This window comes from Bacillus sp. AC266 (assembly GCF_979253805.1).
In genome coordinates this window covers 449407-507077 of the sequence record NZ_CEEDEC010000003.1, presented here as the reverse complement: position 1 = coordinate 507077, position 57671 = coordinate 449407, and the positions used below count along the sequence as shown (strand labels likewise).

At 36.2% G+C, this 57671-nt stretch carries 62 protein-coding genes, 3 riboswitches and 3 other annotated features (1 of these 68 running past the window's edge); of the genes, 48 read left to right on the top strand and 14 right to left on the bottom strand.

Going from position 1 to position 57671, the window contains the following annotated elements; genetic code table 11:
• The 20 genes from ilvE to AC0IXC_RS15715 all read left to right on the top strand — a co-directional run.
• Positions 1 to 884, top strand: the 3' portion of a protein-coding gene (gene ilvE / locus AC0IXC_RS15810) for a branched-chain-amino-acid transaminase (protein ID WP_002011723.1). Its footprint begins 13 nt before the window's first position; 884 of the gene's 897 nt are visible here — the last part of the coding sequence; its start codon lies off the left edge, out of view; it ends in the stop codon at positions 882 to 884.
• 15 nt (positions 885 to 899) lie between these two features.
• Positions 900 to 1128 (top strand) — a binding site (T-box leader).
• Positions 1129 to 1201: 73 nt separating this feature from the next.
• A complete protein-coding gene (ilvB, locus tag AC0IXC_RS15805; RefSeq protein WP_061675101.1) occupies positions 1202 to 2902 on the top strand; it encodes an acetolactate synthase large subunit in 1701 nt (566 codons plus the stop codon).
• Positions 2899 to 3408 carry an acetolactate synthase small subunit gene (gene ilvN, locus AC0IXC_RS15800; protein ID WP_000822948.1) on the top strand — a complete coding sequence of 170 codons (510 nt, stop codon included), beginning with the start codon at positions 2899 to 2901 and terminating at the stop codon, positions 3406 to 3408. The genes ilvB and ilvN overlap by 4 nt, the downstream gene beginning before the upstream one ends.
• A gap of 21 nt (positions 3409 to 3429) precedes the next feature.
• A complete protein-coding gene (gene ilvC, locus AC0IXC_RS15795) occupies positions 3430 to 4446 on the top strand; it encodes a ketol-acid reductoisomerase (protein WP_003188179.1) in 1017 nt (338 codons plus the stop codon).
• Position 4447: 1 nt separating this feature from the next.
• Entirely contained in the window at positions 4448 to 5968 is a 1521-nt protein-coding gene (leuA, locus tag AC0IXC_RS15790; RefSeq protein WP_002064438.1) for a 2-isopropylmalate synthase, read from the top strand.
• Positions 5969 to 6046: 78 nt separating this feature from the next.
• Positions 6047 to 7111, top strand: a complete 1065-nt coding sequence (gene leuB, locus AC0IXC_RS15785) for a 3-isopropylmalate dehydrogenase (RefSeq protein WP_002011718.1) — start codon at positions 6047 to 6049, stop codon at positions 7109 to 7111.
• Positions 7111 to 8505 (top strand): 3-isopropylmalate dehydratase large subunit, encoded by a 1395-nt coding sequence (gene leuC, locus AC0IXC_RS15780; protein WP_002011716.1) that lies wholly within the window; start codon positions 7111 to 7113, stop codon positions 8503 to 8505. The genes leuB and leuC overlap by 1 nt, the downstream gene beginning before the upstream one ends.
• Positions 8483 to 9064 carry a 3-isopropylmalate dehydratase small subunit gene (gene leuD / locus AC0IXC_RS15775; protein ID WP_002086742.1) on the top strand — a complete coding sequence of 194 codons (582 nt, stop codon included), beginning with the start codon at positions 8483 to 8485 and terminating at the stop codon, positions 9062 to 9064. The genes leuC and leuD overlap by 23 nt, the downstream gene beginning before the upstream one ends.
• Before the next feature lie 309 nt (positions 9065 to 9373).
• Positions 9374 to 10636 carry an ATP phosphoribosyltransferase regulatory subunit gene (locus AC0IXC_RS15770; protein WP_326997674.1) on the top strand — a complete coding sequence of 421 codons (1263 nt, stop codon included), beginning with the start codon at positions 9374 to 9376 and terminating at the stop codon, positions 10634 to 10636.
• Positions 10612 to 11247 (top strand): ATP phosphoribosyltransferase, encoded by a 636-nt coding sequence (hisG, locus tag AC0IXC_RS15765; protein WP_033708301.1) that lies wholly within the window; start codon positions 10612 to 10614, stop codon positions 11245 to 11247. The genes AC0IXC_RS15770 and hisG overlap by 25 nt, the downstream gene beginning before the upstream one ends.
• Before the next feature lie 11 nt (positions 11248 to 11258).
• A complete protein-coding gene (gene hisD, locus AC0IXC_RS15760; protein ID WP_002126285.1) occupies positions 11259 to 12548 on the top strand; it encodes a histidinol dehydrogenase in 1290 nt (429 codons plus the stop codon).
• Complete coding sequence (gene hisB, locus AC0IXC_RS15755; RefSeq protein WP_002030662.1) at positions 12548 to 13132, top strand: imidazoleglycerol-phosphate dehydratase HisB; 585 nt, start codon at positions 12548 to 12550, stop codon at positions 13130 to 13132. The genes hisD and hisB overlap by 1 nt, the downstream gene beginning before the upstream one ends.
• A complete protein-coding gene (gene hisH / locus AC0IXC_RS15750; RefSeq protein WP_002011707.1) occupies positions 13133 to 13762 on the top strand; it encodes an imidazole glycerol phosphate synthase subunit HisH in 630 nt (209 codons plus the stop codon).
• Positions 13735 to 14454: a 1-(5-phosphoribosyl)-5-[(5-phosphoribosylamino)methylideneamino]imidazole-4-carboxamide isomerase gene (hisA, locus tag AC0IXC_RS15745; protein WP_002086736.1), complete on the top strand. Its 720-nt coding sequence runs from the start codon at positions 13735 to 13737 to the stop codon at positions 14452 to 14454. The genes hisH and hisA overlap by 28 nt, the downstream gene beginning before the upstream one ends.
• Positions 14448 to 15206 (top strand): imidazole glycerol phosphate synthase subunit HisF, encoded by a 759-nt coding sequence (gene hisF / locus AC0IXC_RS15740; RefSeq protein WP_471653035.1) that lies wholly within the window; start codon positions 14448 to 14450, stop codon positions 15204 to 15206. Before hisA ends, hisF begins: the two co-directional genes overlap by 7 nt.
• On the top strand, positions 15203 to 15508 hold the full coding sequence (hisI, locus tag AC0IXC_RS15735) for a phosphoribosyl-AMP cyclohydrolase (protein WP_113708974.1): 306 nt from the start codon (positions 15203 to 15205) through the stop codon (positions 15506 to 15508). Before hisF ends, hisI begins: the two co-directional genes overlap by 4 nt.
• Before the next feature lie 10 nt (positions 15509 to 15518).
• Entirely contained in the window at positions 15519 to 15842 is a 324-nt protein-coding gene (gene hisE, locus AC0IXC_RS15730; protein WP_002011702.1) for a phosphoribosyl-ATP diphosphatase, read from the top strand.
• 12 nt (positions 15843 to 15854) lie between these two features.
• Positions 15855 to 16874 carry a histidinol phosphate phosphatase domain-containing protein gene (locus AC0IXC_RS15725; RefSeq protein WP_088034929.1) on the top strand — a complete coding sequence of 340 codons (1020 nt, stop codon included), beginning with the start codon at positions 15855 to 15857 and terminating at the stop codon, positions 16872 to 16874.
• 68 nt (positions 16875 to 16942) lie between these two features.
• Positions 16943 to 17107, top strand: coding sequence for a YozQ family protein (locus tag AC0IXC_RS15720; protein WP_471653034.1), 165 nt, complete (start codon positions 16943 to 16945; stop codon positions 17105 to 17107).
• Between the two features lie 137 nt (positions 17108 to 17244).
• Positions 17245 to 18225 (top strand): 2-hydroxyacid dehydrogenase family protein, encoded by a 981-nt coding sequence (locus AC0IXC_RS15715; RefSeq protein WP_002011699.1) that lies wholly within the window; start codon positions 17245 to 17247, stop codon positions 18223 to 18225.
• 32 nt (positions 18226 to 18257) lie between these two features.
• Here the strand turns inward: AC0IXC_RS15715 and pssA are convergent, their stop codons facing one another.
• Both pssA and AC0IXC_RS15705 read right to left on the bottom strand, forming a co-directional pair.
• The gene (gene pssA / locus AC0IXC_RS15710; RefSeq protein WP_002011698.1) at positions 18258 to 18959 is read right to left on the bottom strand and encodes a CDP-diacylglycerol--serine O-phosphatidyltransferase; all 702 of its coding nucleotides are present in this window, start codon (positions 18957 to 18959) and stop codon (positions 18258 to 18260) included.
• A 182-nt stretch (positions 18960 to 19141) separates the two neighbouring features.
• A complete protein-coding gene (locus AC0IXC_RS15705) occupies positions 19142 to 21028 on the bottom strand; it encodes an LTA synthase family protein (protein WP_002140980.1) in 1887 nt (628 codons plus the stop codon).
• Between the two features lie 253 nt (positions 21029 to 21281).
• Here AC0IXC_RS15705 and AC0IXC_RS15700 point away from each other — a divergent pair, with 253 nt between their 5' ends.
• The 12 genes from AC0IXC_RS15700 to AC0IXC_RS15645 all read left to right on the top strand — a co-directional run bounded on the left by AC0IXC_RS15700 (position 21282) and on the right by AC0IXC_RS15645 (position 32288).
• Positions 21282 to 21677 (top strand): DUF3888 domain-containing protein, encoded by a 396-nt coding sequence (locus tag AC0IXC_RS15700; protein WP_185949916.1) that lies wholly within the window; start codon positions 21282 to 21284, stop codon positions 21675 to 21677.
• A gap of 89 nt (positions 21678 to 21766) precedes the next feature.
• Positions 21767 to 21948, top strand: a riboswitch (Lysine riboswitch).
• A gap of 180 nt (positions 21949 to 22128) precedes the next feature.
• Positions 22129 to 23445 carry a diaminopimelate decarboxylase gene (gene lysA, locus AC0IXC_RS15695; RefSeq protein WP_002011695.1) on the top strand — a complete coding sequence of 439 codons (1317 nt, stop codon included), beginning with the start codon at positions 22129 to 22131 and terminating at the stop codon, positions 23443 to 23445.
• Positions 23446 to 23562: 117 nt separating this feature from the next.
• A riboswitch (SAM riboswitch) is annotated at positions 23563 to 23671 on the top strand.
• A 72-nt stretch (positions 23672 to 23743) separates the two neighbouring features.
• Complete coding sequence (locus AC0IXC_RS15690; RefSeq protein ID WP_000116159.1) at positions 23744 to 23887, top strand: YezD family protein; 144 nt, start codon at positions 23744 to 23746, stop codon at positions 23885 to 23887.
• 87 nt (positions 23888 to 23974) lie between these two features.
• Positions 23975 to 24679, top strand: coding sequence for a phosphoadenylyl-sulfate reductase (locus AC0IXC_RS15685; RefSeq protein ID WP_002011694.1), 705 nt, complete (start codon positions 23975 to 23977; stop codon positions 24677 to 24679).
• Between the two features lie 39 nt (positions 24680 to 24718).
• Positions 24719 to 25855: a sulfate adenylyltransferase gene (sat, locus tag AC0IXC_RS15680; protein ID WP_088039038.1), complete on the top strand. Its 1137-nt coding sequence runs from the start codon at positions 24719 to 24721 to the stop codon at positions 25853 to 25855.
• Between the two features lie 12 nt (positions 25856 to 25867).
• A complete protein-coding gene (gene cysC / locus AC0IXC_RS15675) occupies positions 25868 to 26461 on the top strand; it encodes an adenylyl-sulfate kinase (RefSeq protein WP_061675107.1) in 594 nt (197 codons plus the stop codon).
• Positions 26462 to 26472: 11 nt separating this feature from the next.
• Positions 26473 to 28095: a nitrite/sulfite reductase gene (locus AC0IXC_RS15670; protein WP_113770095.1), complete on the top strand. Its 1623-nt coding sequence runs from the start codon at positions 26473 to 26475 to the stop codon at positions 28093 to 28095.
• Positions 28096 to 28105: 10 nt separating this feature from the next.
• The gene (locus AC0IXC_RS15665; RefSeq protein WP_000366913.1) at positions 28106 to 28306 is read left to right on the top strand and encodes a DUF3906 family protein; all 201 of its coding nucleotides are present in this window, start codon (positions 28106 to 28108) and stop codon (positions 28304 to 28306) included.
• 84 nt (positions 28307 to 28390) lie between these two features.
• Positions 28391 to 29167 carry a uroporphyrinogen-III C-methyltransferase gene (cobA, locus tag AC0IXC_RS15660; RefSeq protein WP_002030683.1) on the top strand — a complete coding sequence of 259 codons (777 nt, stop codon included), beginning with the start codon at positions 28391 to 28393 and terminating at the stop codon, positions 29165 to 29167.
• A gap of 1 nt (position 29168) precedes the next feature.
• Complete coding sequence (locus AC0IXC_RS15655) at positions 29169 to 29921, top strand: sirohydrochlorin chelatase (protein WP_113770094.1); 753 nt, start codon at positions 29169 to 29171, stop codon at positions 29919 to 29921.
• Positions 29896 to 30513 carry an NAD(P)-binding protein gene (locus AC0IXC_RS15650; protein ID WP_471653033.1) on the top strand — a complete coding sequence of 206 codons (618 nt, stop codon included), beginning with the start codon at positions 29896 to 29898 and terminating at the stop codon, positions 30511 to 30513. Before AC0IXC_RS15655 ends, AC0IXC_RS15650 begins: the two co-directional genes overlap by 26 nt.
• Before the next feature lie 61 nt (positions 30514 to 30574).
• Positions 30575 to 30821, top strand: a binding site (T-box leader).
• Between the two features lie 111 nt (positions 30822 to 30932).
• A complete protein-coding gene (locus tag AC0IXC_RS15645; protein WP_002140989.1) occupies positions 30933 to 32288 on the top strand; it encodes a sodium-dependent transporter in 1356 nt (451 codons plus the stop codon).
• Positions 32289 to 32320: 32 nt separating this feature from the next.
• Here AC0IXC_RS15645 and AC0IXC_RS15640 read toward each other — a convergent pair whose 3' ends face one another.
• Together AC0IXC_RS15640 and AC0IXC_RS15635 are read right to left on the bottom strand one after the other, a co-directional pair.
• Positions 32321 to 32485, bottom strand: a complete 165-nt coding sequence (locus tag AC0IXC_RS15640; RefSeq protein WP_003188170.1) for a hypothetical protein — start codon at positions 32483 to 32485, stop codon at positions 32321 to 32323.
• 98 nt (positions 32486 to 32583) lie between these two features.
• Positions 32584 to 33858, bottom strand: coding sequence for a murein hydrolase activator EnvC family protein (locus AC0IXC_RS15635; RefSeq protein WP_044437969.1), 1275 nt, complete (start codon positions 33856 to 33858; stop codon positions 32584 to 32586).
• A gap of 493 nt (positions 33859 to 34351) precedes the next feature.
• On the opposite strand from AC0IXC_RS15635, the gene gltP reads away from it, so the two are divergent.
• The 3 genes from gltP (at position 34352) to AC0IXC_RS15620 (ending at position 37850) form a co-directional block, all read left to right on the top strand.
• Positions 34352 to 35626: a glutamate/aspartate:proton symporter GltP gene (gene gltP / locus AC0IXC_RS15630; RefSeq protein ID WP_002030692.1), complete on the top strand. Its 1275-nt coding sequence runs from the start codon at positions 34352 to 34354 to the stop codon at positions 35624 to 35626.
• A gap of 68 nt (positions 35627 to 35694) precedes the next feature.
• Positions 35695 to 36213, top strand: a complete 519-nt coding sequence (locus AC0IXC_RS15625) for a ribonuclease FAU-1 family protein (RefSeq protein ID WP_002135200.1) — start codon at positions 35695 to 35697, stop codon at positions 36211 to 36213.
• A 120-nt stretch (positions 36214 to 36333) separates the two neighbouring features.
• A riboswitch (SAM riboswitch) is annotated at positions 36334 to 36439 on the top strand.
• 94 nt (positions 36440 to 36533) lie between these two features.
• Positions 36534 to 37850: a Na+/H+ antiporter NhaC family protein gene (locus tag AC0IXC_RS15620; protein ID WP_088292783.1), complete on the top strand. Its 1317-nt coding sequence runs from the start codon at positions 36534 to 36536 to the stop codon at positions 37848 to 37850.
• A gap of 68 nt (positions 37851 to 37918) precedes the next feature.
• Here AC0IXC_RS15620 and AC0IXC_RS15615 read toward each other — a convergent pair whose 3' ends face one another.
• Positions 37919 to 38341 (bottom strand): GNAT family N-acetyltransferase, encoded by a 423-nt coding sequence (locus AC0IXC_RS15615; protein WP_002011677.1) that lies wholly within the window; start codon positions 38339 to 38341, stop codon positions 37919 to 37921.
• 310 nt (positions 38342 to 38651) lie between these two features.
• Between AC0IXC_RS15615 and AC0IXC_RS15610 the strand changes: the two genes are divergently transcribed.
• From AC0IXC_RS15610 to AC0IXC_RS15585, 6 genes are all read left to right on the top strand, one after another.
• Positions 38652 to 39008: a lmo0954 family membrane protein gene (locus tag AC0IXC_RS15610; RefSeq protein WP_002011676.1), complete on the top strand. Its 357-nt coding sequence runs from the start codon at positions 38652 to 38654 to the stop codon at positions 39006 to 39008.
• 44 nt (positions 39009 to 39052) lie between these two features.
• Entirely contained in the window at positions 39053 to 39715 is a 663-nt protein-coding gene (locus AC0IXC_RS15605) for a PspA/IM30 family protein (RefSeq protein ID WP_471653032.1), read from the top strand.
• Between the two features lie 106 nt (positions 39716 to 39821).
• The gene (liaF, locus tag AC0IXC_RS15600; protein WP_002126337.1) at positions 39822 to 40562 is read left to right on the top strand and encodes a cell wall-active antibiotics response protein LiaF; all 741 of its coding nucleotides are present in this window, start codon (positions 39822 to 39824) and stop codon (positions 40560 to 40562) included.
• Complete coding sequence (locus AC0IXC_RS15595) at positions 40562 to 41617, top strand: sensor histidine kinase (RefSeq protein WP_002011673.1); 1056 nt, start codon at positions 40562 to 40564, stop codon at positions 41615 to 41617. The genes liaF and AC0IXC_RS15595 overlap by 1 nt, the downstream gene beginning before the upstream one ends.
• Complete coding sequence (locus AC0IXC_RS15590) at positions 41614 to 42246, top strand: response regulator (RefSeq protein ID WP_000598709.1); 633 nt, start codon at positions 41614 to 41616, stop codon at positions 42244 to 42246. The genes AC0IXC_RS15595 and AC0IXC_RS15590 overlap by 4 nt, the downstream gene beginning before the upstream one ends.
• A 70-nt stretch (positions 42247 to 42316) precedes the next feature.
• Positions 42317 to 42613, top strand: coding sequence for a DUF3992 domain-containing protein (locus AC0IXC_RS15585; RefSeq protein ID WP_002030700.1), 297 nt, complete (start codon positions 42317 to 42319; stop codon positions 42611 to 42613).
• A gap of 24 nt (positions 42614 to 42637) precedes the next feature.
• On the opposite strand, the gene brnQ3 is transcribed toward AC0IXC_RS15585, so the two are convergent.
• The gene (gene brnQ3, locus AC0IXC_RS15580; RefSeq protein WP_060750571.1) at positions 42638 to 43993 is read right to left on the bottom strand and encodes a branched-chain amino acid transport system II carrier protein BrnQ3; all 1356 of its coding nucleotides are present in this window, start codon (positions 43991 to 43993) and stop codon (positions 42638 to 42640) included.
• 59 nt (positions 43994 to 44052) lie between these two features.
• Positions 44053 to 44311, bottom strand: a binding site (T-box leader).
• A 262-nt stretch (positions 44312 to 44573) separates the two neighbouring features.
• Here brnQ3 and AC0IXC_RS15575 point away from each other — a divergent pair.
• Positions 44574 to 44783, top strand: coding sequence for a hypothetical protein (locus AC0IXC_RS15575; RefSeq protein ID WP_000880630.1), 210 nt, complete (start codon positions 44574 to 44576; stop codon positions 44781 to 44783).
• A gap of 39 nt (positions 44784 to 44822) precedes the next feature.
• On the opposite strand, the gene AC0IXC_RS15570 is transcribed toward AC0IXC_RS15575, so the two are convergent.
• Positions 44823 to 45599 (bottom strand): class I SAM-dependent methyltransferase, encoded by a 777-nt coding sequence (locus AC0IXC_RS15570; RefSeq protein WP_353824711.1) that lies wholly within the window; start codon positions 45597 to 45599, stop codon positions 44823 to 44825.
• 108 nt (positions 45600 to 45707) lie between these two features.
• On the opposite strand from AC0IXC_RS15570, the gene AC0IXC_RS15565 reads away from it, so the two are divergent.
• A complete protein-coding gene (locus AC0IXC_RS15565) occupies positions 45708 to 46559 on the top strand; it encodes a YhfM domain-containing protein (RefSeq protein WP_002011668.1) in 852 nt (283 codons plus the stop codon).
• Between the two features lie 183 nt (positions 46560 to 46742).
• Here the strand turns inward: AC0IXC_RS15565 and AC0IXC_RS15560 are convergent, their stop codons facing one another.
• Positions 46743 to 46940: a hypothetical protein gene (locus AC0IXC_RS15560; RefSeq protein ID WP_000776287.1), complete on the bottom strand. Its 198-nt coding sequence runs from the start codon at positions 46938 to 46940 to the stop codon at positions 46743 to 46745.
• Between the two features lie 152 nt (positions 46941 to 47092).
• Between AC0IXC_RS15560 and AC0IXC_RS15555 the strand changes: the two genes are divergently transcribed.
• From AC0IXC_RS15555 to hmpA, 3 genes are all read left to right on the top strand, one after another.
• A complete protein-coding gene (locus tag AC0IXC_RS15555) occupies positions 47093 to 48190 on the top strand; it encodes a site-2 protease family protein (protein ID WP_113770091.1) in 1098 nt (365 codons plus the stop codon).
• A gap of 114 nt (positions 48191 to 48304) precedes the next feature.
• Positions 48305 to 48823 (top strand): hypothetical protein, encoded by a 519-nt coding sequence (locus tag AC0IXC_RS15550; protein WP_012260624.1) that lies wholly within the window; start codon positions 48305 to 48307, stop codon positions 48821 to 48823.
• Positions 48824 to 49014: 191 nt separating this feature from the next.
• Positions 49015 to 50223: an NO-inducible flavohemoprotein gene (hmpA, locus tag AC0IXC_RS15545; protein ID WP_113770090.1), complete on the top strand. Its 1209-nt coding sequence runs from the start codon at positions 49015 to 49017 to the stop codon at positions 50221 to 50223.
• 29 nt (positions 50224 to 50252) lie between these two features.
• Here hmpA and AC0IXC_RS15540 read toward each other — a convergent pair whose 3' ends face one another.
• Entirely contained in the window at positions 50253 to 50765 is a 513-nt protein-coding gene (locus AC0IXC_RS15540) for a Crp/Fnr family transcriptional regulator (protein WP_002086692.1), read from the bottom strand.
• 170 nt (positions 50766 to 50935) lie between these two features.
• Between AC0IXC_RS15540 and AC0IXC_RS15535 the strand changes: the two genes are divergently transcribed.
• Complete coding sequence (locus tag AC0IXC_RS15535; protein WP_000883004.1) at positions 50936 to 51163, top strand: hypothetical protein; 228 nt, start codon at positions 50936 to 50938, stop codon at positions 51161 to 51163.
• Between the two features lie 293 nt (positions 51164 to 51456).
• Here AC0IXC_RS15535 and AC0IXC_RS15530 read toward each other — a convergent pair whose 3' ends face one another.
• The 3 genes from AC0IXC_RS15530 to AC0IXC_RS15520 form a co-directional block, all read right to left on the bottom strand.
• Positions 51457 to 52257: a sulfite exporter TauE/SafE family protein gene (locus AC0IXC_RS15530; protein WP_002086690.1), complete on the bottom strand. Its 801-nt coding sequence runs from the start codon at positions 52255 to 52257 to the stop codon at positions 51457 to 51459.
• A gap of 117 nt (positions 52258 to 52374) precedes the next feature.
• Positions 52375 to 53373, bottom strand: a complete 999-nt coding sequence (locus AC0IXC_RS15525) for an inorganic phosphate transporter (protein ID WP_002030715.1) — start codon at positions 53371 to 53373, stop codon at positions 52375 to 52377.
• A gap of 11 nt (positions 53374 to 53384) precedes the next feature.
• Positions 53385 to 54005, bottom strand: a complete 621-nt coding sequence (locus AC0IXC_RS15520) for a DUF47 domain-containing protein (protein WP_000231445.1) — start codon at positions 54003 to 54005, stop codon at positions 53385 to 53387.
• A gap of 311 nt (positions 54006 to 54316) precedes the next feature.
• On the opposite strand from AC0IXC_RS15520, the gene AC0IXC_RS15515 reads away from it, so the two are divergent.
• The gene (locus AC0IXC_RS15515) at positions 54317 to 56356 is read left to right on the top strand and encodes a transglycosylase domain-containing protein (RefSeq protein WP_471653031.1); all 2040 of its coding nucleotides are present in this window, start codon (positions 54317 to 54319) and stop codon (positions 56354 to 56356) included.
• 178 nt (positions 56357 to 56534) lie between these two features.
• On the opposite strand, the gene AC0IXC_RS15510 is transcribed toward AC0IXC_RS15515, so the two are convergent.
• Both AC0IXC_RS15510 and AC0IXC_RS15505 read right to left on the bottom strand, forming a co-directional pair.
• Positions 56535 to 56963 carry a hypothetical protein gene (locus tag AC0IXC_RS15510; protein ID WP_002168802.1) on the bottom strand — a complete coding sequence of 143 codons (429 nt, stop codon included), beginning with the start codon at positions 56961 to 56963 and terminating at the stop codon, positions 56535 to 56537.
• A 219-nt stretch (positions 56964 to 57182) separates the two neighbouring features.
• Positions 57183 to 57671 (bottom strand): Gly-Xaa-Xaa repeat protein (locus AC0IXC_RS15505; RefSeq protein ID WP_471653030.1); only part of this gene is annotated, 489 nt, incomplete at its 5' end.

The window sequence follows — 57671 nt, the reverse complement described above, 5'->3', positions numbered from 1 at the left end:
GGATTTTCTTAAATGGAGAATTTGTTCCAAAAGACGAAGCAAAGGTTTCAGTATATGATCATGGCTATTTATATGGCGATGGAGTGTTCGAAGGAATTAGGGTATATAGCGGTAATGTTTTCCGTTTGAGAGAGCATCTTGTCCGGTTATATGAATCAGCGAAATCCATCATGTTAGAAATTCCATATACGTTAGAAGAAGCAACGAAAATCGTTGTTGAAACGATTCGACAAAACAAACTATCTAATGGATATATCCGCCTCGTTGTATCAAGAGGACCTGGGAACTTGGGATTAGATCCCGATTCTTGTACGAAACCAAATGTAGTAGTAATTGCAGAGCAATTATCTTTATTTCCACAAGAATATTATGAAAAAGGGATTCCGATTATAACAGTTGCAACGCGTCGCAATCGCCCGGATGTTTTATCGCCTCAAGTAAAATCTTTAAATTACTTAAATAATATTTTAGTTCGCATTGAGGCGAAATTAGCTGGAGTACAAGAAGCACTTATGTTAAATGACCAAGGATATGTAGCTGAAGGCTCTGGAGATAATGTATTTATTGTGAAGGGAAATAAATTAATTACACCACCAAGTTCTGCTGGAGCGTTAGAAGGTATTACACGAAACGCGATTTTAGAAATCGGCGAAAAACTTGGATATGACGTAAGAGAAGAATTATTTACAAGGCATGATGTATATGTAGCTGATGAAGTGTTTTTAACAGGAACAGCTGCTGAAGTAATTGCTGTTACGACAGTAGATGGAAGAACGATTGGTTTAGGTAGAACAGGGCCACATACGAATCGTTTATTAGAAGAATTCCGTAAATTAGTTGTAGAAGATGGAGAGAAAATTTACGAAGAAAATAAAGTTGGATAATAGCTCTTATGACATGATAAAGCGTTGATAGGGAGGAGTAGTTGACTGTGAAGCCTCACAGAGAGTCGGTGGTTGCTGGAAACCGATGGTTCACGTCGACGAACATCACCCTTGAGTGCTAAGCTGAAACGTTTGTTTAGGCTTAGACGGTAGCTCCGTTATTAGCTAGACTCATATCCCGAGTCACTGAGGCAAGAGTAATCTTGCAAAGAAGGGTGGTACCGCGAAATCTTTCGTCCCTTCAGCACATAGCTGGAGTGTGGACGTAGGATTTTTTTATTTTATAAATGTTTTAAAAAAGGGGGCTTATAAGAAAAATGTCTTCAAAAACGGAAGAGAAACTGGCAACTGGTGCACAGCTATTGTTAGAAGCGCTAGAAAAGGAAGGAGTAGAGGTGATTTTTGGTTATCCAGGTGGTGCGGTTTTACCTCTATATGATGCGCTTTATGATTGTGAAATTCCGCATATTTTAACGAGGCATGAGCAAGGTGCAATTCATGCTGCTGAAGGATATGCAAGAATTACAGGAAATCCAGGAGTGGTAATTGCAACAAGTGGACCGGGTGCTACAAATGTTATTACTGGTCTAGCTGACGCGATGATTGATTCATTGCCACTTGTTGTATTTACAGGGCAAGTAGCAACAACGTTAATCGGGAGTGATGCTTTCCAAGAAGCTGATATTATGGGGCTTACGATGCCGGTGACAAAACATAATTATCAAGTACGAAAAGCATCGGATTTACCCCGAATTATTAAAGAAGCATTTCATATCGCTAGAACAGGAAGACCAGGCCCAGTCGTAATTGACCTTCCGAAAGATATGGTAGTAGAGAAAGGTGAGCGATGTAGTGATGTACAAATGGATTTACCAGGATACCAGCCTAATTACGAACCGAATCTACTACAAATAAACAAATTATTACAAGCGATTGCGACTTCAAAAAAACCGTTAATTTTAGCTGGAGCAGGTGTATTGCATGCGAAAGCATCGAAAGAATTAACAAGTTTTGCTCGCAAATATCATATTCCAGTTGTTCATACATTACTTGGTCTTGGTGGGTTTCCGCCAGATGATGAACTATTTCTAGGGATGGGAGGAATGCACGGTTCATACACCGCAAATATGGCGTTATACGAATGTGACTTACTTATTAATATAGGTGCAAGGTTTGATGATCGTCTTACTGGAAATTTAGCTTATTTTGCTAAAGAGGCGATTGTCGCACATATAGATATTGATCCAGCGGAAATTGGGAAAAATGTGCCGACTGAAATCCCTATTGTTGCGAGTGCAAAGCAAGCATTAGAAGCTCTACTCAACTTTAAGGAAGGGGAAGTAAATCACAATGATTGGCTCTCATTATTGAATAGTAGAAAAGAAAAATACCCTCTTTCTTACAAAGAACATGCAGAGCGTATTAAACCTCAATATGCAATTGATATGCTATACGAAATTACGAAAGGAGAAGCGATTGTAACAACAGATGTTGGGCAACATCAAATGTGGGCAGCTCAATATTACCCGCTGAAAAACCCAGATAGATGGGTAACCTCTGGGGGGTTGGGAACAATGGGCTTCGGGTTTCCAGCAGCAATAGGTGCACAAATCGCAAAGCCTGAAGAACTAGTTATTGCAATTGTCGGTGATGCTGGATTTCAAATGACACTGCAAGAACTAAGTGTGTTAAAAGAGCATTCTTTACCAGTTAAAGTTTTTATTTTAAATAATGAAGCTTTAGGGATGGTAAGACAATGGCAAGAGGAATTTTATAATGGGCGATATTCGCACTCCTTACTTTCATGCCAACCAGATTTTGTTGCGCTTGCCAATGCTTATGGCATAAAAGGTGTTCGTATTGAAGACCCACTTCTTGCAAAGCAACAATTACAGTATGCAATTGAGTTAAGAGAGCCTGTTGTAATTGATTGCCGCGTACTTCAATCCGAAAAGGTAATGCCGATGGTTGCCCCAGGAAAAGGCGTTCATCAAATGGAGGGAGTGGAGAAAAGGTGAAGAGAATTGTAACAGCGACAGTTCGAAATCAAAGCGGTGTGTTAAATCGAATTACAGGTGTTATGACACGTAGACATTTTAATATTGAAAGTATTTCAGTAGGTCATACGGAATCATCGGATATTTCGAGAATGACGATTGTTGTACACGTTGAAAATGAACAGCAAGTTGAGCAGTTAATTAAACAACTTCATAAGCAAATCGATGTACTGAAAGTATCAGATATTACAGAAGAAGCGATGATCGCTAGAGAACTTGCACTTATTAAAGTAGCAACGTCTGTAGCAAGAGCAGAATTATATAGTTTAATTGAACCGTTCCGAGCCGCTGTAATAGACGTTGGGAAGGATTCCATAGTGGTGCAAGTAACAGGTACCCAGGAGAAAGTAGAAGCGTTAATTGAATTACTTCGTCCATATGGTTTGAAAGAAATTGCTAGAACAGGTGTAACAGCATTTACACGTAGTATGAAAAAACAAGATAAACAAGTTATGTTAATTCAATAATTATTTAAAAAATAGGGGGAAATGAAAATGGCGAAAGTTTATTATGAAAAAGACGTAACGGTAAATGTATTAAAGGAAAAGAAAGTAGCAATCATCGGATATGGATCGCAAGGCCATGCGCATGCGCAAAACTTACGTGATAACGGATTTGATGTGGTAGTAGGACTGAGGAAAGGGAAGTCATGGGATAAGGCGAAAGAAGACGGTTTTTCTGTATATACAGTAGCGGAAGCAGCAGAAAAAGCAGATGTAGTAATGATTCTACTACCTGATGAATTACAGCCGGAAGTATATGAAGCTGAAATTGCACCAAACTTACAAGGCGGCAATTCTCTCGTTTTCGCGCATGGATTTAATGTTCACTTTGATCAAGTAAAACCGCCAGCTAATGTAGATGTATTTCTAGTAGCACCGAAAGGTCCAGGACATCTAGTACGTCGTACGTTTGCGGAAGGGGGAGCTGTTCCTGCATTATTTGCAGTATATCAAGATGCAACAGGAGTTGCGACTGAAAAGGCACTTTCATATGCAGATGGAATTGGGGCGACGAGAGCAGGTGTATTAGAAACAACGTTTAAAGAAGAAACAGAAACAGATTTATTTGGAGAGCAAGCTGTACTTTGCGGCGGAGTAACTGCACTAGTAAAAGCTGGGTTTGAAACGTTAGTTGATGCTGGTTATCAACCGGAAGTTGCATATTTTGAATGTTTACATGAACTAAAACTAATCGTTGACCTTATGTATGAAGGCGGACTTGAAAATATGAGATATTCAGTTTCAGATACAGCGCAGTGGGGCGACTTCGTATCAGGACCACGCGTTGTAACGGAAGATACGAAGAAAGCGATGGGTGCAGTGCTAGCAGAAATTCAAGATGGTACATTTGCAAGAGGCTGGATTGCAGAGCATAAAGCAGGAAAACCAAATTTCCATGCGACAAATGAGAAAGAGAATGAACACGAAATTGAAGTAGTTGGACGTAAATTACGTGAAATGATGCCGTTTGTACAGCCGCGAGTAAAGGCAGGGGTCAAATAATATGAAGCAAATTTTGTTCATGGATACGACGCTACGTGATGGCGAACAATCACCAGGAGTTAATTTAAATGAACAAGAGAAATTACAGATTGCGAGGCAACTAGAGAGACTTGGTATTAATGTAATGGAAGCTGGATTCGCAGCAGCTTCTGAAGGTGATTTTCAATCGGTAAAACGTATCGCAAATACCATTCAAAATGCTACGGTTATGAGTTTAGCTAGAGCGAAAGAAAGTGATATTCGAAGAGCCTATGAAGCTGTGAAAGGCGCTGTCTCTCCTCGTTTACACGTATTTTTAGCTACGAGTGACATTCATATGAAATATAAGCTTTGTATGTCAAAAGAAGATGTATTAGATAGCATACATCGCTCGGTTACGCTCGGGAAATCACTATTTCCAACAGTTCAATTTTCAGCAGAAGATGCAACAAGAACATCGAGAGCATTTTTAGCTGAAGCAGTAGAAGTCGCGATTCGCGCAGGAGCGAATGTAATCAATATTCCTGATACAGTTGGATATACGAATCCAGAAGAATATTATTCTCTTTTTAAATACTTACAAGAATCCGTTCCGTCGTATGAAAAAGCAATTTTCTCTTGTCATTGTCACGATGATCTTGGGATGGCAGTAGCGAATTCGTTAGCTGCGGTTGAAGGCGGAGCGTTACAAGTAGAAGGAACGATTAATGGAATTGGAGAAAGAGCGGGGAATGCGGCGCTAGAAGAAGTCGCGGTTGCTCTCCATATTAGAAAAGATTTCTATGAAGCAGAATCCTCTATGACATTAAAAGAAATTAAAGCGACGAGTACGTTAGTAAGTCGGTTAACGGGTATGGTTGTACCGAAAAATAAGGCGATTGTTGGAGCAAATGCTTTTGCTCACGAATCAGGTATTCATCAAGACGGTGTATTAAAAGAAGTAACGACGTATGAAATTATTGAACCATCACTGATTGGAGAGTCACAAAATTTATTTGTATTAGGAAAGCATTCCGGGCGCCATGCGTTTACTGAAAAAATGAAAGAACTTGGTTATGAGTTTACAAAAGAAGAACGGGATGTGGTGTTTGAAGCATTTAAAAACTTGGCTGACCGTAAAAAAGAAATTACAGAAGAAGATTTACGTGCGCTTATGCTTGGTGAAGCAGCATTTGCGGCCCAGCAATATAGCATTACTCAATTGCAAGTACATTTCGTATCAAATAGTACACAGTGTGCAACGGTTGTACTAAAAGATGAGGAAGGAAATATGTACGAAGATGCAGCAACTGGTTCTGGAAGTATTGAAGCGATCTATAATGCAATTCAAAGAATTTTAGGATTAGAATGTGACTTAGCGGATTATCGCATACAATCTATAACGCAAGGTCAAGATGCACTTGCACATGTTCATGTTGAATTAAAAGAAGGAACTCATCAAGTATCAGGTTTTGGTGTTGCGCAAGACGTATTAGAAGCATCGGCGAGAGCGTATGTTCATGCGGCCGGAAAATTAAAATCTTTTATTACTCTTGTGAAGTAACTGTTTGATAAGTGAGGGGATCGTCCCTTACTTATCAAAATACATTTCTGAAAATTCAGATAAAAAGGAGTGTTTTAATTGGAAAAACGTATCGTTTGTTTAGCGGGTGATGGTGTTGGTCCGGAAATTATGGAAAGCGCGAAGGAAGTATTGCATATGGTAGAGAGGCTATATGGACATCACTTTCATTTACAAGATGAGTACTTTGGCGGAGCGGCTATCGATTTAAATGGGCAACCATTACCACAGCGAACACTTGCCGCTTGTTTAGCGAGTGATGCGGTTTTACTTGGAGCGGTTGGTGGACCACGGTGGGATGATGCGAAAGAAAGGCCAGAGAAAGGATTATTAGCTTTAAGAAAAGGACTTGGTGTATTTGCGAACGTTCGTCCTGTAACAGTAGAAAGCGCAACTGCACATTTATCGCCATTAAAAAACGCAGATGAAATTGACTTCGTTGTCGTTCGTGAACTAACAGGCGGTATTTATTTCTCTTATCCGAAAGAAAGAACGGAAGAATCGGCAACTGATACACTTACGTACCATCGTCATGAAATTGAACGTATCGTGTCGTATGCTTTTCAATTAGCGAGTAAGAGAGAGAAAAAAGTAACCTCTATTGATAAAGCGAATGTTTTAGAATCTAGTAAATTGTGGAGAGCTGTTACGGAAGAAGTAGCTCTTCGTTATCCTAATGTTGAATTAGAGCACATTTTAGTAGATGCAGCTGCTATGGAGTTAATTCGAAACCCAAGGAGATTTGACGTTATCGTAACAGAAAATTTATTTGGTGATATTTTGAGCGACGAGGCTTCTGTATTAGCAGGGTCATTAGGAATGCTTCCATCAGCGAGCCATGCGGAAAACGGGCCGTCTTTATATGAGCCTATTCACGGATCAGCGCCAGATATTGCAGGTAAAAATAAAGCGAATCCAATTGCGATGATGCGTTCAGTAGCGATGATGCTTGGGCAATCATTTGGATTAACGAGAGAAGGGTATGCGATTGAAGAGGCAATTTCTGCAGTTCTTCAATCTGGGAAATGTACAGCTGATATTGGGGGAAATGAGACGACAACTTCATTTACGAGGGCAGTTATTCAAGAAATGGAAGAGCAGGCACTAGTAGGGAGAGGAAGATAATGGGGAAAAGGTTACTAGATAAGCTTTGGGAAAGACATGTAGTTGTAACGAATGAAAATGGATTGGATTTATTATATATCGATCTTCATCTCGTTCATGAAGTAACGTCACCGCAAGCCTTTGAAGGCTTGCGGCTTGCAAATCGAACTGTTCGGAGACCGGAATTAACGTTTGCAACGATGGATCATAATATTCCAACGAAAGATGTTTGGAATATTACCGATCGCATTGCGAAGCAGCAATTGGATACACTTCGTGACAATTGTAAACAATTTAAGGTGCGATTAGCCGATATTGGTGATGAAGAGCAAGGAATCGTTCACGTTATAGGACCAGAACTTGGGCTCACACAACCGGGGAAAACGATTGTATGCGGTGATAGCCATACAGCAACCCACGGTGCTTTCGGTGCTTTAGCGTTTGGTATTGGTACGAGTGAAGTAGAACATGTATTAGCAACTCAAACGCTGTGGCAACGAAAACCGAAAGCGATGGGGATTGAATTAAAAGGAAAGTTACCGAAAGGCGTTTATGCAAAGGATATTATTTTGCATCTTCTCTCAAAGTACGGTGTAGCGGTTGGAACGGGGCATGTAATGGAATTCTACGGAGAGACGATTCGTGATATGGGTATGGAAGAGAGAATGACACTTTGCAATATGGCAATTGAAGGGGGAGCGAAAGCTGGTATCATTGCACCAGATGAGAAAACATTTTCTTATGTAAAAGGGCGTGAATATGCACCGAAAGACTATGAAACGTTTACGGGAAAATGGTCGGAGCTTTATACAGATTCAGATGCAATTTATGATTTACATATTTCGGTAGATGTTACGGATTTAGCACCGTATGTCACTTGGGGAACAAATCCTAGTATGGGTGTTCCTATTGATGAAAAATTACCAGAGAAGCATAACGAAAATGATGAAAGAGCATTTTCATATATGGGATTGAGCCCTGGGCAAAGTACGTTTGAAATTCCTGTTAAGCATGTCTTCATTGGTTCTTGTACAAATTCACGTCTATCTGACTTAGAAATTGCTGCATCTGTTGTAAAAGGGAAAAAGGTAAAAGAAGGTGTGCGAGCACTCGTTGTACCAGGATCAAAAAGTGTGAGAGAGCGGGCGATGCAAAAAGGCTTACATCGCATATTTGAAGAAGCGGGATTTGAATGGAGAGAGCCTGGATGTTCAATGTGTCTTGGGATGAATCCAGATCAAGTACCTGAAGGAGAACATTGTGCTTCTACTTCAAATCGTAATTTTGAAGGAAGGCAAGGGAAAGGAGCACGAACACATTTAGTAAGTCCAGCTATGGCTGCAGCAGCTGCGTTATATGGTCATTTTGTTGATATTAGAAAGGAGAGTTACGATGGAACCATTTCATATTCATAAAGGTACTGCCGCAGTACTTATGAATGATAACATTGATACAGATCAAATTATTCCGAAGCAATATTTGAAGAGAATTGAAAGGACGGGATTTGGAAAATATTTATTTGATGAGTGGCGTTACGATAATGAGCGCCATGAAAATCCTAATTTCTCCCTTAATGCACAAGAACGAAAAGGAGCAAGTATATTAATTACAGGTGATAATTTTGGATGTGGTTCTTCAAGAGAACATGCTCCGTGGGCGCTTGCGGATTATGGTTTCCGCGTTATTATCGCCGGAGGATTTGCAGATATTTTTTATATGAATTGTATGAAGAATGGTATGTTACCGATTGTAATGGATAAAGAGATGCGTGAACAACTTGCCAAAACGAATGCGAGAGATCAAATGGAAGTTGATTTAGAGAATGAAGTAATTATTACGAATACGCACAGGTTTCATTTTACAATCGAGAAAATGTGGAAAGAAAAATTATTAAATGGTCTAGATGAAATCAGCATTACAATGCAATATGAACAAGAAATTGAAGAGTATGAAAGAAAAGTAGCTTCACATTAACTAAAAGTAGAATATTCGAAATGTATTTACATTCAGAATTAACTGTTATATACTATGTAAAAAATCAGAGGAGAAAGGGAGTAAGTATTATGAATATCGTACAATCTATTAAAATGCTTACAAAACTACATCATCATACATGAAACCCTTGAACCTAACGTGAAAACGTGTAGGCACAAGGGTTATTCCCGTTGTACCTACACTCTACTAAAGAGCCTTGTAGGTATTTTGTCTACAAGGCTCTTTTTATTTTCGGTTTGGGTGGATGGAATGGGCATAAATTAAAGAGGGAAGGGTGTGTGAATTCAGATGACAAAGTGGAAACGGGCAAATCCGAATGGAACGAGAGATTACTTATTCGAAGAATGTACGTTAATTGAAGAAGTGGAACAAAAATTAAGACGGACCTTTTTAGAGAGAGGTTATGAAGAAATAAGGACACCTACAATTGAATTTTATGATGTTTTTGCATTTCAAAACAGGCCGATAGATGAAGAAAAGATGTATAAATTTTTCGATGAAAAAGGACGGATTATCGTTTTACGCCCAGATATGACAATTCCTTTAGCAAGAGTAATTGGAACACAGAGAGGGGATATTCCTCTTAAAGTAACTTATAGCGGGAATGTATTTCGGGCGAATGAGTCCCTTACTGGGAAATATAATGAAATAGTGCAAAGTGGTATTGAAATTATCGGGATTGAAAATGTAAGGGCTGAAATTGAATGTGTGATAAGCGTAATTCAAGCACTTCAAAAATTAAAGGTGCAATCTTTCACAATTGAGATTGGGCAAGTGCAGTTATATAAATGTATCGTAAAAAAGCTCCCCATTAATGATGAAGAAGAGAAGTTACTTAGAACGTATATTGAAAGTAAAAATTATGCCGCACTCTCACACTTTATAGAAGAAAAGAAATTAAATCGGTGTGATGAAACAGTAAGGTTACTTGAGAAACTACCAAGGTTATTCGGGAGTTTAGATGTTGTTGAGGAAGCAGAAAAACTCGCCTCAAGTAATGAAATGAAAATGGCCATTGCGAGAGTGAAAGAAATATATGAAACAATTGAACAGTTAGGATATGGCTCTTACATATCAATTGATTTAGGTATGGTTCAACATTTGGATTATTATACGGGTGTTATTTTCAAAGGGTATATATATGAAATTGGAGAAGAGATTGTTAGTGGCGGAAGATATGATGAGTTAATTGGAAATTTTGGAGAGATGATGCCGGCGGTTGGGCTCGCGGTGCAAGTAAATCAAATAGTTAAGGCACTTCAAGAGCAGCAAGAACCATATAAACGAAAGAGCATAGATATTATGATTCATTATGAGTTAAATAGATTAGCAGAAGCGGAAAGGTTACGAAATTTACTTCAAAAGGACGGGAAGAATGCCCAGTTATCTTTATTCTCTGATTTAAACGATACTTTTCAATTTGCAAACAAGAATAAAATAATGACAGTCGTTGAGGCGAAGAGTGAGTCACTAGTGGAATATGTATGGAGAGAGAAATGGATCATCCAGAAAGAAGGGAAGGCTTCATGCGTAACATTCAAATTGCGTTAACGAAAGGAAGATTAGAAAAGCATGTTATTCCACTGTTTGAAAAAATTGGAATTGATTGTTCAGAGCTCAAAGATAAAGGAAGAAAACTTGTGTTTAAAAGTAAAAACACAAACATTTCATTTATTTTAGTGAAAGCGGTAGATGTTGCTACTTATGTAGAACATGGCGTAGCTGATATTGGAGTCGTTGGAAAAGATATATTAATGGAATTTGAGAAAGATATATATGAGATGGTCGATTTAGGAGTGGGCGTGTGTAAATTTTGTGTCGCTTCTATTCCTACGTATAATCCGAAGAGTTATCGGAAAAAACGAATTGCTACGAAATATCCGCACATTACTTCTACATATTTTCATGATAAAGGGGAGGATGTAGAAATTATTAAAATAGAAGGATCTGTAGAGATTGCTCCACTTCTAGGTTTGGCAGATGCAATTGTTGATATTGTTGAAACAGGAAAAACATTACAAGAAAACGGGTTAATTGTATTTGAGGAAATGTGCTCTATATCAGCTCGAATGATTGTGAATAAGGCTGCATTGAAAACTAAAAAAGACGAAATATTCTGTATTATAAATATGATGGAACAAGAAATTTTGTCAGGGAAATAGGGGGATTTTAAATGGAGATAGTTTTTGAAGATTTCCAAGAGGCTTTATCGAAAATAAAATCGCTACGAGAAAGCGCTAATATAATAGAAGAAACTGTTCAAAGAAGTGTAAGTGAAATTGTTCAAAACGTAAGGGAGAGTAAAGATGAGGCTTTATCGTTCTATACAAAAAAGTTTGATGGTGTAGAGACAAAAGATTTTCGTGTAAGTGAGGAAGAAATAAAACAAGCAAGTAAGTTTGTAGAACAAGCTTTTTTAGAAGCGTTAAAAGAGGCGAAGAAAAATATTATCTCGTATCACGAAAAGCAAAAAAGACAATCTATGTTTGATTGCGTGAGTGAAGGGGTAATTAGAGGGCAGCTTATTCGTCCGTTAGAAAATGTAGGTGTATATGTGCCGGGCGGGACTGCTTCGTATCCTTCATCAGTATTAATGAATGTATTGCCAGCAAAACTCGCAGGAGTGAAAAAAATTGTAATGGTAACACCGCCGAAGCAAGGAGGAATTGATCCGCATATTTTAGCTGCTGCAAGTCTTGCAGGTGTAGATGAAATATATATGGCCGGTGGTGCTCAAGTAATTGCTGCTCTAGCATATGGAACGGAATCGATTCCTAAAGTAGATAAAATAGTTGGACCAGGGAATTTATATGTCGCGCTAGCGAAGCGAGAAGTATATGGGATAGTCAATATCGATATGATTGCTGGACCATCAGAAATTGTAGTTATCGCAGATGAAACAGGAAATGCCGAATATATTGCTGCTGATTTATTATCACAGGCAGAACATGACGAGAGGGCAACAGCTATTTGTATTACAACAAATATAAAGCTTGCTAAAGAAGTAGAAAGAGAAATAGAAAGACAGCTAGAGACGTTGCCTAGAAGTGAAATCGCTCGTGAATCCATAAAAAGAAATGGAGCAATTTTTATTGTCCCTTCTTTAGAAGAGGCGTTTCATTTATCAAATGAAATCGCTCCAGAACATTTAGAGTTACACATAAAAGAGCCAATGAATGCTCTAGCTTATGTAAAGCATGCGGGATCAATTTTTCTTGGTCCATATGCACCTGAACCGCTCGGAGATTATTTGGCGGGGCCGAATCACGTATTACCGACAAGTGGAACGGCAAGATTTTTTTCTCCGTTATCCGTCGATGATTTCGTAAAAAAATCAAGCTTCGTTTCGTATACGGAAGAAGCGTTAAGAAGTGTACAGCATCATATTGTAGAACTTGCAAATAAAGAAGGTTTACATGCACACGCAAGAGCAATCCAAATTAGGTTTAAGGAGGAAGAATAATGCGCGAGTCTAGTCAAGTACGTGAGACGACGGAAACAAAAATTAAATTAAGTTTGCAACTTGATGAAAGTACGAATGTTTCTGTGCAAACAGGAGTTGGATTTTTTGATCATATGCTAACTTTATTTGCTAGACACGGAAGATTTGGTTTGCAAATTGAAGCTGAAGGTGATGTATTCGTTGATGCTCATCATACGGTTGAAGATGTTGGAATTGTACTCGGAACTTGCTTGAAAGAATCATTGCAAAATAAAGAAGGGATTAACCGTTACGGCTCAGCGTATGTACCGATGGATGAATCTTTAGGATTTGTCGCGATTGATATAAGCGGGCGCTCATATATTGTATTTCAAGGTGAATTAACAAATCCGAAGCTAGGGGATTTTGACACAGAATTAACGGAAGAATTTTTTAGAGCAGTGGCTCATGCTGCAAATATTACGTTACATGCTCGCATTTTATACGGAAGCAATACACATCACAAAATTGAAGCTTTATTTAAAGCGTTCGGTCGAGCGCTTAGAGAGGCAGTCGATAAAAATGCCAATATTAATGGTGTAAATTCAACGAAAGGGATGTTGTAATTGATTGCAATTATAGATTATGGAATGGGAAATATTCGTAGTGTGGAACAAGCATTAAAATATATTGGAACAGAGTACATCATAACGGATGATAAAAAAGAAATATTGAGAAGTGATGGAGTTATTTTACCAGGAGTAGGCACATTTCCGAAAGCGATGGGCGTTTTAGAAGAAAAAGATTTAGTATGTGTGCTAAAAGAAGTTGGGAGCTTAGGAAAACCGCTTCTGGGTATTTGCTTAGGAATGCAGCTTTTATTTGAAAAAAGTGAGGAACTACAAAATTGTAACGGATTAAATTTATTGCCAGGTGTTATTCGAAAGTTAAAAGTTCCTTATAAAATTCCACATATGGGGTGGAATGAATTAAAAAAAGAAGGAGAAATATCGCTTTGGAATGGAGTAGAGGACGGTTCTTTCGTATATTATGTCCACTCTTATTATGCAGATTGTCCGAATGAAATTGTGTATGGGGCAAGTGAATATGGTGTGAAAGTACCTGGTTTTGTAGCAAAAGGAAATATATTTGGCGCACAGTTTCATCCTGAAAAAAGTGGGGAAATTGGGATGCGAATGTTGAAAAATTTCAAAGGGGTGGTAGAAGCATGGAAATCTTCCCAGCTATCGATTTAAAAGAAGGACGATGCGTCAGGCTTTATCAAGGAGAGTTTAGTAAAGAAACGGTGATGAATGAAGATCCAGTCGCACAAGCAATCATATTTGAAAAACTTGGAGCGAAAATACTACACGTTGTTGATTTAGATGGAGCAATTGTTGGGGAGTCAGTAAATTTACCTGTCATTGAAAAAATATGCAAGGCGGTACGTATTCCGGTGCAAATTGGAGGAGGAGTTCGGTCACTCGCGGCAGTGGAGAAGTTGTTGTCAGTAGGTGTAGAAAAAGTGATATTAGGAACGGCTGCCCTTTACGATAAATCATTTTTAGAAGAAGCGGTTCGTCTATATAAGGAGCAAATCATAGTTGGAATTGATGCGAAAAATGGTTTCGTAGCAACGAGGGGCTGGTTAGATGTGTCTGAAATTTCGTACATCGATTTAGCGAAGCAAATGGAAAGTGTAGGTGTTCAAACGATTGTGTTTACGGACATTTCAAAAGATGGGACACTTGCAGGACCAAATTTTGAGCAATTAGAGTTACTGCAAAAAAGCGTGGGTATTCGTGTGATTGCATCTGGAGGTGTCGCATCTATTCAAGATGTGAAAAGATTAAATGATATGAACATATATGGCGTCATTATTGGGAAGGCACTTTACGAGAAAACGATTGATTTAGAAAAAGTGTTACAGGTAACAAAACTATGTTAGCAAAACGAATTATTCCATGTCTAGATGTGAAAGAAGGGCGGGTAGTAAAGGGGGTGAATTTTATAGGGTTACAAGACGTCGGTAATCCTGTTGAAATAGCCGCATTATATAATGATGCGGGAGCAGATGAAATCGTATTTTTAGACATCACTGCGACGTATGAAGGGCGAAAAACGATTATAGATGTTGTAGAACAAACAGCCTCAAAGGTGTTTATTCCTCTTACAGTTGGCGGGGGGATTTCAAGTGTTAAAGATATGTACAATTTACTAAGAGCTGGAGCAGATAAAGTTTCAATAAACTCAGCGGCAGTGAGAAATCCGAAGTTAATCCAGGAAGGTGCGGAACATTTTGGCTCACAATGTATTGTCGTAGCAATTGATGCTAGAAAAGTAGAGGAAGATAAATGGAATGTATACGTGAACGGCGGAAGAGTCGATACAGGGATGGATGCAATCGAATGGGCGAAGCGCGTTGTTAAGCTCGGGGCAGGAGAAATTTTGTTGACGAGTATGGATGCAGATGGAACGAAAAACGGATATGATCTTCGTTTAACAGGAGCAATTTCAAACAGCGTTTCTGTTCCAGTAATCGCATCAGGTGGATGTGGTCATGTGGATCACATTATAGAAGTATTTCAAAAGACAACAGTTGATGCAGCATTAGCGGCATCAATCTTTCATTATGGTGAAGCGACTGTACAAGATGTAAAGAGAAAATTAAGAGAAGCAAACGTTGAGGTGCGGTTATGAAACCTAATTTTGCAAAAGGATTGATACCAGCTGTTGTTATCGAGGAAGATACGAAAGAAGTTTTAATGTTAGCTTATATGAATGAAGAAGCGTATGACAAGACGATGGAAACGAAAAGAACATGGTTTTATTCCCGTTCGAGACAATCGTTATGGAATAAAGGAGGTACATCGGGAAATGTCCAATATGTGCAATCACTTTATTTAGACTGTGATCAAGATGCAATCGTTGTTGTTGTAAAGCAAGTAGGGCCTGCTTGCCATACGGGAGAAAAAACGTGTTTTCACTACAAAATTATATAGGGGGATACATATGGAAGATATCCTTAAGTTATTATTTGAAACAATTGAAGAACGAAAGAAAAATCCACTCTCTGAATCATATACGAATTATTTATTTTCAAAAGGTGAAGATAAAATTTTAAAGAAAATTGGTGAGGAGTGCACCGAAGTAATTATTGCGTCTAAAAATAATGATAAAGAAGAAATAGTAAAAGAAATGGTTGATGTGTTCTATCACTGTTTTGTTCTATTAGCCGAAAAAAATATTCCATTAGAAGATGTCATGCAAGAAGTGAAAGAAAGAAATGGAAAGCTTTCGCGAGTAGGGGACAGAAGAGAAATAGATACATTATAAGGGGGAATATGGATGAAAGTGGACTATCACATTCATTTAGAAGAAGGACCATATTCAATAGGGTGGCTAGCTAAAATAAATGATGCGCTACAATATTTTGAACCGCTTAAAGAAGAAAAACATTCTATGGAATGGCTTATGAAAACACAAGAACGCCTGCAAAGACGTGTGAAGGAAGGTCCATTTACAGCGAAATGGATTGATTTATATTTAGAAGAAGCTGTGCGAAAAGGTATAAAAGAAGTTGGTATTGTCGATCATTTATATCGTTTTCATGAAGCGAAAGGATATTATGAAAAGTATGTAGATATTAGTGATTCTAAGCTTGGTCGCCTGCAAAAAGAATGGTTAGATCAAGTAAGAGTAACGTCTATTTATGATTTTACAAAGGCGATTGAAGAGGCAAAAGAGCGATGGAGTAAACGAGGGATAACGCTCAAACTTGGAATTGAAGCGGATTATTTTATCGGGGGTGAACAAGAGTTAAAAGGTTTACTAGCATTAGGAGACTTTGATTATGTAATCGGTTCGGTCCATTTTATAGATGGATGGGGATTTGATAATCCAGATACGAAAGAGTATTTTGGTACGCATGAGTTACATACTTTATATCACACGTTTTTCGCTACAGTTGAAAGTGCTGTTCGTTCCGAGCTTTTTGATATTATAGCTCACCTCGATAACATAAAAGTATTTAATTACCGGTTAGATGAGAATGAACAGCTTTCTTATTATAAGGAAATTGCTCGTGCGTTAGTGGAAACAAATACAGCAACAGAAATAAATGCGGGATTGTACTATCGATATCCTGTGCGCGAAATGTGCCCAAGTCCGCTTTATTTACAAGTATTAGCTAAGCATGGAGTTCCGATTACTCTATCCTCAGATGCCCATTATCCGAATGATTTAGGAAAGTATGTGGAAGAGAATATAAAGACATTACGCAATCATGATATTTCTCACATAGCTACATTTACGAAACGAGTAAGAACGATGAGATTGCTTGAAGAAGAAGTAATAATTTCAAAATGAAACACGATTTTTTGATGAAAATCACCCTTTTTGTTCAAAATAAGAAAGAATGAAAAGGAGGATGAAAAATGGTGAAACAACAAAATAAACAAAACGTACAAGCGGCAGATCAAGCCTATACTTCTAAAACAAATAATACTGCTAACTCAGTTATTGAGGAACAAATTAGCGATACAGTTGCAGAAGGAACAATCGATGCGAAGCTTGGGAAAGAATCGCAAGAAAAAGCGTAAAAAGAGGGGAGAGTTGCATCTCCTCTTTTTTTATGGGGAAAAGTGTCGATTTTCAAAACTATAATCAAATTCCTTGGTTTTTATATGTAGATTTCTTACAATGAAATATAAGAGATATCATATTTTGTATAGAAGAGGTGTTAGTAGTGGCGAAAATATTAGTAGCAGGGAAAATTCCAGAAATCGGATTAGAATTATTGAAAAATCATGATGTAGAAATGTACAATAAAGAAGAATTAATTAGTGTAGAAGAGTTAGCAGAACGTGTAAAAGATAAAGATGCACTTTTAAGCTTACTTTCTACGAAGGTATCGAAAGAGGTTATTGACGCAGCACCAAACTTGAAAATTATCGCAAATTATGGTGCTGGTTACGATAATATTGATTACACATATGCAGGAGAAAAAGGAATTGCGGTAACGAATACACCGAAAGTATCAACTGAAGCGACAGCAGAATTAACATTTGCACTTCTTTTAGCAGCTGCACGTAGAATTCCTGAAGGTGATACGTTATGTCGTACAACTGGATTTAACGGATGGGCACCGTTATTCTTCTTGGGCCGCGAAGTACACGGTAAGACAATCGGAATTATTGGCCTTGGAGAAATCGGGAAGGCAGTTGCAAAGCGTGCGAGAGCATTTGGAATGAATGTTTTATATACAGGACCAAATCGAAAGCCTGAAGCTGAAAGTGAACTGGAAGCGACATACGTAACGTTGGAAGAATTATTACAAACAGCGGACTTTATTACAATTAACTGTGCTTATAATCCGAAATTACATCATATGATTGATGAAGAACAGTTTAAAATGATGAAGAAAACAGCATATATTATAAATGCTTCACGTGGACCAATTATGAATGAATCAGCACTTGCTCATGCACTAAAAACGAATGAAATTGAAGGTGCAGCTCTTGACGTATTTGAATTTGAACCGAAAATTACAGAAGAGCTAAAAGGATTAAAGAATGTAGTACTTGCTCCTCACGTGGGGAATGCAACATTCGAAACACGTGATGCAATGGCTGAAATGGCAGTAAGAAATATTTTAGCTGTATTAAATGGTGAAGAACCTGTAACACCTGTAAATCAAAAAGTATTAGTTACAAAATAAAAAAGAAACCTTCCGTATTTCGGAAGGTTTTTTTATTTTTCTTTATTCGCTTTTTTAGAAGGTCTTTGTCTAATAAATTGAGATAACATATACAAAATGTATAGTGGAATGGCAATGAATAAGAAAACAGAAATGTTGCCAAAACTTGTTTGGTACATTGTGATAATAATTCCAACTAAAAATAGTGTAATAATTATGCTATATCGTGGAATTGGTACATCTTTTAAACTTGGGATACGAACACGGCTCACCATTAAAAATGCGAACGTTACGAATACGGTAATGAGAACAATTTTTGGAATGGTATGTGAAAATAATGTTAAGAAAGCAACAAGCCCTCCTGCTGCAGTAATCGGAACTCCAGTGAAATATTTCATAGAAGTAGATGATGGCGTTACATTAAATCGTGCTAAGCGATATGCTCCGAACAGAGGGAATAATCCCGCTATGTATAGTCCAATGATTCCATAGTTGGAAAAAGATGTGTAATACATTAAAACAGCAGGTGCTGCGCCAAATGTTACAACATCCGCTAGTGAATCAAGCTCTTTTCCCATTTGTGAATCAACGCGTAATAAACGAGCGACACGACCATCAAGACTATCTAACATCATCCCGATCAGTACTAAAATAGCAGCTGATTTATAATATCCTAAAGATGCATAGCCGATTGACAAAAATCCGCTATATAAATTCCCGAGCGTAAATAAGTTTGGAATAGCTGCTCTATACAAAATCTGATCCCTTGCTTTCTGTTATAAATTCTTAATTAGTGTATGAAAGTTTACTTATTTTATCATACCATAAATTTCTTTCTCATACGAAAAAAATTCCCAATTTGTGAAAGATTGTATAGAAGAGAAATTTGAAAAATAAGTAAAAAAAGGAAGCAACTTTTGTAAAGTTGCTTCCTACACTATTCAAATTTCGTTGTCATCGTTCCGGTTTTATATCGATTGTTAGGATCAAATCTTAATAAATCTCCATAAATGAGTTTGTCGGATAATTTTAATTCTGTTTTTGCTTTTTCAATATAAGGCTGACATAGTGTTAAATCAGCTTCTTCACCTGTGCTTCTTTTATAGCACATATTTTTTGTATAAACATAATCTTCCGAAACAAAACTGCCGTCCCGCATTACCATAAGAGGGTCTTTTTCTTTCGTAAATAAGTCTGTTCCAAATTCTACGGATTGATTTGTTTTAATACCAAGTAAATGAAGTAACGTTGGTTTAATATCAATTTGACCAGATACTTTAGAGATGACTTTTCCTTCTTGGCCAGGCACATGAATAATGAGAGGGACGCGTTGTAATTGCATAGAATCAAACGGTGTAATAGCGTCTTTCCCAAGGAACTGAGCCATAGCTGTATTATGGTTTTCAGAAATGCCGTAATGATCACCATAAATGACAATAACGGAATTATCATATAGTCCTTCGTCTTTCAATTGTTTAATAAATAATTTAAGAGCTTCATCCGTGTAACGAACGGTTGGGAAGTAGCGATTTAAAACACCACTTTCGGAATTAAATTCATCAACATATTGATCTTCTGGATTTAGAAGAAATGGAAAATGGTTTGTTAACGTAATGAATTTTGTATAGAACGGTTGTGGTAAAGATTTTAACTTTGGAATAGATTGCTCAAAGAACTCTTTATCTTTTAATCCCCAACCGACAGACATTTGTTCCGTTCCTACGTAATCATTTAAATTAAAGTAACGATCATATCCAAGCGCAGGATACATTACGTCACGATTCCAAAACGTTTTATCGTTTGAATGGAAGACAGCAGAAGAATATCCGTATTTCTTTAATTGTTCTGGTGTGGCAGTGTATTCATTTGTTGCATGAGTAAAGAATACAGAACCACGGTCTAACGGATAAAGGGAATTTTCAACGATAAATTCAGCATCAGAAGTTTTACCTTGTCCCGTTTGATGATAGAAGTTATCGAAATAAAAACTATCTTTAATAAACTCATTTAAAAATGGAGTAATCTCTTTTCCATTTATTTTTTTATTAATAACAAAACTTTGTGTAGATTCCATTGAAATTAAAATTACATTTTTACCCTTTGCAGCTCCAAATAAGTTTTTATCAACTTGTTTATCTTTTGAGTCTGTATAGTTTTTAATTTCAGAGAACCCGTCTCCACTTGCAAATACACGCTCAGCTGAAGACTTAGATTGAAGTGTAATATCAAATAGATGATATGTGTATAACCCTAAATTTTTCACGACAGTTTGACGATCAAACGAGCGTGAGAACATTTGTGGTTTATATATAACTGAAACAACAATTTGTAGTGCTAATAATACTGTTACGCCGCTAAAGAAAGTTCGCTTCTCAGAGCGAGAAAGGGGTGTTTTATCACCAAATGATGGGAATTTACGCGAAATAAACATTAAAATAATTGCGTCTGCAAATAAAAGTAATGTTTTATACGTAAAGAGTTCTTTTATACTCGTCCCTAAGTCAGCCATATTATTTGTTTGGAATAAAACAGGGAAAGTAACAAAATCGTTATAGAACCCGTAAAACATTGCATTTCCAAATAAAATAAATGACAGTATAAAACTAATTACAATAATAATTCGGTTTCGGTACTTAGATGCAAGTAAAGCGAAACCAAAAAATAAAAGTAACGAAGCTAGTGGGTTAATAAAAAGCATAAACTCTTCAAAGAAGTTATCAATTCTAATATCAAATGCTAGCTTGTACACAATATATGTTTTTATCCATAATAAAACGACTGCAACTAGTGCAAATCGCAGTTTTGGAAACAGATTTTGTAGCATAATATACTCCTCTCCTAAAAGCATGACGGTTCTTGTGAGCCGGTTTGATTAGCGCCTCATTTTATATATACGAACAGTCCTTTGTTATTATGTTTATTATACTATGAGTATCATTATACGAAAATAAAAGAGAGTTGTGGGCTTTTTTATAATAATTGAGTAGAAAAAGGGCAGTGGGAGACAATAAAACGGAGTTTCTATGTATGATAATTATCGTGCGCAAAAAGAATCGAGTAATAAAACGGAGGTTATAATGCGAAAATTATTATATTTTATAGTATGCAGTAGTGTTATACTTTTTGCTTTACCGAGTGTGTCGGTAGCACAATATGATGCACCCCTTATGGAAGATGCCCTTTATTCTGTTTTATTTCCAAAAATAAATAAGGCAATTGAAAAACAATATGGGAGCTTGAAGCCTTATCAATGTCCTAAAATTATTAGTTTAAAAAAAGTGTATAGTGGTACATATTTATTTCAAGCGAGTATTGAAGTAACGAAGTATGAACAGGTTGGTGGGAAAATTGTTCCACCATTTGAGAAGGTAACGATTACATTTAATAACGAAGAGGGCGAATGGGAAGTGACAAAGGTTTCAGTAAAGCGCTTACCAAATGATACAAAATTAAACTGTAAAAAAACAATATAAAAAATTGTTTGACAAATAAAATGGTCCTTTGGTATTGTTAATAGCAACAATTAGATGTTTGAAAATTAAATAGACTTACCTCATCTACTCTCAAAGGTAGAGGCCGCGATAGGAAAGAGTAAGCTATGGGAGATTTAATGGAATCTGTGATCATAGGTTGAAAGGGACTATTGCCGAAATATAAGAATAACCATCTTATTCATATATTGGGACTGCATTGAATAAATGTAGTACTGTCATAAGATTTATTTTATGAAGAGCTATTTGGAGATGTTGATGCGGTTTCTTATTTTGAGGAGATAACAACTCGTTTATTTTTTCAATATATATTTTTCCTAATAAGAAACGCGTGTGAACATTGTTCCGCGCGTTTTTTGTCTATCTAAAAGCGTGCTGCAATGAATAGAAGATTGGGGTTATGAGTTTTAGAGGAAATAAGGGAGGAATTTAAATGTATTTACACGGCACAAGCCGAATCAATGGGCAAGGACACTTAGAAATTGGTGGGTGCGATACGACGCAGCTAGCAAAACAATACGGAACACCACTTTATGTATACGATGAAGAGTCTATTCGAGGAAAGTGCCGCGCGTTTCATCGTGCTTTTAAAGAAAGTGGTTTCTCTTATCAAGTAGCATATGCAAGCAAGGCGTTCTTGTGCATGGAGATGTGCCGAGTAGCTCGTGAAGAGAATATGTCTTTAGATGTTGTTTCTGGAGGAGAATTATATACTGCGCTCCAAGCTGGTTTTCCGGCATCGCGTATTCATTTTCACGGAAATAATAAAACAGAAGAAGAAATGATTATGGCTCTTCAGGCGAATATCGGTTGTTTTGTAGTAGATAATTTCTTAGAATTAGAAATCTTACATGATTTAGCAATGCAACATGGGAAATTTGTGAACATATTAATCCGTGTAACGCCTGGAGTAGAGGCACATACACACGAATATATAACAACAGGTCAAGAGGATTCGAAATTTGGATTTGGTGTTTCAAATGGTCAAGCGATGCAAGCAATTGAGCTTGCCTTGCAAAAATCAAATTATAATGTGCTAGGAATTCACTCGCACATCGGATCACAAATATTTGAAACGGCTGGATTTGTTCGAGCAATTGAAGTACTCCGCCAATTTTTAGAAGAAGTGAGAGAGCGAACACATTATGTGATGAAAGTATTAAATGTGGGCGGAGGTTTCGGTATACGTTATACGGATTCAGATACACCGTTAACACTTGAAACGTATGTGCACGCTGTAACAAGTACGATAAGAGAGCAGTTTACATTATGTGAATATCCGCTTCCAGAAATATGGATTGAACCAGGTCGTAGTATCGTAGGTGATGCTGGAACAACACTTTATACAGTCGGAGCGGTGAAAGAGATTCCTGGCATTCGGAAATATGTTTCAGTCGATGGTGGAATGACAGATAATTTAAGACCAGCTCTATACGGAGCCCGTTATGAGGCGATGTTGGCGAATCGAGGGAATGATAAGAATGAGGAACTCGTTTCGATTGCTGGGAAATGCTGTGAAAGTGGAGATATGCTGATTTGGGATATTAACTTACCGCAAGTTGCTTCTTCTGATTTACTAGCAATTTCTTGCACGGGGGCATATGGGTACTCGATGGCGAATAATTATAATCGTATTCGTAGACCAGCTGTCGTCTTTGCAAAAGGCGGGACGTCACAAATTGTCGTAGAACGTGAAACATATGAAAATATCATTGGGAACGATCGCATACGTATTAAAGAGCTGGTGTGAATGAGAAAGAAGGAGTTGTCTAGTAAAGGCAGCTCCTTTTAAAAAAATAAAAATAATTAAATATATCGGAAAACTAGGATTGAAAAAAATCAGAATTGTGATAAAATACAAATACAAAGCTTATCAAGAGAAGCTGAGGGAACTGGCCCTACGAAGCTCGGCAACCTGCTTATAGAAAGCAAGGTGCTAAATCCAGCAAAATGGAATCCATTTTGAAAGATAAGGTAAAATATATTACCGAACAGTCTTTTCGAAATGGGAAAGATTTTTTTTATGAATAAAAAGGGGGGCTGTTTGCGTGAGCGTACGGGAGCATTTTGATGAAGTATCTGAGAAAATTCAAGCGATGCTTGCTGATATGAAATATGGTTCCATTACAATTGTTGTGCAAGATGGAAAAGTGATTCAATTAGAAAAAAGTGAAAAGGTTCGTTTAAAGTAAAAAGCGCTGACTAGAAAAACTAGAGGCGGTTTTAATCTATTTTTAATAGGTTAAAGCCGTCTTTTTGCTTTTACAGGGGGAAAAAACATGTTGACGTACGAAACGTGGAAAGAAAATAGTGTTTCATTTTCTGAAGAAGATGAAACGAAAGGCGCGCTATCAGTATTAAGTTGGGCTTATAACGAATATAAAGATGAAATTGTATATGCATGTAGCTTTGGGGTGGAGGGAATGGTTTTATTGCATCTTATAAACCAAGTAAATCCATCTGCTAAAGTTGTATTTTTGGATACAAATGTTCATTTTCAAGAAACGTACGAATTAATTAAGAAGGTACGCGAGAGATTTCCTTCATTAAATATTATAGAAAAACAGCCAGAACTTACACTCGATGAACAAGCGAAGCTTCATGGAGAGAAGTTATGGGAAAGTAATCCGAATCTTTGCTGTAGTATTAGAAAAATTTTACCGTTAGAAAAATCATTAGCAGCGGAAAAAGCGTGGATATCAGGCTTAAGAAGGGAACAATCAGAAACGCGTAAGCATACACAGTTTATAAATCAAGATCGTCGTTTTCAATCTATTAAAGTTTGTCCGCTCATTCATTGGACTTGGAAAGAAGTTTGGCGATATGTATATAAACATAGTTTGCCGTATAACCCATTGCATGATGTTGGCTATCCGAGTATTGGGTGTGAGAAATGTACATTACCTGTAGGTGATGGTGGCAACTCAAGAGATGGAAGATGGGCTGGGAAAATGAAGACGGAATGTGGCCTTCACTTTCAATGAGATAGATTTTGAAATAAAGCTAAGAAGGGATATAAGAAGATGAGTACAACAAATGAATTAGTAAACCGCATTGATGAAACATATGAAATATCGAACATTGTAAAGGAAATCGAGATGGACAAAATTGCACTTAGTGATTTAGAACTTTTGGCGACAGGAGGATATAGCCCTCTTACAGGATTTTTAGGGAAGAGAGATTATGATTCAGTAGTAGAAACGCTTCGTTTAGCAAATGGTAGCGTATGGAGTATACCGATTGCACTACCGGTAACAGAAGAAGTAGCCGAGAAACTGCAGGCTGGAGAGGAAGTAAAACTTGTCAACGCCGGAAATGTATATGGTGTTATTCAAATAGAAGATATTTTTGTACCAGATAAAGAAAAAGAAGCGTTACTTGTATATAAAACGACGGATGAAGCACATCCAGGGGTGAAAAAATTATATGAACGACCAAACGTTTACGTTGGAGGAGCTATTATTCTTACAAAACGCTTTGGAAATAATCCGTTTCCTTCTTATCATTTAGATCCAATTGAAACGAGAGAAGAATTTAAAAAACGAGGTTGGAAAACAGTAGTTGGATTTCAAACGAGAAACCCAGTACATCGTGCCCATGAGCATATTCAAAAATCTGCCCTTGAAATTGTAGATGGTCTCTTTTTAAATCCGCTCGTTGGGGAAACGAAGTCAGATGATATTCCTGCTGATGTAAGGATGGAAAGCTATGAAGTATTACTTCAAAACTATTATCCGAAAGATCGTGTCTTTTTAGGTGTATTTCCTGCAGCAATGCGTTACGCAGGACCAAGGGAAGCGATATTTCATGCACTAGTAAGAAAGAACTTTGGTTGTACCCACTTTATTGTAGGGCGTGATCATGCTGGGGTAGGGGACTATTACGGAACATATGAAGCGCAGGAAATCTTTACGAATTTTACAGTAGAAGAGTTAGGGATTACGCCGTTATTTTTTGAACATAGTTTTTACTGCACGAAATGTGAAGCAATGGCTTCAACGAAAACATGTCCGCATGGAAAAGAAGACCGTGTCATTTTATCGGGTACGAAAGTACGAGAAATGTTAAGGAATGGTGAGATTCCGCCAAGTACATTTAGTCGTAAAGAAGTAGTGGAAGTGCTAATTAAAGGTTTGAAAAAAGAAGTAGTAACAGAATAGGGAGAGAATGAGATGGATACGAATATTACTTGGCATACAGCTTCTGTTTCAAAAGATGAGAGAAGAGTGAAGAATGGGCATCACAGTTTTGTAGTTTGGTTTACTGGTTTATCAGCTTCGGGCAAATCTACAGTAGCGAATGCGGTTGCTCGTAAACTATTTGAAAAGAATATAGGAAATTATGTGCTAGATGGGGATAACATTCGGCACGGTTTAAATAAAGACTTAGGTTTTTCTGAAAGTGATCGTATAGAAAATATAAGACGTATTGGCGAAGTGGCGAAGCTATTTGTAGATCAAGGTACTGTTGTCCTTACAGCGTTTATTTCACCATTTCAAGTAGATCGAAAACAAGTTAGGGATTTATTAGCGGCAGATGAGTTTATAGAAGTGTTTGTAAAATGTCCAATTGAAGAGTGTGAAAAACGTGATCCAAAAGGGTTATACAAAAAAGCGAGACAAGGTGATATTAAAGAGTTTACTGGTGTTGATTCACCGTATGAGGAACCAAAACAAGCAGAATTAATTGTAGAAACGCACAAGTATTCTATTGAAGAATGTGCAGAACAAATCGTGAAATACTTACAAGAGCGTAGTTTTATATAGGGGGATTAAAAATGACTTATGAAAAAGTATGGGCAAATAATGAAAAATTGAATCCGTCCGAGAAAAAGAAATTAGAAAAAGATGGATTAGAAATCTTTAATGATATTCCTTACTATGCGGAGAATGGATTTGAATCTATTCCGAAAGAAGAGTGGGACGCTTTTAAATGGGCAGGATTGTATTTGCAAAGACCAAAAGAATCGGGCTATTTTATGATGCGTGTCAACATTCCTTCTGGAATTATTACAAATGCGCAGGCAGAGGTGCTGGCTTCCATTGCTGAAGATTATGGGCGTGATGTGTTAGATATTACGACAAGACAGGCGATTCAGTTTCATTGGTTAGAAATTGGGCAAATTCCGGATATTTTTAAGAGGTTAGCTAGAGTTGGTTTATCTTCAGCGGGGGCATGCGGTGATATTACGCGTAATATCACAGGAAATCCACTTGCTGGAATTGATGCGAATGAACTATTTGATACAACATCGATTGTTAAAGAAACATACGATTACTTCCAACATAATGAAGAGTTTTCTAATCTACCACGTAAATTCAAAATGTCTATTAGTTCTAACATTTATAATTCAGCAAATGCAGAGATTAACTGTGTGGCGTTTACACCTGCTACGAAAGAAATAAATGGTGAGGAAAAGGTTGGGTTTCATATAAAAATAGGCGGAGGATTATCAGCTCGTCCGTACTTAGCGGAAGAATTAGATGTATTCGTTTTACCAGAAGAAGTGAAGGCAGTGTCGATTGCAATTGCTACTATATTCCGTGATTTTGGATATCGTGAAAAACGCCACTTAGCACGTTTGAAATTTCTTGTCGCTGACTGGGGCGCTGAGAAATTTAAAGAGAAACTAGTAGAATACACAGGCCCATTGCAAAGTAAAGGGGAAAGTGCTCTCAAAGGCTGGAATGCAGGATACTTTTATGGCGTTCAAGATCAAAAACAAGCAGGATTAAAGTATGTCGGCTTTAATGTACCAGTAGGGCGTTTACACGCAGAGGAAATGTTTGAGATTGCAAGAATTGCAAAGAAATATGGAAACGGGCAAATTCGAACTTGTAACTCTCAAAACTTCATTATTCCGAATGTTCCGCCAGAAAATGTTGCAGGATTATTAAGTGAACCGTTGTTTGAAGCAATTTCAGCAAATCCGAAATCGTTTATCGGTCATGCGGTTTCATGTACTGGCATTGAGTATTGCAATCTTGCGTTAGTAGAAACGAAAGAAAGATTACGCAAAATCGCAGAGTACTTAGATACACAAATTGCACTCGATGTTCCAGTTCGAATTCATATGGTAGGATGCCCGAACTCATGTGGTCAACGTCAAATTGCTGATATTGGTTTGCAAGGGATAAAACTGAAAACGAAGGAAAAGGGAATCGTTGAGGCGTTTGAAATATATGTGGGCGGAACACTATTAGACGGAGGAGCATATAACGAAAAGTTAAAAGGGAAAATAGATGGAGAAGATTTGCCGGATGTTCTCGTGTCCTTTTTAAGTTATTTCCAAAAGAATAAATTACTAGCCGAAACGTTTTATGATTTCGTAGGACGTGTTGGAGTGGAAGAATTACAAATTGTACTAAATCGTGTATTAGAAGAAGTAATAGCATCTTAGGAGGGGCAATATGGACTTATATCGATTTGAAGCTGTATTAGTAAATAGTATTGTTCCAATTGTTGTCGTTGCTCAGAGTGAAGAACAGGCATTTAAGCTTGCGGAAATTGAGCTTGAAAAACATTTTTTACCGTTACCAGAAGTGAAAGAGATTTCTTTGTTTGAAAAAAAGAAGATTCGAAAAGGGGCGGCATTTGTTATTCATGAGTAGAGAACATGTAATACGAAATAATAGTAACTTCCATTCGTGATTAAGAGTGGAAGTTTCATTTTATAGTAGAAATGAGGAGAGATTATGGGGAAGGTTTATATCGTCGGGGCGGGTCCTGGTGATCCGGATTTAATTACTGTTAAAGGGTTGAGATGCATCGAGAAGGCTGATGTTATATTGTACGACCGTCTCGTAAATAAAGAATTGCTTTCTCATGCAAAGCCTGAAGCGGATTTAATTTATTGCGGGAAACTCCCAAATTATCACACGATGAAGCAAGAGACAATTAACACATTTCTTATTAAATATGCGAAAAAAGGAAAAGTTGTAACGAGACTTAAGGGCGGAGATCCATTTGTATTTGGAAGAGGTGGAGAAGAAGCTGAAGCGTTAGCGAAGCAAAGTATCCCATTTGAAATTATTCCTGGTATTTCAGCTGGTATAGCTGCTCCTGCTTATGCTGGAATTCCAGTAACGCATCGCGATGCAAGTGCAAGTTTTGCTGTTGTGACAGGGCACCGGAAAGAAGGGGCTGAAGAGGAAGTGAAGTGGGAAAGTTTAGCGAAAGGTGTAGATACATTAGCGGTCTATATGGGGGTTAGTAATTTACCTTACATATGTGAACAACTAATAAAACATGGAAAAGATCAAAGTACACCTGCCGCTATCATTGAGTGGGGAACGACATCTATGCAGCGTACTGTTACAGCGACGTTAGGAACAATTGTAGATGTTGCCAAAAAAGAACGAATTCAAAATCCGAGTATGATTGTTATTGGAGAAGTTGTCCGTTTTAGAGAAAAGATACATTGGTTTGAGAAACAAACGGAAAATGCATATCAAGTAAGCGGAGTATTGTAAAATGAAGGCTGTTATATATATATGTCATGGAAGCCGTTTGAAAGCAGCAAAAGAAGAAGCGGTTGCATTTATTACGTCATGTATGAACCGTGTAGAGGCAAATATTCAAGAAATTTGTTTTTTAGAGCTAGCGAATCCTTCTATTGAAGAAGGATTTCGTACATGTGTGAAGCGTGGTGCTACAGAGATTGTCGCTATTCCTGTTTTTTTATTAGCGGCAGGACATGTAAAGAAAGATATTCCGCTTGAATTACGAAAGTTAAACGAGGAATATCCGGATATCAAAATAGTGTATGGTAATCCATTTGGTGTATCAGAAGTGCTTGTAAAAGCGGTATATAACGGAAGTGGTATTAAAGACTATAAAGAAGAAGTAACACTTTTGCTCGTTGCAAGAGGGAGTAGTGATCCGGAAACTTTACAAGACATAAAGTGGATTTCTTCTTTATTTCAAAAAGAAGAGAACATTAAAGAGGTGAAAGTTTGTTATTTAGCAGCCGCAGAGCCGAAGTTTGATGAGAAGTTGAAAGAAATTGTAGAACAAAAAGAACGGAACATTGTTGTGTTACCTTACTTATTATTTACAGGCTTACTCATGAAACATGTTGAGAAAGAAGTGCGTCAATATGAGTCGGAAGAGATAAAAATAAGTCCCTATTTAGGAAAGAATGTAGCGTTTCGAGAGATGTTAATTCAGAAAACAGAGGAAATATTGAAGGGAGATCAATATGTATCCACTTACAGTGCGAGTTGATAAGAAACGTATTGTTGTCATTGGTGGAGGGAAAGTAGCGGGGTTTAAAATTATTCCTTTACTAAAACAAGGTGCGGATATTGTTGTAGTAAGTACAGAATTAGATGCAAATTTAGTGAAACTTGTAGAAGAAAAGCAAATTCGTTGGTATCAAAGAGAGTATGAGAAAAGTGATATTAAAGATGCTTTTTTAGTAGTTGCAGCGACTAGTGATTCGGTACTAAATGAACAAATTGCTGAAGATGCCGCAGTGAATCAATTGGTAAATGTTATTACGAATCCGGAAAGTGGAAATGTTCATTTTCCGGCGGCAATTCATCGTGGATTACTTAATGTAGCTGTTTCTACTGGAGGGGCAAGTCCGAAACTTGCAAAAAAAATTCGTGATGATATCGCAAATAAATATGATGAGAAGTATGAAGCGTATCTTGATTTTTTATATGAAGTTAGACTAAAAGTGAAAGAATTACAAGTAGAGAAAAGGCAAAAAAATATATTGTTACAAGAAGTATTAAAGTCGATATATGTTCAAAGTGAACAAAAAAGAGAGCTTTTTTTACAAGAATTAGAGAGGGGAATTTATATAGGATAGTGAGTGAATTGTGCTTTACAAATATAAAAATATAATTTATAATCACAAGTAACTTCAAAAGATGAAATCGATGAGCAAGAAGAGTACGTATATTTGATGCGTTCAGAGAGCTGGGGTAAGGTGTGAGCCCGGTACGATAAAATATACAGAATGGGCTTGCGAGAGGTATGCTGAACATTGCAGTAGGCAACCCGGGTTCCGCCGTTAAAAGGATAGGGTATCGGAATTTTCCTGTACCTGAACAAGTGGGATTTATTGATCCAATTGAGGTGGTACCACGGTATTCTATTACATATATCGTCCTCTACATGCATATTTGCGTGTAGGGGACTTTTTTATTTTCTAAAGGAGGTGTGCGAGTATGAAATGAAAGTGTATAATTGATAAAAGTTATAATATTCAGAAAAGGAGAATTTATGATGAAAGAAACACAGCAATGGACGTCGAAAATTGGCTTTGTACTCGCAGCAGCCGGAGCCGCAGTAGGTCTTGGTGCAATATGGAAGTTTCCATATGTTGCAGGTAATGGTGGAGGAGGCGCATTCTTCCTTGTATTCTTACTATTAACTTTATTTATTGGTATGCCTCTTCTTTTAGCTGAATTTGTTATTGGCCGTAGTACTCAAAAAGAGGCCGTTACAGCTTATAAAGTATTAGTACCGAATAGCAAGTTATATCCTTGGATTGGTCGTATGGGGGTTGTTACTTGTTTTAGCGTACTATCTTTTTATAGTGTTGTAGGTGGATGGATTTTACTTTATTTATACTATAGTGTCACAGGTAGTTTCTGGAACGGAGTAGTCGATTATGGACAATTGTTTGCTGAAACAATTTCAAATCCAGTAAGTGCGATTGGGGCGCAATTCATCTTTATGCTTTGTACCATTTTTGTTGTTAGTAAAGGTGTGGAAAAAGGCATAGAAAAAGCAAGTAAGTACATGATGCCGTTATTATTCATTTTATTTATTGCTATCATTATTCGTGCGTTAACACTTGATGGTGCTATGGCTGGGGTAGAGTTCTTCTTAAAACCAGATTTTTCAAAGCTTACAGCAGATACGATTTTATATGCGATGGGACAATCTTTCTTCTCACTAACGGTAGGTGCCTCGGTAATGGTAACGTATAGTTCGTATTTAAAGAAAGAAGAGCATTTAGCTAAATCAGCAACATCTATTGTAAGTTTAACTGTATTTATTACAGTACTTGCAGGATTAGCGATTTTTCCAGCGATTTTCGCATTAGGAGTTAAACCGACAGAAGGACCAGGACTACTGTTTATCGTTCTTCCTGCTGTCTTTGCAAAAATTCCATTTGGACAATTTTTCTTCATTATGTTTTTAGTTTTATTCTTCTTTGCGACTTTAACATCTGCGATTTCAATGCTTGAAATTGTAGTAGCATCTGTTGCGAAAGATAATGAGAAGAAGCGTCCATCAGCTTCGTTATTAATTGGTATTCTTATTTTTGCAGTTGGAATCCCATCAGCGTTATCGTTTGGAATTATGAGTGATGTGAAAATATTTGGTAAGACATTCTTTGATTTCGTCGATTTTTCGGTAAGTAATGTATTACTGCCACTCGGAGTACTAGCCATTTCGTTATTTGTACCAAATAAAATGAGTAAAGAGCTATTAATGAAAGAATTAGAAGTTACGGAAACGAAAGGGAAAACATTGTTTAATATTTGGTTCTTCTTGCTTCGTTATGTTATTCCGGTAACTGTAATTATCGTATTTTTAAATGCGATAGGTGTATTTAAAATGTTTGCATAATAAAAAGACGGAGATGTGGATTCTCCGTCTTTTTATTGTGTTGTAGAAGTATTTAATAAGCGATTATATGCTTTATAAGCTGTGACAACTGCGATAAATGATCCAATTAAAAATAACGCTGAGCCGCCGAATGTAAATAGCCGGCCAATGTATGTTTCTCTAGCTTCTTCTATTTCTTCTTGTAATTGTGTATTCATATTTATCCCCCCGCAAAATATAGGCATTTAGTTGTAGTTTATGTAAAACGCCTAAAAAGTGTGAAGTAGTAAAAAAAACTCGGTATGCACCGAGTTTTTTATAATCCGATATAAGGAGATGGATCAACTGCGTTTGTCTTACCGACATTCCATTCCCCAAGGTGAAGTTCGAAGTGTAAATGTTGTCCGTATGATTGGCCAGTGTTCCCCATAAATCCAAGTTGAGTGCCTTGTTTTACAGTTTGTCCATTAGATACAGAACGGCTACTCATATGTGCATATACAGTTGTATATGTTTTTCCGTTTATACGGTGAGATAAGTATACAACATTTCCGTAACTAGATGATAATTCTGAACGGATAACGACGCCATCTGCAGCAGCTACGATTGGCACTGTTCCTGAAGCTGCGATATCGATTCCTTTATGGTTATCTAAAGAACGTGTACCAAATCCTGAAGTTTTCGATCCAGCGGCAGGTTTAATAAATCCACCTTTGTTCGTATCTTGCGGTGTTGGTGCGGATTGTGTGCTTTCTTTAGCAGAAGCGGCTACCTGTTTTTTTGCTTCCTCAGCCTTACGTGCCTCTTCAGCTTTACGCGCTTCTTCTGCACGTTTTTCTTCTTCAATTGCTTTTTGAACAGCTTGACGCTGGTTTTCTAAAATGCCTTTTGATTCTTCTAACCCTTCAATCTCTGAATCTACTTTTGCTACTTTCGTATGTAGATCGTTAATAAAAGTTTGTTGCTGTTGTTGGTTACTTTGTAATTCTTGCTGTTTTTGTTCTAATTTTTGCTCAGATTCTTTCAGTTGTTGCTCTTTTTTCTCAACAGCCTCTTTTTCTGTCGTCACAGCATTTTGATCGCTTGTTTGTTTTTTCACAATATCTGTATCGTTATTTAAAATTAAACTTACAGAATACATATTATCAACAAGATCGGCAATATTTGCAGAACTTGTTATTACTTCTGTAATGATACTCGTACGAGGCTTTTCTTGCATAGATTGTAGTCGTTGTTTAATAACTTCCTGCCGTGTATCTATATTCGTTTGTAATTGCTCTATATGTTTCTTTTTTTCAGTAATAACTTGCTGTGTGTTGCTAATTTCTTTTTTTGTATCGTTTAATTCAGCTTCGTTTTTATTAATAGAAGTAGTTAATTCGTCGATTTTCTTTTGTAATTCCTGGATTTCTTTTTCTATTTGTTCTTTCTCAGCTGATTTATTTTGTAAGTCATTTTGTTTGCCTTCTAATTCGGATTGAATATTAGATAATTTATTCTCATTCGTTTCAGCGTATACGGGTGAAAGTAACGGGGAAACGAAAATCGTTCCAGCTGCTAAAACACTAAATGCTGCAAATTTCTTTTTCATGGTTGTCTTGCTCCTTTCCCTATGAATGTTATATATCATAAGAAGAAGAGTGTCTATCGTTGTAATCATAATGTAAAGAAAATTTTATAATTTTGCTAAGTTTTGTCGGAATTTAGTATCTTTTCGTAGTGTTTGTCATAAATTTAAAATTCTTGAATGTATAGAAAAAGATATCAATTTCTATATTTTTTTTAAAAAAACATGGGAAATGATGGAATTTTACGTAATGAAACAGTATTTTAAAAACCTATCAATCACTAGTAAGGAATCGATTTCATGTGAGGTTTTCTGACATGAAGTTTGTTTTTGTCAAGAAAATTATTTGCATTCGTGCAAACTTATTTTGTTGTCAGATTTTAAATTTTGATTTATGATTTTCAACAGGGACAAAATGTAGTGAATTGTCGAATAATATGTAATACTCTTAATTTCAAGTTTTATAGAGATAGAATGAGAGATAGAGTGACACATCGAAGAGGGGGTTACCACAAGTATGAAAAGAATAGGACTTGCATGGCAAATTTTAATAGGACTTGCGCTTGGTATTGCAGTTGGGGCGATTTTCTTTGGCAATCAGGAAGTGGTGAAGTACTTACAACCAATTGGTGATATTTTCATCCGATTAATTAAGATGATTGTTGTACCGATTGTTGTAGCGAGTATTGTTGTTGGGGTTGCTGGTGTTGGCGATATTAAAAAGTTAGGTCGACTAGGCGGAAAAACAATTATTTACTTTGAAATTATTACAACGATTGCAATTGCTGTCGGTCTATTAATAGCAAACATTTTCCAACCTGGAAAAGGCGTTGATATGGATAAGTTAACAAAAACAGATATTTCTAAATATACACATACGACAGAGCAAGTACAAAGTCATTCGTTCGCAGATACGTTTGTAAATATTGTTCCGACGAACATTATGAAATCATTAGCTGAAGGTGATATGCTTGCTATTATCTTCTTCTCAGTATTATTTGGTTTAGGTGTAGCAGCAATTGGTGAGCGTGGCAAACCAGTTCTACAATTTTTCCAAGGTGTAGCAGATGCAATGTTTTATGTAACGAACCAAGTTATGAAGTTTGCACCATTTGGTGTATTCGCATTAATTGGTGTTACAGTTTCTACATTCGGATTAGCTTCATTAATTCCATTAGGGAAATTACTCATTGTAGTATACGGAGCAATGATCTTCTTCGTTGTAGTTGTATTAGGACTTACAGCGAAAATATTCGGTATTAACATTTTCCAATTCTTTAAAATTTTAAAAGACGAGCTGATCTTAGCGTACTCTACAGCAAGTTCAGAAACGGTTTTACCGAAAATTATGGAGAAAATGGAGAAATTCGGTTGTCCGAAAGCAATTACATCTTTCGTTATTCCAACGGGGTATTCATTTAACTTAGATGGATCAACTTTATATCAAGCAATTGCGGCAATTTTCTTAGCGCAAATGTACGGTATTGAATTATCCATTACACAACAAATTACGTTATTACTTGTATTAATGGTTACATCAAAAGGTATCGCGGGTGTACCGGGCGTATCATTCGTTGTATTATTAGCAACACTTGGTACAGTAGGTATTCCAGCTGAAGGTTTAGCGTTTATTGCAGGTATTGACCGTATTCTAGATATGGCTCGTACAGCAGTTAACGTTGTAGGTAACTCTTTAGCGGCTGTAGTTATGTCTAAGTGGGAAGGTCAATATGACGCTGAAAAAGGACAAGCCTATTTAAAAGAGATATCTGAAAAGGGTCAAGCAGCTTAATTATAATATGAACAAGCTCTCACATAATATGTGGGGGCTTTTCTATATATAGAAGAGGAGCGGACGTAATGAAACGTAAATATGGTGACGGTTCTTCGTGGAAGCGACTAATAGAGAAGGATTATAGGGTTAAGCAAGTAGAGGATGGAATGTTAGGAATACTGGACATAAAAAAAGTGAGGGAACCTAGTCATAAAGAATACAATGGTAAACAGCTTTGCATTGCAGGTGATGGGTATACATGGATGCAATATTTTATAAACGGGAAAAACTTTGCAATTACAGCTATGTTAGACAATCAAAAACAATTAGTACAATATTATATCGACGTGACGAAAGAATATAAAATAGACGAGCGTGGTTTACCTTATTTTGATGATTTATATTTAGATGTAGTATTGTTACCGAACGGTGAGATCTATGTACTGGATGAAGACGAGTTAGAGGATGCCTATAAAATTGGTGATGTTACAAAAGAAGAATATGAGTTAGCATGGAATACAACAAAATGGATTATCGCGACGATAAAAAATAGAAAATTTTATTGGATCTCAATATTGGATAAAGAAATCGAAAAGTTAAAATGATTGGTTTATTCATATTTTTGTATAATTACCAAAAAAATCTATACAAAAAATAATTGACTTTTGTTTTGTAAGCGAGTAAAGTTAGGAAAGAAATTATTATTAAAAAATAAATATGAAACCTTCTTATAAAGAGAGGCGGAGGGACTGGCCCTACGATGCCTCGGCAGCGGACTCGATTTCAGAGTGCTGTGCCAAATCCAGCAAGCATGTGCTTGAAAGATGAGAAGAGTGTTTCTTATAGATGTATAAGACCTCTTCTCATCGGAAGAGGTCTTTTGTTGTTCATTAGAAAAGGTTGAAAACTAGGGAGAGATGATACTTTGAAAGAAACGAGAGGAAATGGTTTAGCGTTATTACCACTTGGAATATTTTTGGCGCTATTTATTGGTTCTGGAATTATTACAGGTGATTTCTATAAATTGCCGATACTTGTAGCAATTTCAATTGCCGTAGGAATTGCTTTAGTGATGAATCGTAAGGAAAGCTTTAATGTGAAAGTAGAACGATTTGCTAAAGGTGCAGGAAACCCTGATATTATGATTATGGTATTAATTTTTGTACTTGCAGGGGCGTTTTCTGAAACAGCAAAAGGAATGGGCGGAGTTGATTCCACTGTTAACTTAGCGTTATCTATTTTGCCACCAGGATTTATCGTTGCTGGAATTTTTGTTATAGGGGCATTTATTTCATTAGCGATGGGAACTTCAATGGGAACAATTGCAGCACTAGCACCGATTGCTGTAGGTATTAGTGGGCAAACTGATATCTCAATAGCACTTGCGATGGCTACTGTTGTGGGCGGAGCGATGTTTGGTGATAATTTATCATTTATTTCAGATACAACAATTGCTGCTGTTCGTTCACAAGGAACAGAAATGAAAGATAAGTTTAAAACGAACTTTTTAATTGTATTACCAGCCGCTATTATTACAATTGTACTATTAGTAATAATTACTTTAGGAAGTGATACACAAGTTAAAGCCCATAGTTTTGACTGGATAAAGATTTTACCGTATGCAGGAGTACTTATTACAGCACTACTTGGCTGGAATGTACTTATTGTGTTAACTGGTGGAACAATATTATCAGGTGCTATCGGCCTTATAGATGGAAGTTACACGTTAGAGAGTTTCTTTAAAAGTGTAACGACTGGAATGGGCGGTATGATGGAGCTAGTACTACTTGCTATATTAATCGGTGGTATGGTTGAACTTATCCAATATAATGGTGGCATTCAATATTTAATGAATCTTTTAACACGTAATATTCGTTCGAAAAAAGGAGCGGAGTTTGGTATTGCTGGCTTAGTGAGTATGACGAATGTGTGTACAGCAAACAATACAATCTCTATCATTTTTACAGGTCCGCTTGCGAAAAAAATTGCGGATCAGTATGAAATTGATCCCCGTAAATCAGCGAGTGTACTGGATCTTTTCTCTTGCTGTGTACAGGGGTTAATCCCATATGGTGCTCAAATGTTAACAGCGGCAGGATTTGCTGCGTTATCTCCGGTCGAATTGTTACCATATGCATTTTATCCAATTTTAGTTGGAGTATGTGGAATCATTTCTATATTAATTGGTTTCCCGAGATTTTCTAAAGTGGCGGAAAAAAAAGAGTATCATAAAACTGCATAACATAAAGAGACATTTATTATTAGCAGTTGAAAACGCTCGGAGAACATTCTCTGAGCGTTTTTTATTATTTATAAATCCTTTTTCAAATAGTAGTGTTTATAATCTCTTCCTACGTTATCGAGGATACCATACTCTTTATAACCATATTTTTTATAGAAATCTAATGCTTGAAAGCTTAAAGTGTCAACTTTTATAAAATCACAATTTCTTTCTAAAGCGATTTTTTCTACTTCTAATAACAGTTTAGTTCCATACCCTAATGCACGTATATCTTCATCGATGATAAAAGAGTGAATCTCTAACCAATTCCAACAGACTTCACCTAATATTCCCCCGCATATTTTACCATTTTCATCCTTAAGAAATAAATGAATCTCTAAGTATCTGTCTCTTAAATCAGATGGAAAGTGCTTTAAATTATATTCATAAAGCTGATTGTTTATATAGTTTTTAGCGGCGGTATTGATTTCTTTCGTAATGTGTAAATTCATGATATATCCCCTTTAATTTAAATGTAGCCTTCTGATTTATTTTAACATAATTTTCTTAATAATATATTTAATGTAATTTAATAAACGTTTGTATGTATTGCTAATTTTTTGGACGCGCAAGTTGAGATTTTCATCCGTTATTGAATAAGAATTTTTCTGTATCTATACGCATCGTATACATGTTCGTTTTGCAAAAGGCTGAATGCAACTCAGTCTTAAGTCTGAGTCGAAAACAGTTCTTAAGCTCGTTATGAAAAAATGAAAAAATAGTTAAGATAAGAGTATCAAATCGAAGGGAGGCAAGCACAAGATGAAACAATTTCTAGCGTTTATCGCAGCCGGTATTTTGGCTTTAATTGCTCTTGGTAGTCTTGCTGGTATTGTAGGATTCGCCATTGGAGCAGGAGTTGTGTACTGGAGCTATAAATCATTTGTGCGAGCTAAATCATTCTTTGGAAAGTTAGCTTGGGGTATTGTTGGTTTAATCGGTTTGTCCATTGCGCTTTCTCATTCCCCAGCATTAATCGGTATCGCAGCATTAGTAGTTTTATACTACGGATACCGTGAGTGGAAAAAAGGAAAAAATGTAGTTGTTGATTCTGCTCCAGAAAGTGCTAAACCATATAGCAACTTTGAAGATGAGTGGAACAAGTTAATGAAAAACTAATATAAAATAAATCAAATTATAAAGTAGAAGAGAGGAAGATTATAATGAAACAATCTTTATTCGGACGTGTACGCGATGCAATTTTAGCTGATTTTCATAATGTGTTAGATGAGAAAGAAAGAAAAAATCCAATTGCTATGTTAAACCAATATTTACGCGATAGTGAGCGTGAAATAACAAAAATTGAGAAGTTAATTCAGCGTCATAAAGCATTAAAATCTAACTTCGCTCGTGAGCTTGAGCAAGCACGTTATTTCGTTAATAAAAGATCAAAGCAAGCTATCATCGCACAAGAAGCAGGCGAATTGCAATTGCATGAACGTGCATTAGAAGAAGTAGCGTATTATGAAGGGCAAGTAACTCGCTTAGAAGAAATGTATGCTGGTGTTGTAGAGCAAATTGATGAGTTAGAGCGTCGTCTTTCAGAAATGAAAAATAAATTAAAAGAAATGAACGCAAAGCGTATGGAATTAATGGCACGTGAAAATATGGCGCATGCAAACCGCCGTATGAATACTGCTATGCATAAAATGGATGAAAATAATCCGTTCTTACGATTCGAAGAAATTGAAGATCACATTCGTGACATAGAGCTTCGTATAAATGAAGAGCATGAGTGTGATACATTTGATATGAAAATTGCAAAACTAGAGAGTGAAATGAAAGAGAAAAATGAAGTATCGTTAACGAAAGAAGTAACAAAATAATTGTAGTATATAATAAAACAGGCTTATGATATAGTGATAGGAGAAAAGGTGTTGGAAAGCAATGCCTTTTCTTCTATGTATATGTGACAAGGAGGGGGGAGCTGAAATGAAGAAGCAATTTTCAAAAACACAATTTATGGGGATGCTCCTCATCATATTTGGATTCGGTCTTTTTCTTGATATGATACTTGGACATTTTGAACCAGGTGGTCTAATATTTGCATTTATTATGATTATGTTTGGAAGACATTATCGAAAGAAGAACCGTTATGTAAGAGGGAATGTATTTTTATTTGTCGGTGGTATTGTCTTCTTATTCTTCTTATTTTCATCAGCGGCATTCGTACTTGTTGTGTTTGCTTGTTTAGCTTTAATTGGTTATCAACTTATTCAACAAGGACATCGGCAAAAAGCAATGAAAGTTGAAATTAAAGAAAAAGGATATATAAATGAAGAAAAACAAATATATCGTACAGAACCGTATATAAAAAATATGTTTGTAGGTAATGTACGAATGATGGATCATATTTATGAAATAGAGGATATTAACGTCCAATATGGTGCTTGTGACGTCGAGATTGATTTAACAACTGCTATGATTCCAGAGGGAGAAACGGTTATTGTGATTCGGGGCGTCATTGGTAATATTCGCTTATATGTACCATATGATATTGAATTGTCTTTAAATCATTCTGTTATTGTTGGGCGAGTGCTCCTGCCAGGACACGAAGAAACTGGATTTAACCGTAATGTTACGTTTAGAACAGAACAGTATAAAGAAGCCCCTCGTCGTATTAAAATTATTTCTTCGCTTGTCGTAGGCGATACGGAAGTGAGGAAAGTATAATGAAAAAACAAAGGAATATTTCGTGGATGTATATTCGTTATTCTATGTTGTCCTCTGTGAGTATCGCACTTATTTGTACAATTGTATATGTATGGAAAAGCGAGCAACAAGTTTATGATTTACTCTGGAAAGAATCCATTGCTTCTGTTCCAATTGGCTTGTTTATTATGAGTACGAGTCTTCTTATCGGAGGAATTGTAGGATATGCAATCGGTTATTATATAGAACAGCGTATACAAGGATTAAATACTTTTCTATTTGAAGTAGAGCGAGGGAATTTTCCGAGTGATGTTTCATTTACTGCGGACGATGAATTTCATGAAGTGGAACGAAAAGTAATTGGTCTTGCTCGTCGCTTAGAGGAGCAAGCTGGGCTATTTCAAAAAGTAACGAATGAACGAGCCCATTGGAATGAAGAGATGAGACAAGAAGCGATTTCTCAAGAAAGGCATCGATTAGCGAGAGAGCTGCACGATTCTGTAAGTCAGCAGCTTTTTGCAATGTCGATGATGATGTCAGCCATTAATGAGCAAGCAGCTGAAATTCCAGACACGACGAAAAAACAGTTGCAGCTTGTTGAGAATATGGTTGTAAATGCACAATCAGAAATGAGAGCATTGCTCCTTCATTTACGCCCAGTGCAGTTAGAAGGTAAGAAACTAACAGAGGGTATAGAAGAATTATTAACAGAACTGTCTAGAAAGCAACATATGAAAATTGAATGGTTAATTGAACCGATTCAATTAAAAAAAGGTGTAGAGGATCATTTATTCCGTATTGTACAAGAGGCGCTGTCTAATACTTTACGGCATGCGAAGGCAAAGAAAACCGAAGTACGCCTTCGGAAAATTGATCAATATGCGATTTTGAAAATTATTGATGACGGTGTTGGGTTTAAAGTTGGTGTTAATAAGGCTGGTTCATACGGTTTAAGGTCAATGCAAGAGCGAGTTCATGAAATTGGTGGTACATTAAAAGTTCTTAGTTTTCCGAATAAAGGTACGCAAATAGAAGTGAAAGTACCTATTATGATTGAGAGAGGGGGAGAATCATGATAAAAGTATTACTAGTTGATGATCATGAAATGGTTCGAATGGGTGTATCAGCATATTTATCAACGCAGCCAGATATTGAAGTAGTTGGAGAAGCTGAAAATGGAAGAAAAGGTTCAGAGTTAGCGTTGCAATTAAGACCGGATATTATTTTAATGGACCTTGTTATGGATGAGATGGATGGGGTTGAAGCGACACGTGCTATTATTCAAGAATGGCCAGAAGCGAAAATTGTAGTTGTCACGAGCTTTTTAGATGATGAAAAGTTATATCCTGTTATTGAGGCGGGGGCGACAAGTTATTTATTAAAAACATCAAGAGCGAGTGATATTGCAGATGCTGTAAGAGCTACTTATGATGGGGAAACGGTATTAGAGCCGAAAGTTACTGGCAAAATGATGTCTCGTATGCGTCAGAAGAAAGAACAACCTTTGCATGAGGAGCTAACAGAAAGAGAGTCTGAAATTTTGTTATTAATTGCAGAGGGGAAAAGTAATCAAGAGATTGCAGATGAGTTGTTTATTGCCCTTAAAACAGTAAAGACACATGTGAGTAATATATTAAATAAGCTAAATGTAAGTGACCGGACACAGGCGGTTATTTATGCGTTTAGACACCAATTGACGAAATAAGAAGGAAGCTTTGACTATATATGGTCAAAGCTTTTTATTGACGGTTATTAATGTAAGCGTTATCATTTAGGTGTTAACAGTACATACAAAGGGGAGAGAGTGTATGTTAGTTCAAACGATATTTGGAATGGATGAAACGAAAAAATTAGGCAACTATGTGAATGCGTTGCAAGCACTTTGTGAACAATATGATATTGAAACAGATCGTATTGCAATTATTGAGGCAACAGAAGAATATTATTTATTTCTAGTGAAGCAAGAAGATTGCTATGATGTTGTAAAAGTAGAAACAGTGGATACAAATATTGATTACTATACGAAAGCTTATAAAGTAAGTAGCTTTAATCATACTTCTTATCAAATGTAAAAAACTCCCGAAATGGGAGTTTTTTTATGATACTTTCGATTCAGGTGAATGATCCGTTAATGGTACTGCTTTGGCGCCACTTAATTTTGCGATAGCAAAACCGATAATAGCCCCAACTAATGCTGGTACTAACCAGCCGATTCCTTCATTATATAATGGAATAAACTCGAAATAAGATGTGATAGATGAAACAGGAATATTCCCTTGTTTTAATCCATCAAATACGCTCACAACTGCAGAACCAATTAACGCACCTACATAAACAGAACGATATCCACCGAAATATTTATGAAGTAATGATAGTAATACGAGTACAATCGCAATTGGATATACAACAAGTAAAATAGGAACAGAGATTGCGATAATTTTTGTTAAACCTAAGTTGGCAACTAATAATCCTAATGTGCAAATGACACTTGCTAACGTTGTGTATGAAAATTTCGTTAATAATGTTGAGAAGTATTGACTGCATGCAGATACAAGTCCAATACATGTTGTTAAGCAAGCGAGTGTAACGATAAGAGATAATAGAATTAGACCATATGGACCGAGTAATTGTTGTACGATAACGGTAAGTAGCTGTCCGCCGTTTGTTGCGTATCCGAGAGAGACACTAGTTGTACCGAGCCAGCCAAGTGCACCATATACAAGTACGAGACCAGTAGCGGCAATAAGTCCTGCTTTTGCTGTTGCGATGGCAATTGATTTACGATCACTCACACCTTTTGAGCGAATTGCATTTACAACGATAATCCCAAATGCAAGTGCTGAAATGGTATCCATCGTTAAGTATCCTTCCATAAAACCTTTGAAAATTGGAGAAGTTTGATACTCTTGCATTGCTGGTCCAGATTGCCCGAGGGGTGTAAATACACTCTTAACGAATAATAAAAAAATAGAGAGTAATAAAATAGGTGTTAATACACTTCCGATACGATCGACGAGCTTAGAAGGGTTTAAACTAAGCCAAAATACGATAGCAAAGAAGATGACTGTGTATAAAAATAGCACTAGGCTGCTAGAGCGAATAGTTTCTGGTAAGAAAGAACTAATTCCCATTTCATAAGCGACATTAGCAACACGTGGGATGCCCATAGATGGACCGATTGCAATGTATACAACTACCGTAAAGAATATTCCGAATAATGGGTGTACATGACTTGCAAGTTGTTGCATTCCATTTCCTGATAGAGAAATAGCGATAACAGTAAGTAGTGGTAAGCCGACTCCTGTTAGTAAAAAACCAATCATTGCTGGCCAAAAGTTTTCACCAGCATTTTGTCCAAGCATTGGAGGGAAAATTAAATTTCCTGCTCCAAAAAATAAAGAAAATAGCATAAGACCTGTGAAAAAAACATGTTTTTTTGATACAGTGTTCATTGTTTTTTTCCTCCTTTTTTGTAAATTCATTGTAAGAACACAAAAAACTCGCCCCTTAAGAAAGGGACGAGTTATATTTACCCGCGATACCACCCTAATTTATACATGTAGAAATATATCTATATGTATACGGCTTTACAACGTACAACATGATACGTGTTCCTTGTAACGGGGGACGACCGGTAAGAACTTACTTTAGCATTCGGTTCTACTTCTCGGAGATGATTTTCGGTTACGAACTGAGCGTTGGCTTTCAGCAAAATACCAACTCTCTGGGGAACAGCTCTATAACATACTCGTTCTCGTCAATGAATTTTTATTCAAGTATTCTGACAACATTTTCACATGTTTTTTTTAGAAAGTCAACATATTTTTTGAGAAATACACTTTCCTGTAGAAATATAGCTGAGAATATAAGGGTTAATACTATTTGTAAAAATGCTGTAAAACATTATAGAGAATTGTAAAGTTTATGGAGAAAATCGATATTTATAGGAGTAAGGAAGGAATTGTTTGAATTTGCAGAGAATAATACAACAATCCACTTGCTGGAAAGAACAAACCAAAAGAGGTGACTGAAATGCTTGCGATGGGAGTATTATTTGGCATTATTGCTATAATTGGTTTTATGTGGTTATATTATTCGCGTTCGTTTAAACAAGCAGAAGTTTTACTCTTTCAAAAAGGTAGTTTGTTGACAAATCAGTCTAGATATTTAGTATGTCCGAAGTGTGGAAGTGCACAGGCCAGGAGTGGAGGATATCAAGAGTGTTGCAAAATTAGATTATGAAAGAAGGAAGCCTCACATTATTTTGTGAGGCTTCCTTCCTTACAATTTTTTCGCGCTCCAAATTGTCCAACGATCTCTTTCGATGATAGGAGAGACGTTTTGTAATGCCGTTTGGATATGATGTAGAAGCTGAGAAAGTTCATTATCTGTTAGTTCATATAGAATGGATCGGCCTGTTCGAGGAGATAAATCTTGTAGCAAAGCCTCTACAGAATCATGTACTTTTCGTACTTCCCATTGTGTTTGAATAGGGAGCGCTTGAAGAGGATATGTTTGTAATAATTGCTGTATAGTAGTGGTTTTTGGTCTTCTTTGCGCTTCTGTTTCAATGAGTTTTGGAAAGACCGAGAAAAAATATCCACGAAGGTGTTCAGGACTTCCTGGGATTATACAATCTTCAATGGTCCGGTCTTGTAAAATAAGTAGACCGTCTTTTTTTAATATACGAGAAGCCTCTCGTATAAATGTGGGAATATCATGCAAATGATGAATGACTGCACGAGAAATGACAAGGTCGAATGTTTCATTAGGGAATGAGATATTATGTGCATCACCGTGAATGAATGAAATGTTTGGGAAGGTATTACAATTTTCTTTTGCAGCTTGTAATATTTCTTTTGAAAAATCAAGCCCAACAACATTTTTGGCTCCCATAAGAGCAAGTTCTTTCGTATAAATGCCTCCACCACAACCTATATCAATTATTTGTTTGTTTTGTACATCTACAATATTGTTTATTGCTTCCTGCCATGAAATATGTGCGTTACGATTTGCATACGTATACTTATTATTTGCATCATGAAAATTAATGGACATTGTAAAATCCTCCCTTCAGTTTATAGTATAGCTCATTCTATATAATGTAACGTTTTTGTTTTATGCATGAGGATTATAAGGATTTCTTATTGGAAAAGGAGAATCGATTTGAAAGGGAAATATTTAATGTTTTTATGTGTTATTTTACTCGCGTCGTGTGGTCAATCCGAGCAAAAGAAAGAACCGAAACAAGTAGAGGAGACAGTGAATGAAATGAGAGAACCATTACAAGTAACTGTTATGCAAAAAGGTAAAGAAGAAAAAAATTTAAAGAAAATGGATGCGGAGTTGGTGGTGGATATTATAAACAAAGCGGAAAAACAAGAAGTAACGGGTAGTTTTGGTGAACCGGAATATGAAATACAAATTAGTAGTGATGGAAAAAAAGAAACATATTATGCATGGTTAAGAGGAGAAGATCGCCGAGGATGGATTCAATATAAGAAAGATATGTATATGCTTAACGAAAAAGATACGGAAAAGCTTTTGGCTATCTTTCCAAAGATTCCAGAACAAAAAGAAGATGAGATGCAGGTAGGTACTTTAACGGAAGTAACAAAAAAAGACATGCAGATTACTGCGTTTCATATTAAAGCAGGTGATCAAAAAATGAATTATACAGTACGTTATACGATTTCACAATCACTATATAATAAGTTAGCAAAGGAACAAGAATATTATTTGCAATTAATTTTCCCGGAAAAGGTTCAAAAATTAATTGGCGCAAAAGAGAGTGAGATAATTTCAGCTGAAAAAGTAAAGGAAGGGTATAAACAGTATGAGTTGAATGTTACTGTTCCGATAAAAGATGCTTCAGAATCACAATTAAAATCACTAGAAACCTATTATGACAATCACGATTTACAAATATTAAATAGTAAGAAAGAAAAAGTAGGAGCATTTCAAAACATTATTCAAATTGTTAAAGAGTATGGTGAAAAAATGAATTTACAAAGATAAAGTGAAATTTTAATCAGCGGGGGCATCCCCCGCTGATTATTAGCACGACTCCTACCTAAATTCTTTGCTCCAGCCGAATTTTGAGGTGGGATTCTTACTGCCCGTAAATAGCGGGCAGTAAGAATCATAAAGTCTATATGGCCTTTCCTAGGAAATGATAATAGAGGGGAAAGATCCCCTCTATTATTTTGCTTTTGCAGATGGCTCATTCATTGATTTTCGTGTAATTAGAAAGGAAATCATAAGAGCAGAAAGAATAATAAGGGCTATAAATAAGTGATTTGGCAACCAATCTAATAATAATACGTAGCTGACGGTATAAAAAATAAGAGTTGAAGCTAAAAACGATAGAGCGCCTATCATAAGAGATTGTAATTTCATTTGTATTTACCTCCTTTTATTTTTATTTTTGGCTAAAAATGGATGGAATAAACATTATTTCTAACAATAGAAAAAAATATGTCATAATAGAGAAAAAGAATAAGTTTTGATGAGTGTATATGGCTCAATAAAGCGAGATAAAGGAGAGGAATATGAAAAATAATAAAAAAGGATTATGGGGAGTTATCGTTGCAATAGGGTTATTTTTACTATCTAAGTTAAAATGGGTATTTGCAATTTTTAAGTTAGCAAAATTTTCAACAGTATTTAGTATGTTTTTATCGCTTGGTGCATACGCAGTCATATATGGTTGGAAGTTTGGGGTAGCACTCGTATATTTATTGTTTGTACATGAGATGGGGCATTTATGGGCAGCGAGAAAGAAAGGGATACCAACATCGCCAGCAATCTTCATACCATTTATGGGAGCTCTTATTGGGATGAAAGAGATGCCGAAAAATGCAAAAGATGAAGCTTACATTGCATATATGGGACCTCTTTTCGGGTTGCTTTCATTTTTACCCGCGATCCCACTGTATATAATCACGAAAGAGCCGTTTTGGGCGCTTATTATTTTACTTGGAAGTATGATTAATTTCTTTAACTTAATTCCAGTTTCTCCATTAGATGGTGGACGAATAATTTCAGTTGTAAGCACGAAAATTTGGGGAGCAGGGCTAGTTTTACTACTCGGCTATTCTATTTACTTCAAAAGTATTTTAGGAGGATTTATTTTTATTATCGGCTGTATGGAACTATATAGAGTAATAAAGAGAGATGAGCCGATTAAGGAATTAGGATATAAAATCGATGGAATGAAAGAATATGCTGCTAGGCTTGAAGAGGAATTAAAAGAAACTGGTGCGGTGCATCGAACGATTTATATGATTCACCATGAAATGAATGTATTAAGACAAAGAGAACGTGAAAAAGAATTAAAAACAGGAGAACTTCAAAAGATTGAAGTGCTAGAGTACCTTTTACCAAAATTTGAGCCACTTGATTATGTCCCATATGAAGATGAAAAAGAAATGCATACAATTCATATAAGAGAAGCATTTGAAATGTCAGAAGGAAAATTAAATGAATGGGAAACAGAAAAGGAACAACAAGAAAATTATTATAAAGTCGATACGAAAACGAAATGGACAGTATTTGCTTGTTATATCGGATTAATGGCTATACTCGGTTATACAGCTTATGAAGGTTATGTTGTTTTACAAGAGCATTTACCAAGGAGAAGTTTGTAGAAAAATAGTGTCGAAATGAAAAGGAGGATTTAAACAGGAATTACATTTCTACGAGAGAATGTTACAAGTGTAACAGTACATTGTAATATTCATAGTAGAAAAGGGGTTCTGTATATGAAGAAATTGTTAAGTGTATTGGTAACTATTACTGTGATGGCAATAGCGAGCTATAGTCTTATGAAAGTACTATTATATTATGCGAATAAGTCTGCTGGAGTAAATACAGTAGCACAAATAGAAGAGGTGCAAGAGAAGAAGAAGACACTCGATTTTGTTCGTACGACACATGAAAGTTATAATAATTTCTTGAATTATGGCAAGGCAGAGAAATATACAGATGGGGATTGGAAACATTTTAAACAATGGTTTCAAGAGCAAGAAGCCTCTTTAAAAAATATACATAAAGAAATAAAAAATGAAAAAATAAAACGCGATGTGAATAGAAGTTATGAAATTGTAAAAAAAGGTGTGGAGCTTCAGAATATGGAGTATGTAATCTATGCTCATCGCGTATATCATGACTTGGATATACTTGTAAATAAATATAAAGGTGAGACGAATGTATGGGGGTATACCGAGTTTGGAGATGGGCAGAATATAAGAGTAATTGAACAAGCAATACAAACGAAGTAGTAGGCTAGCTAGAATTCTAGTTAGCTTTTTTTTGAGCACTATTAATGATGGCTAATTAAAATTTACTTAATATGTGCATTGTTCATATATTTTTCACAAAAACACCATGTTAATAGTGATTAAAATCACAATATGTATTATACAATTCAGTTAAACTAAAAACAGTTAAGGAAATAGAGGAGTGGGATACAATGTTAAGTGCAAAAACAATTGAAATCGTAAAGTCAACAGTACCGTTATTACAAGAAAAAGGCGTTGAGATTACAACGAGATTTTATCAAATTTTATTTTCGGAGCATCCGGAGTTATTGAATATTTTCAACCATACGAACCAGAAAAAAGGAAGACAACAACAAGCATTAGCAAATGCTGTTTATGCAGCTGCAATGTACATTGATAATTTAGAAGCTATTATTCCAGTTGTAAAACAAATCGGTCATAAGCATAGAAGTTTAGGTATTAAAGCAGAGCATTATCCAATAGTAGGTACATGCTTACTACGAGCGATTAAAGAGGTCGCAGGCGCACCTGATGAAGTTTTAAATGCATGGGGAGAAGCGTATGGCGTCATTGCTGATGCATTCATTAGCATTGAAGCGGGTATGTATGAAGAAGCTGCACATAAAGAAGGTGGATGGAAAGATTTCCGCAACTTTGTGATTGTTAAAAAAGTGAAGGAAAGCGACGTTGTTACATCATTTTATTTAAAACCTGAAGATGGCGGGAAAGTTTCTTCATTCATCCCAGGACAATATGTAACGATTCAAATAAATATTAAAGGTGAGACATATACACATAATCGTCAATATAGCTTGTCTGATGCTCCAGGAAAAGAATATTATCGTATTAGTGTAAAGAAAGAAAAAGGTGTAGATACACCAGATGGTAAAGTATCTAATTACTTACATGATCATGTAGGGGAAGGGGATGTCTTACCAGTAAGTGCACCAGCGGGAGATTTCGTATTAAATATGGAGTCAACATTACCTGTTGTACTAATTAGTGGTGGAGTAGGTATTACACCGATGATGAGTATGTTAAATACGTTAATTGAACAAGAATCAAAGCGTAATGTATGCTTTGTTCATGCGGCGATAAATAGTAATACACATGCGATGAAAGAGCATGTTGAGACAGTAGAAAAAGAGTATGAACAAGTTAAAGCATATACTTGCTATTCTTCACCGACAGAGCAAGATGTGGAAATGAAGAATTTTGATCAAGAAGGATTCATTGAACGTGAATGGTTACAAACTATTATTCCAACGACTGATGCAGAATTTTATTTCTGCGGTCCAGTACCATTTATGAAACATATAAATGCTGCATTAATTGATTTGGGTGTTAAACAAGAGAACATTCATTATGAATTTTTCGGTCCCGCAGCAAGCTTACAATAGGTTAACGTTGCCAAGCAAAAAACGAGGTATTATTTTACCTCGTTTTTTGCTTGTTCTCTAAGTAAGCGATTTACTGTTTCGCGGCGTACACCTATGAGCTGACCAATTTCAGTTTGTGTTAATATTTCATAAATAGGGATGTCACCTAAATAAAAGGTGAACCACTCTTGTAAACGATGAAGGCGCTCTTTAGGAGAGACAGTTGTCAATTGATCGATACGCTGTTGCATCATTCTTAACTTCGATTGTAATTGTATAGCGATATTTTCATATGATGCAGGATTTGCCTGAAGTTTGTCGTACCATTCATTGCTAATTATAGGCTCCACTTCTGTTTTCATTAAAGCGATAGCTGTACCGTGATATTCCTTCGGTGAAATTAAAGAATGGTGAGGTATCGTTTCACCAGGAACGATAATATTAAATAAAAAAGGTGTTCCGTCTTCTTCTAACCGAATAACTTTTAATAAACCTGTTTTTATAAAATATAATGGACCGTCCTCACCTTGACGGAATAATACATCTCCCTTATGTAGAATCAATGTTAGCCCCCCATTAAAACATTTCTATTTCTTATATTTTAGCGTATATGTATAAAGACAATATGCTTTTTAAACAGCAATTTCATTGACGAAATGTATGCTATTACAGTAGTATACTATTTAGTGTGTAATAGTACTAGCAATGAATACGCTGTAGGGGGTTTAGTATATTGTTAGATGCGATGAAGATGACGGATATGAGAATTCCGGCGAATGCTATCATTCATGTGGAAGAGATGAAAGGTGGAGTCGTTTTATCCGTTGAAATAGACGGCCAAATTATTTATACGATGGCTTATGATGAAGAAACAGATAGTTATGCTGAATTATATGATCGAAACGATAAGAGGGCGTGCCAGGTGCATGAAGACTTTATGGGATGGTCACTTCTTCACTAAAAAGATGTCAATATGACATCTTTTTTTATTGAATCGATAGATTATACAAAGAAATGAAATATAAGGATAAAATTTGTAATAAATGATTTTGCATTGTTAGCGCTTTGTAACTGTAAGATAACTGTTTTTTCGCTATCATAAAGATAACAGTCATAGCTATAGGAGTGATCAACTTGAAGAAATTACATATTTCAAATTTTATGCTATTAAGTGTTTGTTTAGTTTTATTTGTTCTCCTAGGAGCCTTTTTATATTCATGTGTATAAGAAAAAACGCATTCTAGAAAGAACGCGTTATAAAAATGAAGTAATGATTAATCTAGTTCCAAGAATAATTAATGTGATACGTAATAAATTAATTACTGCATTACCGCTTAATTTTGTGTTAATATAAGCCCCGATTTTTCCGCCAATCCATGCACCAGGAATAAGAATTAATGCATAAGCCCAGCTGACATTTCCTAGAGAGATGTGAGTTAAAGAACTTACAATTGCTGAGAGAAATACGATAAACATTGAAGTTGCTACAGCAATGTGTGCTGGGAACGCAAAAAGGAGCATCATCGCTGGCACAAGTAAGGCACCACCACCGATTCCAAATAATCCGGATATAAATCCAACTATAAAGGCAATAAAGATAGCGAGAAATGGTGGAAATTGATAGTCTACAGTATTTCCTTCGTTATCTGTAAAAGATCGCTTAATTACAGTCATATTTGATAGGGAAAGAGGTTTCAATTTGTCTCGTAGTATAAGAAGAATGGAGACGAATATAAGAAAAATCCCAAAGTATAAAGAAAATGTATCTTGGTTTAAAAATTTGTTTGCCCATGATCCGATAATACCACCAGGGCCACTCCCGATAAATAAAATAAGTCCACTTTTATAATCTACCCGTTTATGTTTCATATAAGTAAGGGTAGAAGCCAGCCCTGTAAAAACGACTGTTACCATAGAAGTTCCTACTGCGAGTTGTGGTGATAAACTGTGTAATCCAATTAATAACGGAACGATAATAATTCCGCCTCCAAGTCCGACTAGGCTCCCGACTGTCCCGGCGATTAATCCGATGAAAAGTAACATGATGTATTCCAAAATTGCCAACTCCTCTATATAACTTATCCATCAATCATTATACACGCTTTTTAATAAGAAATAGGCTTGTTCACAAAAAAGTCGTCTTCCTAGAAAAATAAGGAAGACGACTTTTGATTAAAAGATTAAGTGTAATAAGTAGTAAAATAATGCAGCTAAAGAAGCTGAAATAGGAAGTGTAATAACCCATGTAATTAACATGCGTTTTGCAGTTCCCCATTTTACACCTTTCACGCGATGTGAAGCACCAACTCCTAAAATAGAAGAAGAGATAACGTGCGTCGTACTAACCGGTAAGTGAATAAATGTTGCGCCGAAAATAACAAGTGATGATGATAAATCGGCAGCTACACCATTTACAGGACGAATTTTCATAATTTGTCCACCGACAGTTTTAATAATTTTCCAACCACCGACAGAAGTACCAAGACCCATTGCGATTGCACAAGATAATTGTACCCAGAAAGGGATATCGCCAGAAGTATGATAGTTATTGGCCATAAGAGCCATCGTAATGATTCCCATTGCTTTTTGTGCATCATTCGTACCGTGCGTATAAGCTTGTAATGCAGCGGTGAAAATCTGGAATATACGGAAGTTCTTGTTCGTTTTCGTTAAGTTAAAGTTTTTAAATACCACTTTAAAAATACTATATACGATGTAACCAATAACAAAAGCGATGATCGGTGAAATGATTAAAGCTTCAAGAATTTTTATAAACCCTTTATAGTTTAATGCGCTAATACCAGCAGCAGCAATTGCTGCACCAGCGATTGCGCCAATGATTGCATGCGAAGAACTACTTGGAATGCCATAGTACCAAGTGATCAAATTCCAGACTATTGCCGCAAGCAAAGCAGCTAAAATTACAAGAGAACCATTTTGCAAAGCAAACGGGTCAACAATATCTTTTGTAATCGTTTTTGCTACACCTGTAAATGTCATCGCACCTAAAAAGTTCATAATAGCTGCCATAACAATTGCATGTCTAGGCTTTAGAGCTTTCGTTGAAACAGCCGTTGCAATAGCGTTTGCTGTATCGTGAAATCCATTGATAAAGTCAAAAGCTAAAGCGCAAATGACTACTAAAACGGTCAGTATCAAGAGTGTATCCATGATCAAACTCCTTACGCGTTCTTCATAATGATTGTTTCTAATACGTTTGCAACGCTTTGACAGCTATCAGCTACTTCTTCAAGCTCTTCGTAAATCTCTTTAAATTGAATAATCTTAATCGGATCTTTCTCACGAGAGAATAAGTGCTTAATCGCATGACGGCGAATATCATCACATTGTGACTCGTAATCCTTAATCTTGATCGCATTTGTACGAATATCGACTAATTTCTTTTTAGAAAGTAGTTCAACAGAATTTGCAATCTCAATCGCACATTGATTAATTGCTTCAACGAATTTAATCATGTATTCATCAGCTTCTGTAATAGAATACATTTCGAATAGACCAGCACTGTGATCTAATCCGTCTAATACATCATCCATACTCATTGCAAGTTGTAGGATGTCTTCACGTTCAATAGGAGTAATAAACGCTTTGTTTAGCTCCATAATGATTTCGTGAATGAATGAGTCACCTTTTGACTCATACTCTTTCATGCGCATAGAAAACTCTTTTAAATCGCTAGCATTTTTAATTTTATACTCCACGAAAAACTGCGCGCCTTCTTTTAAATTTTCGGAAACGTTCATAAGCATTTCAGAAAATTTATCTTTTTTTGATTTAAAGACCATTATTGTTACCCCCACAAAAGTAATATATGTAAAATATATTGGCTAATCAATTCTAACAAAAAACTGTCGTTTTTTAAAACATTTTATCGAAAAGTTTACAAAAACTTAACATAACTCTCATTGTTGTATTAATAATATTAATACTCAACAATGAATATCTTACTTGTAGAATGTCCTTTTCTTGCAAAAAGTATGAATGTGAAAGAAAAGCTTTACACTATAGGAACGACTACGTTATTATAATAAATTTAAAAGGAGGTATATTCTTCCTTTTAAAAAGAAGAGTGTAAACAAATGAAGGAAGTGAACCAATGAAATTGAAGAACACTCACTTTAAAAAAACGCTTGAGTGGTTCAATAAGAGAAAGAAACTACGCAATTCATTAATTGTATTGGGAAGTTTACTTGCTACTCTATTTATTGTTGTAAATATAATAATTTCCATTCAAGATATATCTGAATTAAAACAAGCTGTTCCACAACCGACTTTAATTTATGATGCAAATAATGAAGTTGCGACTAAATTAGCTTCTTCTAAAACAGAAGGGATCAAAAGGAAAGATATTCCTGATATTATGGTTCAAGCAATTGTTGCAGTAGAAGATAAGGAATTTTTTAGTCATCATGGTATTTACTATAGTGGAATTATAAGTGCTGTATTTAAGAACATTACAGCTGGTGAAGTTGTGGCAGGTGGTAGTACAATTACACAACAACTTGCGAAAAATGTATTTTTAACGCAAGACCGTACATTCTCTCGTAAAATAAAGGAATACTTTCTAACGAAAAAAATAGAACGTACTTATACGAAAGATGAAATTGTTGAAATGTATATGAATCAAATTTATTTTGGTGAAGGTGCTTGGGGGATAAAAAGAGCAGCTAAATCTTATTTTGATAAAGAAGTAAAAGACTTAACGATTTCAGAAGCTGCAACGATTGCAGGATTAATTAAAGCGCCATCTGCGTATTCGCCGTATAAAAACTTTAATAAATCAATTGAAAGACGTAATGTCGTATTAGGTTTAATGAAGGAGCAAGGATATATTTCTGAAGAACAATTTAACCAGGAGAAAGAATCAGGTCTTGTATTACGACGTGGTGTTGACGATAAATATAAGGGAAAATATTCTCAATACGTAGATTATATTGTTAGAGAAGCGATGGACAAGTATGAATTAACACAAAATGAAATTTTAGCAGGTGGCTATCGTATTTATACGGAACTTGACTCGAAAAAACAACAAGCGGTTGAAGATGTTGTGAATAATGATAGTTATTTTAAAGATAGTGGCTCAGATCAGCTTATGCAAACTGGAGTGGTCCTTATGAATCCAAAAACTGGCGGTGTTCCGGCTTTAGTTGGAGGCAGAGGTCCTTATCAATTTTTACAGTTTAATCATGCAACACAATTAAAAAGACAGCCAGGTTCAACGTTAAAGCCTCTTGCAGTGTATGTACCAGCGTTAGAACAAGGATATGAAGTATACGATGTCTTAAAAGATGAACCGTTTAATATTAAAGAATATGCACCACAAAATAGTGATCATACGTTCCATGGTAATGTGACGATGTATGAAGCGGTGGCAAAGTCATATAATGTTTCAGCAGTTTGGCTATTAGAGAAAATTGGATTAGATAAAGGATTGAAATCTTTAGAGCGGTTTGGTATTCCATTAGAGCCTGAAGACCATACGTATCCGATTGCTTTAGGAGGTATGCATGTAGGGACTTCACCATTTGTAATGGCTCAAGCGTATAGCGCACTTGCAAATGATGGTGTCCAAGTAGAAGCTCATGCCATTAGAGAAATCCAAAATGCTGAAGGGGAAACAATTGGAAAATGGTATAAGAAAGAAACTCGTGTGACGAACGAGAAAGTTGCCCAAAAGATGACATACTTATTAAAAGGTGTTATTGAAAGGGGAACAGGTGAAAAAGCGAAAGTTAATAATATCGATACCGCAGGCAAGACAGGGACTACCCAGCTTGTAAATGGACCAAGCACTGGTGCGAAGGATTCGTGGTTTGTTGGATACACACCGGATTTAGTAGGTGCGATTTGGGTAGGGTATGATAAAACGGATAGTGAGCATTATGTGCCAGGAGGCAGCCAAATTACAACGACAATGTTCCGGGATATTATGAAGAAAGCGAATGGAAATCCAACTCAAAAGGCATTTCAGTTATCACTAATACCTGAGGCGGATTATACAAAACAATTAAAAACGATTGAGGAAGAAAAACGAAGGAAAGAAGAAGAGAAAAAACGAAAAGAAGAGGAACAACAAAGAAAAGAACAGCAAAATGAATGGATAGATAAAGTGAAAGAGTGGATTCCATTTTGGTAAAAAAAGAGGCGAATAACGAGTTCGCCTCTTTTTTATGAGAAATGAGCGGTTTTATCTCGGTTCAAAATGTGGCAACAGAAAAGAAGTTAGGTGAGAATCGAGCTGCCTATAAAAATTTGATGGGTTTAACTTAATAATCCGTGGGGATGGGAAAAGCGCCACGGATTAAAGCTTCAGTTTATTTATTTAGCGTAACATTAGTCCTACCGAAGGATTGAGAATCATACGTGACGGTTATTATTCCTTTACTAATAGGTTCATATGGCAATTCCTCTTCGAAATTTCCAGTATTTTCATTATGGATAGAGAGTGTTATTTCATCAACGTCTTTATTTTTATATTGATCTTTAATCGTTTCAGCGATTTGAAGTAGGTTTTCATAACTAGAAGCTTCTGTAATAAGCATTCCTTTTATAACTTTTTTTTCATTTTGTGTGGAAGAGGAATACGGGATGTTGTTTTGTTTTGTATACAGAAGTTCGTATGGAATTGTTTTTCTTTCTGCTTTTGAAACATTTGAATAGTTTAGAGTTAAAAGAAACCCTATACATAAAATTATGCATACCATAAGAACAAACCAAAAACGTGTCAGTGATATAATTCGCATTGTCATCCCTCTTTCATGTCTTTGTCTTCACTATTCATCATACAAAAAGAGGATTAAGCTAGAGTAAATTTGAAGTAAAGAAACGTAAAGAAGGAGCACTTATCCTCCAAAATAAGTGCTCCTTTTTATTAAAAGAAAGATTTAACATACAATCAAAATAATACAAATTACTATAAATCAAACATTCTTGGTCGTTCAAAAATAAAATGAAAACTAAAATTAGTAAATTCGGAAGACTGATAGTGTAGCTGTTGTGTCACCAGTGTTAGGGATGGAAATAGTATTTACTGTAGGTTGTACAGAGATTGTTGTACCAGCTGTTAAAGTAACAATTGTGGAGAAAGAAACCGCACTACCGATAACGTTAGTTGAAAAATTACGAGTAGGTGGTTGACCGTTGAATGAAATACCGAATCCAAATGGTGAAGAACCCGGGAAGGTTGTAGATGCTGAGAAACTAATATCGTATACTCCTGTTTCTAAAATAGTTAAAGTATCTGAAGTGTCATTAAAAATGAGATTATTTAGTTCGAAAACTTGATTAAATTGGATATTCGTTCCAGGTGATATAGTTTGTGGATTAGAATTTCCTATTGCTGCTATAGTTACAGGGAGTGGTTTGCCCGATGGTCCAGTAGCCCCACGAAGTCCTTGAGGTCCAGTAGCGCCGGTAGCGCCAGTAACGCCACGAAGTCCTTGAGGTCCAGT

Excerpts from the sequence above, each read along its gene's own strand:
- ilvB (WP_061675101.1), top strand. The coding sequence starts at position 1,202 with ATGTCTTCAAAAACGGAAGAGAAACTGGCAACTGGTGCACAGCTATTG.
- ilvC (WP_003188179.1), top strand. The coding sequence starts at position 3,430 with ATGAAAATGGCGAAAGTTTATTATGAAAAAGACGTAACGGTAAATGTA.
- leuA (WP_002064438.1), top strand. The coding sequence starts at position 4,448 with ATGAAGCAAATTTTGTTCATGGATACGACGCTACGTGATGGCGAACAA.
- leuC (WP_002011716.1), top strand. The coding sequence starts at position 7,111 with ATGGGGAAAAGGTTACTAGATAAGCTTTGGGAAAGACATGTAGTTGTA.
- leuD (WP_002086742.1), top strand. The coding sequence starts at position 8,483 with ATGGAACCATTTCATATTCATAAAGGTACTGCCGCAGTACTTATGAAT.
- AC0IXC_RS15770 (WP_326997674.1), top strand. The coding sequence starts at position 9,374 with ATGACAAAGTGGAAACGGGCAAATCCGAATGGAACGAGAGATTACTTA.
- hisG (WP_033708301.1), top strand. The coding sequence starts at position 10,612 with ATGCGTAACATTCAAATTGCGTTAACGAAAGGAAGATTAGAAAAGCAT.
- hisD (WP_002126285.1), top strand. The coding sequence starts at position 11,259 with ATGGAGATAGTTTTTGAAGATTTCCAAGAGGCTTTATCGAAAATAAAA.
- hisB (WP_002030662.1), top strand. The coding sequence starts at position 12,548 with ATGCGCGAGTCTAGTCAAGTACGTGAGACGACGGAAACAAAAATTAAA.
- hisA (WP_002086736.1), top strand. The coding sequence starts at position 13,735 with ATGGAAATCTTCCCAGCTATCGATTTAAAAGAAGGACGATGCGTCAGG.
- hisF (WP_471653035.1), top strand. The coding sequence starts at position 14,448 with ATGTTAGCAAAACGAATTATTCCATGTCTAGATGTGAAAGAAGGGCGG.
- hisI (WP_113708974.1), top strand. The coding sequence starts at position 15,203 with ATGAAACCTAATTTTGCAAAAGGATTGATACCAGCTGTTGTTATCGAG.
- hisE (WP_002011702.1), top strand. The coding sequence starts at position 15,519 with ATGGAAGATATCCTTAAGTTATTATTTGAAACAATTGAAGAACGAAAG.
- AC0IXC_RS15725 (WP_088034929.1), top strand. The coding sequence starts at position 15,855 with ATGAAAGTGGACTATCACATTCATTTAGAAGAAGGACCATATTCAATA.
- AC0IXC_RS15720 (WP_471653034.1), top strand. The coding sequence starts at position 16,943 with ATGGTGAAACAACAAAATAAACAAAACGTACAAGCGGCAGATCAAGCC.
- AC0IXC_RS15705 (WP_002140980.1), bottom strand. The coding sequence starts at position 21,028 with ATGCTACAAAATCTGTTTCCAAAACTGCGATTTGCACTAGTTGCAGTC.
- AC0IXC_RS15700 (WP_185949916.1), top strand. The coding sequence starts at position 21,282 with ATGCGAAAATTATTATATTTTATAGTATGCAGTAGTGTTATACTTTTT.
- lysA (WP_002011695.1), top strand. The coding sequence starts at position 22,129 with ATGTATTTACACGGCACAAGCCGAATCAATGGGCAAGGACACTTAGAA.
- AC0IXC_RS15685 (WP_002011694.1), top strand. The coding sequence starts at position 23,975 with ATGTTGACGTACGAAACGTGGAAAGAAAATAGTGTTTCATTTTCTGAA.
- sat (WP_088039038.1), top strand. The coding sequence starts at position 24,719 with ATGAGTACAACAAATGAATTAGTAAACCGCATTGATGAAACATATGAA.
- cysC (WP_061675107.1), top strand. The coding sequence starts at position 25,868 with ATGGATACGAATATTACTTGGCATACAGCTTCTGTTTCAAAAGATGAG.
- AC0IXC_RS15670 (WP_113770095.1), top strand. The coding sequence starts at position 26,473 with ATGACTTATGAAAAAGTATGGGCAAATAATGAAAAATTGAATCCGTCC.
- AC0IXC_RS15665 (WP_000366913.1), top strand. The coding sequence starts at position 28,106 with ATGGACTTATATCGATTTGAAGCTGTATTAGTAAATAGTATTGTTCCA.
- cobA (WP_002030683.1), top strand. The coding sequence starts at position 28,391 with ATGGGGAAGGTTTATATCGTCGGGGCGGGTCCTGGTGATCCGGATTTA.
- AC0IXC_RS15655 (WP_113770094.1), top strand. The coding sequence starts at position 29,169 with ATGAAGGCTGTTATATATATATGTCATGGAAGCCGTTTGAAAGCAGCA.
- AC0IXC_RS15650 (WP_471653033.1), top strand. The coding sequence starts at position 29,896 with ATGTATCCACTTACAGTGCGAGTTGATAAGAAACGTATTGTTGTCATT.
- AC0IXC_RS15645 (WP_002140989.1), top strand. The coding sequence starts at position 30,933 with ATGAAAGAAACACAGCAATGGACGTCGAAAATTGGCTTTGTACTCGCA.
- AC0IXC_RS15640 (WP_003188170.1), bottom strand. The coding sequence starts at position 32,485 with ATGAATACACAATTACAAGAAGAAATAGAAGAAGCTAGAGAAACATAC.
- AC0IXC_RS15635 (WP_044437969.1), bottom strand. The coding sequence starts at position 33,858 with ATGAAAAAGAAATTTGCAGCATTTAGTGTTTTAGCAGCTGGAACGATT.
- gltP (WP_002030692.1), top strand. The coding sequence starts at position 34,352 with ATGAAAAGAATAGGACTTGCATGGCAAATTTTAATAGGACTTGCGCTT.
- AC0IXC_RS15625 (WP_002135200.1), top strand. The coding sequence starts at position 35,695 with ATGAAACGTAAATATGGTGACGGTTCTTCGTGGAAGCGACTAATAGAG.
- AC0IXC_RS15615 (WP_002011677.1), bottom strand. The coding sequence starts at position 38,341 with ATGAATTTACACATTACGAAAGAAATCAATACCGCCGCTAAAAACTAT.
- AC0IXC_RS15610 (WP_002011676.1), top strand. The coding sequence starts at position 38,652 with ATGAAACAATTTCTAGCGTTTATCGCAGCCGGTATTTTGGCTTTAATT.
- AC0IXC_RS15605 (WP_471653032.1), top strand. The coding sequence starts at position 39,053 with ATGAAACAATCTTTATTCGGACGTGTACGCGATGCAATTTTAGCTGAT.
- liaF (WP_002126337.1), top strand. The coding sequence starts at position 39,822 with ATGAAGAAGCAATTTTCAAAAACACAATTTATGGGGATGCTCCTCATC.
- AC0IXC_RS15595 (WP_002011673.1), top strand. The coding sequence starts at position 40,562 with ATGAAAAAACAAAGGAATATTTCGTGGATGTATATTCGTTATTCTATG.
- AC0IXC_RS15590 (WP_000598709.1), top strand. The coding sequence starts at position 41,614 with ATGATAAAAGTATTACTAGTTGATGATCATGAAATGGTTCGAATGGGT.
- brnQ3 (WP_060750571.1), bottom strand. The coding sequence starts at position 43,993 with ATGAACACTGTATCAAAAAAACATGTTTTTTTCACAGGTCTTATGCTA.
- AC0IXC_RS15575 (WP_000880630.1), top strand. The coding sequence starts at position 44,574 with ATGCTTGCGATGGGAGTATTATTTGGCATTATTGCTATAATTGGTTTT.
- AC0IXC_RS15570 (WP_353824711.1), bottom strand. The coding sequence starts at position 45,599 with ATGTCCATTAATTTTCATGATGCAAATAATAAGTATACGTATGCAAAT.
- AC0IXC_RS15560 (WP_000776287.1), bottom strand. The coding sequence starts at position 46,940 with ATGAAATTACAATCTCTTATGATAGGCGCTCTATCGTTTTTAGCTTCA.
- AC0IXC_RS15555 (WP_113770091.1), top strand. The coding sequence starts at position 47,093 with ATGAAAAATAATAAAAAAGGATTATGGGGAGTTATCGTTGCAATAGGG.
- AC0IXC_RS15550 (WP_012260624.1), top strand. The coding sequence starts at position 48,305 with ATGAAGAAATTGTTAAGTGTATTGGTAACTATTACTGTGATGGCAATA.
- hmpA (WP_113770090.1), top strand. The coding sequence starts at position 49,015 with ATGTTAAGTGCAAAAACAATTGAAATCGTAAAGTCAACAGTACCGTTA.
- AC0IXC_RS15525 (WP_002030715.1), bottom strand. The coding sequence starts at position 53,373 with ATGGATACACTCTTGATACTGACCGTTTTAGTAGTCATTTGCGCTTTA.
- AC0IXC_RS15520 (WP_000231445.1), bottom strand. The coding sequence starts at position 54,005 with ATGGTCTTTAAATCAAAAAAAGATAAATTTTCTGAAATGCTTATGAAC.
- AC0IXC_RS15515 (WP_471653031.1), top strand. The coding sequence starts at position 54,317 with ATGAAATTGAAGAACACTCACTTTAAAAAAACGCTTGAGTGGTTCAAT.
- AC0IXC_RS15510 (WP_002168802.1), bottom strand. The coding sequence starts at position 56,963 with ATGCGAATTATATCACTGACACGTTTTTGGTTTGTTCTTATGGTATGC.